This window comes from Sporosarcina gallistercoris, assembly GCF_050459885.1.
Lineage (GTDB): Bacteria > Bacillota > Bacilli > Bacillales_A > Planococcaceae > Sporosarcina > Sporosarcina gallistercoris_A.
Map to the genome: position 1 here is coordinate 115,343 of NZ_JBCMNO010000006.1, position 57,671 is coordinate 173,013.

Consider the following 57,671-nt stretch of genomic DNA (forward strand, 5'->3'; position numbering starts at 1 on the left):
TTTCAAAGGCAGGATCGCACCAGGCGGATATAACTTTGTAGACAAGTCCAGCAATGTCAATGACTCTCTCGGACACGGTACGAGTGTTTCAGGGATCATTGCTTCCGTCATGAATAACCAATACGGCATCGCGGGCATTAGCGGTCCTTATGATGTCTCGATTCTTCCGCTTAAAACGATTCGTGAAGATGGAACGGGAACCGTCTCTATGAACATACAGGCAATCGACTATGCAATCCAAAGGCATGTCGATGTCATTAATATAAGTCAAGGCGGCCAGACATCATCTGAAATTGAAAAAGATGCCATCCGCCGTGCAGCTGAAGCGGGAATCCTTATTGTAGCTTCTGCAGGGAATGATGCAGAAAAAGGGAATCCCACCATGTATCCAGCTGCGTACGATGAAGTGCTTTCGGTCGCTTCCATAAATGAATTGAGTCAGCACTCGTACTTTTCCACGTACAACGCAGGAGTGGATATAAGTGCTCCGGGAGAGAGAATAGCAACCAATCATCCAGGAGGAAGTGTGGTTTCCGCTTCAGGTACATCATTTTCAGCACCAATCGTTGCGGGGGCAGCAGCCATGGCTATCGCCAATATTCCCGAGTTAAGCCCTGCCCAACTCACCGGACTGTTAACCAGTACTTCGAAGGATTTGGGAGCTCCAGGGAAAGATCCTTACTACGGAGCAGGCATGCTGGACCTTGAAAGGTTGGCGACTGCAATCAGTATGAAAAACACGGAGAACCGGATCGTTCATCCTACCAAAATCGAGCTGGACCAAAGCATGCTCTCCTTGGCAGTGGGCAATCCTGCCACTCGTTCGATCGCTATACTTAAAGCAACCGTTCTTCCGGCGAACGCGACCAACAGGTTAGTCACTTGGATATCTTCTGATCCGGCTGTGGCTACAGTGGACCAAACAGGTGCTGTCAGTGCGCAGCGTGAAGGGAAGACAATCGTTACAGCAAAGACGGTGGATGGTGGGTTAACTGCTACAGCCACCATAACAGTTACAAAGATTCAACCGTTTACAGGCGATTTTCCCGATATGGCGATCGATGATGCCAAGATTTTTTCTGTGAAGTTCAATACTCCGCTTAAAACGGATAGGAATTATGGGGAAGATGTATTGGTTTCCCGGAACGCCGATGGCTCGGATGTCAGGAATGCTATAAGCGTTCAAGTGGACCCAAGTAACCCGTATATTCTCTATGTCGCGCCTGTTGGACGGAGGGAGAAAGGTTCTTCCTATCTCACCATCAAAAAAGGGTTACCTGTAAATTCAGGGAAAACGCTGATCCGGGACACCAAACTTAAGTTCATTGTCAATGAATGAATCGATATCGATGGGCAGGCCGTGTGATGTTTTCTCACACGGTTTTTTTGTACATGATTTTTGGCAGAAGGAAGAATTTGACGTAATGAAAGCGGGGAGTTTAAGAGGAGTGAATAGTGTAAGCACACACTATTATTCATTGAATAGTAAAAACGTCGGATGGAAAAACAAAAAATTCTTTATATCGTGAATTTGATGAGATCAAGGAAGTAAGCGGTTACAAAGAAAGTTAAAATGACAGAAAAGTCGAAAGTTGTCGAAAAGACTATTTACTTTTTAAAATATCGGTGATATATTGAATATCTCGCATGAGAGGTATCGCGAAATAGTAAATAATAACCTTAAAGGGGATGAGCCAAATGCTTTCAAATCCACTCATAGCAACCGTATTAGTATTTTCATTAATTGCACTGGGCGAATGGCTCTCCATCATTTCAAGAGCACGAATTCCCATGCTTCTGACAGCGATGGTCGGTTTTTTAGTCTTAACGTGGACTGGAATATTCCCTGAAAATGTTCTGGAACTCTCTCAATTTGCTGCACTAGGTGCTATTTTGATTGGCCCAGCAATTGTTCATATGGGCACAATGATTCCTTTCTCCCTCGTCAAAACACAATATAAAGCTGTCATCATAGCACTCGGCGGTGTAATTGTTTCCGGAATATTGATTTTGCTTATTGTGCCGCTCCTATTCGATTATCCGACAGCGGTTGCTGGAGTGGGGCCTGTCAGTGGCGGGATCATTGCACTTCTCGTAACATCGGAGAAATTGAAAGAGCTCGGCCTGACTTCGATCGTTATTATTCCAGCGCTTGTGGTTGCCTTTCAAGGAGTTGTAGGTATGCCTCTTGCTATGCACTTCATGAAGAAGTATGCAGGTGTCATCCAAGGGCAGATTGATGATGGGTCTTTTGCAGCCATGTCTGGTGAGACTGCAGAGCAAGAGGAGGCAGTACAGAAAAAGAAGAAAAACCCGTTGCGTACAAGTGCGGTGCTCAAACTATTCTTCGTTTTTGCAGGAGCAGCTATTGGAATAATGCTTGGTACTGTCACACCGATTCACTACACGTTATGGTGTTTGCTGATCGGAGTTCTCGGACTGAAAATCGGCTTGTTTGAGTCAAGTGAACTGGAACGCGCGAACTCATTTACTGTTACGATGATTGGAATTATCTTCGTAGTCATCGGGACAATGGCAGGCGTCACGCCAGGTCAGGTACTTGAAAACTTGCCTGCGATTATCGCGATACTAGGAATCGGAAGTATAGGGATTTCCATCGGTGGCTATATGACATCGAAACTCGTCAAGTGGCACCCTTACAAAGGGATGCCAGTTGCACTTACAGCATTGTTCGGTTTCCCTGGTGATTACATCCTTTGCGAAGAAGTGAGCCGGAGCTGTGCGAGAAACGAAAAAGAGGAGAAGCTCATTTTTAACGAATTGCTTGCGCCGATGATTATCGGAGGATTTACCACAGTGACGGTTGCGTCCGTCATCATTGCTGGAATATTGATCAAAACATTATAAAATGGAGGTTTTTTCATGACACAGACAATTATTAAAAATGGCCTGCTAATCGATGGAACGGGTGCTGAACCAACAGACGGACGAATTATCGTCGTATCCGGTAATCGGATTGACTATGTAGGGGATGAGGCTGGCTATACACCAACCGGCGATGAAAATTCAATCGATGCAAAAGGGGGCACAATCGTTCCGGGATTCATCGACACGCATGTACATATGATGATGGAGTACTCACCTGTCGCGGAGCGCCTCGCTACACCATTTTCCTTCATGTATTATCAAGCGGCAGAATACTTGAAAACAACGCTGCATGCAGGCGTCACTTCCGTCCGTGATGCACTCGGTACCGATCTTGGTGTAAAGAAAGCGGTGGAAGAAGGGCTGATTGCAGGGCCGCGGATGCAGTTGAGCATTAACGCATTGACGACAACAGGCGGTCATGGGGATGGGTATACGGTTTCAGGGAATACAGTGGACTTGCTCGCATCCGAATATCCGGGTATGCCGAATGGAATGTGTGATGGTGTCGAAGAAGTGCGAAAGAAAACGCGCGAAATGCTGCGTGCTGGTGCTGAAGTCATTAAAGTCCATGCAACGGGCGGCGTGTTGAGCGCAACAGATCATCCTGAATTCACCCAGTTTTCGTTGGAAGAACTGAAAGTCATCGTGGAAGAAGGGAAGTTCCGCAAAAACACACGCGTCATGGCTCATGCACAAGGTGCAGAAGGGATCAAGAACGCAGTCCGTGCAGGCATCCATTCAATCGAGCATGGGATTTTCATTGACGATGAAGCCATTGAACTGATGATCGAAAATGGGACGTATCTAGTTCCTACATTACTCGCTCCTGTTGCGGTGCTTGAAACGGCAGATGCAACCGGGATGCCAGCAAGCGCGGTTGAAAAGTCGAAAGAAGTGATCGATCACCACGTGGAGAGCTTCACGAAAGCCTACAAAGCCGGAGTGAAGATCGCGATGGGAACCGACGCGGGTGTCTTCAAACACGGTACGAATTTGCGCGAACTGGAACTGATGTGTAACGCAGGAATGACGCCCATGGATGCGATAGTAGCATCTACGAAAACTGCCGCTGAATGCCTCGGCTGGGAAGCGGACGTCGGCACGATTGAAGCTGGCAAGCTTGCAGATATTGTCATTGTAAAAGGTAATCCGCTAGAAGATATTAAGTCATTGGCGAATCATGATACGATTCAAGTTGTTATAAAAGACGGTAAGATAGAAAAAGATATTCGATAATCGAGTCTCCTCCATATGTATCCGTATGGAGGAGTTTTTTTTATCCAGTCCTGGTATGGACACTTAGTCCTAAATACCTTTATTCACTAAATTGTCTGTCGAGTATTGACGAATTGTAGATTACTATTTAGGATATAATCATTCTATAGAAAATATTCAATATATTAAGGGGAGAGGCAAGTGAGTTCGCAAGCATTCACAAAAGATTATTTAAAGCGTCACGCTGCTTATTTTGAGCAAGTGAGCGAATACATTTTCTATCATCCAGAAACCCGTTTTGAGGAATATGAATCTGCCAAGTATTTATCGGAACAATGTGAGAAACAGGGGTTTGAAGTGGAACGTGGTGTTGGAGGAATTGAAACCGCATTCACAGCGACTTTTGGCCAAGGGCATCCCGTTATCGGATTTCTGGGGGAATTCGATGCGCTGCCTGAGTTGAGTCAGGAACCGAACGCCATTGAAGAAAAACGTTGGGAGCGTCATATTGGCCACGGGTGCGGACATAATCTACTCGGGACGGGAGCATTTGCGGCCGCTTGTGCAGCGAAAGCGTATTTGGAAGAACACAAGCTGACGGGCACTGTGAAATTTTTTGGATGTCCCGGTGAGGAAGGAGGGTCAGGCAAGACGTTCATGGCCCGTGAAGGCGTTTTTGACGGAACGGATTTGGTGCTTACGTGGCATCCTTCACCGACAAACAGCATCATGAGCTTGAGCACTCTAGCAAATATTCAAGTGTTTTACAGATTCAAAGGCGTTCCTTCCCATGCTGCGAACTCACCGCATTTAGGCCGCAGTGCACTGGATGCATTGGAACTGATGAATACCGGTGTTCAATACTTGAGGGAGCATATGCCCGATCAGGCACGGATCCACTATGCGATCACGAATACAGGAGGCCATGCTCCAAACGTCGTTCAAGCGAATGCGGAAGTCCTTTACCTGATTCGCGATGTGGATACTGAGCGTGTGATGGATCTATTTGAGAGGGTCAATAAAGTGGCTGAAGGAGCTGCCCTCATGACAGAAACCACTGTAACTTACGAAGTGGATAAAGCGTGTTCGAATTATATTCCGAACAGGGCGCTTGAAAGGATCTTATATGAAAGCCTGCAAGAAATCGGAATCGAGCCGCCTACGGAGGAAGAGAAAGAATATGCACAAGGCATTTTTGAATCACTTTCAAAGGGTGAACAGAAAGATTACCTCGGCGTGATGAAAGGATTTGGCTATTCAGGAAATGGTTCTGAATTCAAAGGCAAATACGTTTCAGATTGCATTTCACCATACGAAATCCCGACCGAGATCTTGACAGCTTCCACAGACGTTTCAGATGTTAGCTGGATCTTGCCGACTGCCCAGTTGTCGACGTCAACGTCAGCACTTGGCACCCCGCTTCACACGTGGCAAATGACGAGCCAAGGGTTATCGACAAATGCACATAAAGGGATGTTGCGAGCTGGAGCATCCATGGCGCTCACAGCGCTGAAAATTTTCGAGAATACAGATTTACTTGCACCGATTCGAGACGAGTTTGTCGAGTTTGCCAAAGAGAATCCATACACATGTCCGATACCTGACGGCGTTCAGCCTTCACCACTCGGTAACTGAAAAGAATAGGGGGAAACAGAGTGGAGACAGCAAAGAAGGGGTTTTTAAACAAAGTATTGAACGGTATCGAACGATTTGGGAACCGTTTGCCGGATCCATTCATTCTGTTCGTAGGTATGGCTGTTGCAGTCATGATCGCATCTTTCATCTTCAGCCTGTTTAACGCACAGGTGAAGCATCCAGGGACTGGCGAGACATTGCCGATCAATAACTTATTGTCAGGCGAAGGGCTGCAATACATTCTGGAATCCATGATTACGAACTTTACAGGCTTTGCACCACTCGGTATCGTGCTGGCCATGATGCTTGGGATCGGGCTGACAGAAAAAGTCGGTCTGTTCGATTATGCGATCAAGAAATCGATCATGAAGTCGCCTCCTTGGCTGCTTACTTATGCAGTCGCTTTCGTAGGGATCATGGGGAACATTGCATCCGATGCTGCGATGCTGCTCGTTCCGCCGCTTGCGGCGATGATATTCTACAAGGTGGGCCGTCACCCGCTCGCTGGTCTTGCGGTTGGTTATGCTTCAGCTGGAGCGGGATTTACAGCGAACTTATTCATCGTAGGAACAGATGCATTGCTTGCTGGAATTTCAACGGAAGCTGCAAAGATTGTAGACGATTCGATTACCGTTTCCCCAGTTGATAACTGGTACTTCAATATTGTTTCTGTGTTCATGCTTACCCTTCTCGCAGGTTTCATCACGTCTAAATTCATTGAACCCCGTCTAGGGAAGTATAATGGGGATGCTGTTGAATTGGAAGTGGATGAAGAAGATCCGCGTTCAGGAAAAGCATTGCGTAACGCTATGATTGCAGGACTTCTATACATTGCGATCCTGCTAGTAGGAATCTTTTGGCCGAACAGCCCTCTCCGTGGAGAAGGGGGCACGATGATTCCATCGCCGTTCATCTCGGGGATAGTTCCCATCATTTTGTTCCTATTCCTAGTAGTAGGCATCACGTTCGGAATCACGGTAGGTAAGATTAAAAGCGGAAAAGATATCGCTGGATATATGGCGGAATCCATGAAAGACATGTCCGGCTATATCGTTCTCATCTTTGCGATTTCCCAGTTCATTGCGTACTTCAATTGGTCCAACATCGGTACTTGGATTGCAGTGAATGGTGCTGAATTCCTGGAATCTGTCAACTTCACAGGAATGGGTCTCATTATCGGATACATCATTTTTACGGCTCTCATGAACTTCCTGATTACATCCGGATCTGCAAAGTGGGCACTGGAAGCACCGATTTTTGTTCCGCTGTTCATGCAACTCGGATATCATCCAGCCTTTACACAAGTTGCATATCGTGTTGCCGATTCATCGACAAATATTGTGACACCGCTTTTGCCTTACATGGTTGTGGTGTTGACGTTCATGCAGAAATACGATAAAAAAGCCGGAATCGGAACGCTCATCTCACTCATGCTTCCGTTCTCCATCTGTTTCTTGGTTGCTTGGATTTTGCTCATTCTCTTATTCTTCTATGCAGGCATTCCATTCGGACCAGGAATTACACCATTTTTGAAATAACCGTTAGGGGGCAGCAAGATGGTTATCAACTTACATGAACAACTAACGCGTTGGCGACGCGATCTGCATCGTCATCCTGAGCAGGGATTCTTGGAAATGCGGACGGCTTCCATAGTCGCCGCTGAAGTGACGCGGCTCGGCTTTGACGTCAGACTTGGAAAAGACGTTATGGCAGAGGACGAACTATTAGGCAAACCATCGGACGAACAGACAGCAGCTCACGTACAGTGGGCTGCTGAAAATGGGGCGGTCGAAGAGTTCTTGCCTTACTTTGAAGAAGGTTTCACAGGGGTTGTCGCAGATTGGGATTCAGGACGGCCAGGACCAGTCACCGTGTTCCGTGTCGATATGGATGCATTGCCGATACTCGAATCACAAGAGGATGAACACGTCCCTGGCAAACTCGGCTTCCGATCCATTGCGGAAGGTTCCATGCATGCATGTGGACATGATGCACATACGGCGATAGGACTCGGACTTGCAACAATGGTAGCAGAAGATCCGGACGCATTGAACGGAACAATCCGTATCGTGTTCCAGCCAGCTGAAGAAGGTGCCCGGGGTGCGAAATCGATGACGGAAGCAGGTGTTGTGGATGACGCGGATTTCTTCATTGCCATCCATATCGGTACAGGCGTCCCGCATGGTGAGTTTGTTTCAGCAGCGAACGGCTTCATGGCCTCCACGAAGATGGACGTCACGTTCAAAGGCCGCGCTTCCCATGCAGGAGCCCAGCCGGAAGAAGGGAAAAATGCGCTACTCGCAGCCGCCAGCGCTACGTTGAATCTGCACGCGATTTCCCGCCACTCAGGCGGTGCGTCCCGTGTCAACGTCGGTCAGCTCCAAGGAGGCGGCGGGCGCAATGTCATTGCAGATACGGCGTCCATGAAATTGGAAACCCGCGGTGAAACTTCCGCTGTGAATGAGTACATCCGCAAGCAAGCGGAGAATGTACTGCACGGAGCAGCCGTCATGTATGATGTGGAGTGCTCGATCGATATTGTGGGTGAAGCCATCAGCTGCAAGTGCTCAGAAGGCCTTGCAGCAATGGTCGGAGCAGTTGCAAGTGAGACGATGGGGATAACGAAAGTCCACCATGCAGACAATGCATCTGCCGGTTCCGAGGACGCAACATACTTCATGGAACGCGTGAAAAACAATCACGGTCAAGCAACCTACTGCATATTCGGTACAGAGCTCGCAGCAGGCCATCATAACGAACGGTTTGACATTAAAGAAGAGACATTGCCAGTGGCGGTCGATGTGTTGTATCGGACCGTGCTCGCGTTGAATGGAAGAGAATAGAAGTGGAAAATCCCCGGTCGGACCGTTTATGAAAATGGTCCGACCGGGGATTTTTTGATGTGAAGAGGCGCAGCACCTCCCTCAATAAGTCCGTGAAGCGGGTGAATTGTGCCCCGTTATCGTGAAACTTTGCTAGGTGTCGGAGAAGTGAGAAGAGCTGATTGGTAAAAGGCACTCGGTGATCGAGAACTCTCATCAGGTGATGGACAAACGGCGGGACGTGTCGGTGAACGCAGAATGTGCTGGAGGTGAGTGAGTAGCCCATCTCTCAACAAGCGAAGCGCTACCAATTAGTCCTTTAACGGGGGGATTGTGTCCCGTTATCGAGAAACTTCGCTACGTGTCGGAGAAGTGAGAAGAACTGATTGGTAAAGGGCACTAGGTGAACGAAAACTCTCATCAGGTGATGGACAAGCGGTAGGATGTGTCGGTGAATGCAGAATGTGCTGGAGGCGAGTGACTAGCCCTACCTCAATAAGCGAAGCGCTACCAATTAGTCCTTTGACGGGGTGGAATTGTGTGCCGTTATCGAGAAACTTCGCTACGTGTCGGAGAAGTGAGAAGAGCTGATTGGTAAAGGGCATTTGGTGAACGAGAACTCTCATCAGGTGATGGACAAGCGGTAGGATGTGTCGGTGAACGCAGAATGTGCTGGAGGTGAGTGAATAGCCTATCCCTCAACAAGCGAAGCGCTACCAATTAGTCCTTTGACGGGGTGGAATTGTGTGCCGTTATTGAGAAACTTTGCTACGTGTCGGAGAAGTGATGCGTTGTGATCGGGAATTGCACTCAAGTGTAGGAGAAATCACCCGCGTTGACGGACAAAGACCTGACACTGTCGGACAACTTAAAAGCGGCCTTGCAACGCGATAGCCCGCCTATGAAATACTCACAAACGAATTTACAATCTAGCGTGGTGTAGCATTCTTCGAGTACACTGAAAATACACTTATAGAAACAATCTGTTCTGGAGGCGGGCAAATGGACTTTTGGCTGGAAGCGGAAATGATTATGAAGTTGAGTATTTCGGCGGTCTTGGGTTTGATAATCGGGTTGGAACGGGAACTGAAAAGTAAACCGCTCGGCCTGAAAACGAGCCTCGTCATCAGCATCGTCAGCTGTTTGTTGACGATCGTCTCGATTGAATCGGCGTACACCTTTCCCAATAGTGCAAGCGGAGTCAACATCCAGATGGATCCTCTCCGTTTAGCTGCACAAATTGTATCAGGCATCGGTTTCTTAGGTGCAGGCGTGATTTTACGACGTGGAAATGAGAGGATTTCAGGATTGACAACGGCTGCGATGATTTGGGGAGCGGCGGGAATCGGGATTGCAGTAGGTGCCGGTTTTTACACGGAAGCCATTTTCGGTGTCCTTCTACTGATACTGAGTGTGGAATTCATCCCTTTCATTGTTACTAAATATGGACCGAAACGACTGCGTTACCAAGAACTCACACTTCGGATCAAAGTCAACGAACAGTCGAGTATTGAAGCGGTGATGCTGGAATTGCAGCAGCAACGGTTTAAAATATTCCAATCACGTATTAAAGATCTTGACGAGAATGACATGCACTTGCTGGAAATAAAAGCTAGGGTGAATGTCAAACGAACACTTCCGGAAATCTATAATTTGATTAAAAAAATTGAATATGTGGATACAGTGGAAGTCATTAGCTAGCAAATGCAGGACTTTGCACAAGTTAACGCGTAGGATGAAGAGAGCTTCTATTATTCGGTCTAGAAAAAAGGAGACGATTTGCTCATGAAACCATTTTCGCACACGAATCGAACTCAGACTTTACAACGGCTTGCGAACTCCCGATATGATGTGATCGTTGTCGGAGGAGGGATTACAGGAAATGGAATTGCGTTGGATGCGGCATCACGTGGCATGAAAACACTTCTAATCGAAATGCAGGACTTTGCTGCTGGGACTTCAAGCCGTTCCACAAAACTGGTTCATGGCGGTCTTCGATACTTAAAACAACTGGAAGTGAAACTGGTTGCAGACGTTGGGAAAGAACGAGCGATTGTCTATGAAAATGCACCTCATGTGACGCACCCTGAATGGATGCTTCTGCCCTTTTACAAAAGCGGGACATTCGGCAAATTCTCCACCTCTTTTGGACTGAAAGTGTATGATTTCTTAGCAGGAGTCAAAAGAGCGGAACGTAGAAAAATGCTATCGAAAAAAGAAGTCCTCACGCACGAACCGCTTTTGAATGAGGAAGGGTTAATCGGCGGCGGAGAATATGTCGAGTACCGGACAGATGATGCCCGATTAACGATAGAGGTCGCCAAAAAAGCTCATGAACAAGGGGCAGACTTGATGAATTACACAAAAGTTACTGAATTTTCATATGACGCTCAAGGGCAAGTGAATGGCGTCCAGGTGAGAGATCAGCTCACGGGTGAATCGTATTATGCGCATGGCACGATTGTGGTGAATGCGGGTGGACCGTGGGTAGAGCAAGTGATGCACTTGGATGAACAAATGGAAGGCAAGAAATTGTTGTTGACGAAAGGTGTCCATTTGGTATTCGATCGCTCCGTCTTACCTCTTCATCAGCCGATTTACTTTGACGCGCCAGACGGAAGAATGATTTTTGCGATACCGCGCAACGGAAAAACGTATGTCGGCACGACAGACACCGTGTATGAAACGGATCTGGAAAACCCTGAATTGACTGATGAGGATAAGGATTACTTATTGCACGCGATCACAACAGTATTTCCGAATACGTCTGTCGGTATGAGTGATATTGAATCCACGTGGGCAGGGGTGCGTCCGCTCATTCAGGAAGAGGGGAAAGGGCCATCGGAAATTTCCCGCAAAGACGAAGTGTGGGAATCATCGACAGGCCTGTTAACCATTGCAGGCGGGAAGTTGACAGGATATCGGAAAATGGCTGAAGAGATTACCGATATTATCAGCACAAAGTTGAAAGTCCAAGGAGTTAACGCAGGGCCGTGCGTGACGAAAACGTTGCGATTGTCAGGCGGCGATTTCAATAAGTCCACAGACTACCGAGCCTATGTGGAAGATCGTGCGAAAGAACTGACAAAACTAGGTCTTACCTTCCAAGATGGACTCAATATCGCCTCAATGTATGGTACAAATACAAACCAAGTCGCTGAACTTGTAAGCCGAGTGAATCCCTACAGCTCCCTGCCACTTGCCATCCAACTCACTTTGCTTTACGCAATCGAGCATGAGATGGCATTGACGCCGGTCGATTACTTCATGCGCAGAACGGGCGCCATCTTCTTTGATATCCATTGGGTCGAGAAATGGAAAAAGGCTGTCGTGGAATATATGAAGGAAGTCCTGAATTGGTCGGATGAACAAACGAACCGATACAATGTCGAACTCGAAGCAAGACTAGCAGAAGCGAAGGGCTGAGTTTATTCGCTGATCAATTAGGGAAAAAATGGACAGCCATGAAGTAGAGGAGGATTAATCTATGAACACCTATGTAAAGGGAACTGCTAAAACACGCAACGACGCGATCCAAGCGATTGAAGCATCTCTGCAAGAAGCGAAATTCGGTGTGCTTTGGAACTTTGACTTGAGTGCGAAACTTGAGGAGAAAGGTGTTCAACCGCCCGCACCTTATACCATCCTTGAAGTGTGCAACCCATCCATCGCAGCCAACGTGTTGAAGGAAAACTTACTAGCAGGCGCCTTCTTGCCATGCAAGATTGTGGTATTTGAAGAAGAGGAGTCAGTTAAAATTGCCATGCCTTTGCCTTCGAAACTGATGGAAGGATTTGGCGACGAACGGATTCTCACCGCTGCCAAAGAAGTGGAACAGCAACTGATCGCGTGTATCGATCAAGCCGCTGAATAATGTTCGAAGCACCAGTAACGCCTCCAAAAATGGAGGCGTTTTTACTTTTCGGGTTTAGTGTATGGTTAGGGTCTCTAATGAAGACCGGGATTGGCTGACAATGGCTTAGAGTGGGGGGAGAAAATGCTCATAAACCTCGAGAACCGCTCATAAAATTGGGAAAGCGCTCATAAACTTCGAAACGCGCTCATAAACCTCAGGAACCGCTCATAAAATTGGGAAAGCGCTCATAAACTTCGGGAACCGCTCATAAAATTGGGAAAGCGCTCATAAACCTCGGGAACCGCTCATAAAATTGGGAAAGCGCTCATAAACTTCGGGAACCGCTCATAAAGTTGGGAAAGCGCTCATAAACCTCAGGAACCGCTCATAAAATTGGGAAAGCGCTCATAAACCTCGGGAACCACTCATAAAGTTGGGAAAGCGCTCATAAACCTCGGGACCCGCTCATAAAATTGGGAAAATGCTCATAAACCTCGAGACCCGCTCATAAAATTGGGAAAGCGCTCATAAACTTCGGGAACCGCTCATAAACCCCAGAAAACAGCTCACAAACCCCCTCCCCTTCATAGACGATATCCAATCACATAAAAATAATTTCATGTTCACAATGAGATGAAACATGTTCGTTGACAATCCAGAATATGCTGTGTAATATACGGTGTAGGGTATATATCCCGCATATATTTTTTAATCGAAATTATACCCCTTAGGGTAAAATTGGAGGATTATAATGAAAGAAATTACACCGCAAGAAGTCCAGCAGCTGCTAGCTGATAAACAACCGATCCATTTGATAGATGTGCGTGAAACCGATGAAGTTGAAAGTGGCAAGATTCCTGGAGTCACACACATTCCTCTAGGTCTGCTTGAATTCAAACTACAAGACTTGGATAAAGCAACACCTTACATTATGGTATGTCGCTCGGGTGGACGAAGCGGTCGTGCCGTACAACTTCTAGAAGATCACGGTTACCAAGCAACGAACATGGTAGGCGGAATGATGTCTTGGGATGGAGAAATCGAATAACGCCAGCTCGTGAATTAGCTGAAAATGGAGGCAGTAATGTGATGAAAACTGAACATATCCTCGATGCGAAAGGGCTAGCGTGCCCTATGCCAATCGTTCGTACTCGAAAAGCGATGAATGACTTAGCGGCAGGAGACGTCTTGGAAGTTTTGGCGACGGACAAAGGTTCCACAGCAGACATCAAAGCATGGGCTGCGAGCTCGGGACACGCTTACTTAGGGACCGAGACGGAAGAGGATGTCTTGCATCACTTCCTGAAAAAAGACGGCGCAACTGTTGAGGTGAAAGAAGAAATTCCTGTAATCGAACTTGAAGCGTTCGAGAAGAAGCTAGAACTGTCACACCCTTTGACACTTATCGATGTTCGCGAAGAAGACGAATATAACGAAGCGCATATACCAGGTGCACGACACATCCCACTCGACGAAATAGAAACTCGAATGGATGAACTGAACAAAGATGAAACGATATATCTCATCTGCCAGACGGGAAGACGAAGCGGAATCGCAGGAATCCAGTTAGCGGAAAACGGCTTCAAAGACGTATACAACGTAGTACCAGGTATGACTGAATGGAAAAAACAATCAGACAAAAGGGGATATTCATTATGACAACTCGTACAGCAATCATCGCAGCAAACGGCGGACTTTTCGACGCATACAAAGTATTCAACATCGCAACTGCAGCAGCGGCAAGTGAACACGAAGTAGCAGTATTCTTCACTTTCGAGGGATTGAACTTAATCCATAAGGAAGCTTCTCAACAACTTCCATTACCTGAAGGCAAAGAACACTTTGCAGAAGGCTTTAAAAATGCAAACGTACCCGCAATTCCTGAACTGATTGCCATGTCACAGGAACTCGGCGTGACATTCATCGCATGTCAAATGACGATGGACGTCATGGGATTGGAGAAAGAAGCGTTCGTTGACGGAATTGAAGTCGGCGGAGCTGTCACTTTCTTGGAATTCGCTAAACATGCAGACGTGTCTCTTACGTTTTAATTGCACCTATGAAAGAAATGGATTGAAAGGAGAATATACATGACAGTTCGTATTATGAAATCACAAGAAGTCGCGCGCTTCAGTATCGACAAGAAGCCGCTCTTCATCCTCGATGTGCGTAACGAAGACGCATTTGCAGATTGGAAAATTGAAGGGGAATCGATCGAGTACTTGAATATCCCCTACTTCGAATTGTTGGATGGAGTCGATGAAATCAAAGGGAAGTTACCAACAGACCGTGAGATTCTCGTCGTCTGTGCAAAGGAAGGTTCTTCACAAATGGTAGCGGAAATGCTCTCTGAAGAGGGAGTGGACGTTGCCTATCTTGAAGGCGGTATGAAGGCCTGGAGTGAATACTTGGAGCCTGTTAAAATTGCTGACTTGAAGCAGGGCGGCGAACTTTACCAATTTGTACGTCTAGGGAAAGGGTGTCTTTCTTACATGGTCATTGACCAAGGGAAAGCGGCAATCATCGATGCCACACGCATGACAGATATCTTCCTCGATTTCGCAAAGGAAAAAGGTGCAGTAATTGAGCACGTATTCGACACGCATTTACACGCAGACCACATTTCTGGCGGACGTGTCATTGCTGAAGCAACAGGAGCGAACTATTATTTGCCGAGCCAAGACGCAGAAGAAGTGGTATTTGACTTCAATGTGTTGTCAGATGGTCTTCAAGTAACTGTAGGGAAAACACCGATTCAAGCTGTCTTTTCACCAGGACACACTAGCGGATCGACCTCATTCGTCATCGACAATGCTTATTTGCTGACTGGCGATATTCTGTTCATCGATTCGATTGGACGTCCGGATCTGGCCGGTATGGCGGAAGATTGGGTAGGCGACCTGCGCACAACTCTTTACAATCGCTATGAGCAATTGTCTGACGCGCTTGTTGTTCTCCCTGCGCACTTCATGGAAATGACGGAAGTGAATGCAGACGGCAGCGTCGCTAAGCAACTAAGCACACTCTTTTCAGAGAACCACGGCTTGCAAGTTGAGGATGAAAACGAATTCCGTTCGCTCGTAACGGAAAACTTACCGCCCCAACCGAATGCCTATCAGGAAATCCGAAAAACCAATATGGGAGTACTCACTCCTGACGCAGATACACAAAGAGAGATGGAAATCGGTCCAAACCGATGTGCAGTACGCTAACTAATTAACTAGGAGGAATTACAAATGAAAGCAGATCACTTTTTGGATGCAACGGGCTTATCTTGTCCGATGCCAATTGTTAAAACTCGTAATGCCATGAAAGAAGTCAATTCAGGAGAAGTTCTGGAAGTCAAAACGACCGACAAAGGTGCGAAAGCAGATTTGACTGCTTGGACCAAGTCGGGTGGACACGAGTTGCTCGAACAACATGAAGACAACGACGTCTATACGTTCTTCATTAAAAAAGGATAAGGTTCAAAATAGAGGGAGGACATCAGTGTCTCCTTCTTTTTCTTGAAAGAAGGTTGGATCAATGAGTATCACTTTTATTCTCGTATTATTTCTAATCGGTGTGGTTGGATCGTTTTTGTCAGGAATGGCAGGGATCGGGGGAGCCATCGTTAAATATCCGATGCTTTTGTACATTCCCCCGTTATTCGGACTTACGGCATTGACTGCACACGAAGTGAGTGGCATCAGTGCGATTGAAATCTTTTTTGCAACGATAGCGGGAGTTTGGGCGTATCGGGGAACAGGCCTTCTGCACAAAACGCTCATCCTGTATATGGGTGGAGCGGTGCTGATCGGAAGTTTCATAGGGGGACTCGGTTCTAGCCTGTTAACTGAGCAAACGGTCAATTTGGTGTACGGCGTGCTTGCGATCGTAGCAGCGATATTGTTATTCATTCCACGTAAAAAGGTGGAAGAGCGTCCTGCGAGTGACGTGACGTTCAATAAGTGGCTAGCGGCTGCACTTGCTTTTGTCGTCGGTATAGCGTCAGGAGTTGTTGGAGCAGGAGGAGCATTTGTCCTCGTTCCGATCATGTTGACGGTGCTAGCGATTCCGACCCGAATGACGATCGCATCATCCCTTGCCATCACTTTCATTTCATCGATCGGTTCTGCAACGGGGAAGATCGCGACGGGGCAAGTATTATGGGGGCCAGCGATGGTGTTGATTGTCGCAGCACTCATTGCAGCACCACTTGGCGCGAAATTTGGTCAAAAAGTGAATCCCAACGTGTTGAAGTGGGCTCTAGCGGTACTGATTTTAGCGACCGCCATCAATATTTGGAGCGATTTGTTATAACACATTCAGCCGCCGGTGTATGATAGGATACGACTCTTATTGTTAATGAACCGGAGGGTATTATGACAAATCGCAACAAAGGGATTTTACTATTATTAGCGTCGGCACTCGGATTTTCACTCATGACCGCATTCGTGAAATTATCAGGGGATGTCCCGACGATGCAGAAAACCATTTTCCGAAATGGCGTCTCGATGATCATCGCATTTTTCTTTGTCCTTCATTTCAAAGAAAGAATGTTCGGCAAGCGTGAAAACCAACGCTTGCTTTTGTTACGGTCTGCTCTAGGTGCAATCGGCATCGTCCTGTTCTTCTATGCAATTGACCATCTCGTGCTGGCGGATGCGGATATGCTCAACAAAATGAGCCCGTTTTTCACGATTTTGTTTGCGGCGATCTTTCTGAAAGAACATGTAAAACCATTTCAGCTGTATAGTATTTTACTCGCGTTTCTTGGTACACTGTTCATCATCAAACCCTCGTTTTCGCTCGATGTGGTTCCCTATGCAGCGGGAATTTTATCGGCCGTATTCGCGGGTGGAGCGTACACCGTATTACGGGCGCTTGGCGGACGTGAGCAATATTACACCGTTGTATTTTACTTCTCGACATTCACGACCGTCGTGCTGTTGCCGTGGGTCCTCATCACCTATGAAGCAATGACGCTGAAGCAGACAGTGTACTTATTGGCTGCAGGAGTATTCGCTACTGTAGGCCAATTTGGGATTACGCTCGCGTACAATTACGCGCCAGCAAAAGAAATTTCGGTGTTCAACTATTTCACCGTGGTGTTTTCTGCAATTCTTGGCTTTGTGCTACTTGGCCAAATTCCGGATATCTATAGCTTCATTGGCTATATTATTATATTCGGCGCGTCATTTTACATGTTTTTACGTAACCGAGATGGGGAAGAAGTCCCTGCGGAATTGGCAAGGAAAAAGGAATAGTTTTATGAATAAAACCCTCTTGCTCACGGATTATCGTGAGCAAGAGGGTTTTTGCATTACTTGAAAAATTGAGATCCATCGGGACCGAATGTGTCTTCTAGCAGCTTCTGTTTGCGTGCTTGGATCTGTCGTGCAAGTTCGTCAGCCTGACGTTGCAATTCTGCAATCTCTTTCAGTTCTTTCTGCAATGCTTTTTTAGAAAGTAAGTCACCTTGGTCGAAGTAATCGATTTCCTGCTGAATCCGCGCGAGCGTCCGATGCCGCTTCATGGCTCCTGCAGCGCTCTTTGGCTGTTCTCGCAAGACATGTTCTTTTTGTGTTTGTAATGGTTCAATCGTTCCCATGTGGATCACTCCTCAAAAATTTGCCAAACAAAAAACTCTTCCCCCGAGCAGAGAAGAGTTGCTAAAGCGCAAATTCCCCTCATCGGCCAGGTTTAAAATACCTGTTGGCAGCAGCACCTTGCGTGGGCAGGTTGCTGAGACGTCATCGGGCCAAATCCCTCGGTCTCTCTGGATAAGAAAAGAGTCGTTCATTCAGTTAGGTACAGTCTAGCATATTTGTCGCGGACGGGCAATGTGACCCATGAATTTCGGTTATTGATCAGTGCGGGTAGGTTGTCCGACAGTTGCAGCAGATTGCCCGACACTTGGCACATTTTCTCCGACATGTGTGCCTGCTTCCCGATCACCCCGCCCGATTTCTCCGACACCTAACAAAGGTTCTCGATAATGGGACACAATTCACCTGCGGTAAGGGATTAATTGGTAGCGCTACGCTTGTTGAGGGACGGGCTACACCGCTAAGAGCACCACTTCCATGTTGTCCGACACCTAGCAAAGTTTCTCGATAACGGGACTCAATTCACCTGCATTAAGGGGTTAATTGGTAGCGCTACGCTTGTTGAGAGGTGGGCTACACCGCTAAGAGCACCACTTCCATGTTGTCCGACACTTAGCAAGATTTCCCCGACATCTAGCAAAGTTTCCTGATAACGGGACCCAATTCACCTGCATTAAGGGATTAATTGGTAGCGCTACGCTTGTTGAAGGAGGGCTACTCACTCGGCCCCGTCGGATTCTGCGTTCCCCGACACATCCCTTTGTTTGTCCATCACCTGATAAAAGTTCTCGATAACCGAGTGCCCTTTACCAATCAGCTCTTTTCATTTCTCAGACACATAGAGAAGTTTCTCGATAACGGGACTCAATTCACCTGAATTAAGGGATTAATTGGTAGCGCTACGCTTGTTGAGAGGTGGGCTACACCGCTAAGAGCACCACTTCCATGTTGCTCGACAGCTGTAATGGTTTGCCCGACACTTAGCTCTTATTCACCGCCACTCATGCCAACTTCTCAATCATGCAGTAAGATTTGTCCGACACCTAGCGAAGTTTCTCGATAACCGCACACAATTCAACTGCTTCAAGGGATTAATTGGTAGCGCTACGCTTGTTGAAGGAGGGCTACTCACTCGGCCCCAGCAGATTCCGCGTTCCCCGACACATCCCCTTGTTTGTCCATCACCTGATAAAAGTTCTCGATAACCGAGTGCCCTTTACCAATCAGCTCTTTTCATTTCTCAGACACCTAGCGAAGTTTCTCGATAACCGCACACAATTCACCTGCATTAAGGGGTTAATTGGTAGCGCTACGCTTGTTGAGGGACGGGCTGCTCCGCTGAAAGCAGCTCTCCCACGTTCTCCGACAGTTGTGGTGATTTGTCGGCCACCTAGTGCTACTTGTCGGACGCATATGCCGGTTTCTCAATTACACAGCAAGATTTCCCCTCCACTTAGCATAGTTTCTCGATAGCCGCACACAATTCACCGAATTTAAGGGACTAATTGGTGGCGCTTCGCTTGTCTAAATGAAAGCCCCATTGGAAGGGAGTTCTGCCTTTTCACCTGGGCTTTACGCCTTTAATTGGGAAGTGTCTAATTAATTGGTCCGAGGGCTTACTCTATATAAGGCGAAGAGGGAGTTAATAGTTCATTCACTTATTGTCTTCATACATAGAACTTGAAGTTTCCCAATCCTATCCAGTGGAACATAAGTACCAATTCCGAAAACTTAATTGACAACGATTATCATTATCAACTATACTTGATTTATTGAGAAAAGTTCTCAATTAAAAAGGAGGAAGACGAGTTGAAAAATTATATAGTTGCATTAGTTTTAAGTGTTTGTATGACATTACTTGCCGCATGTGGCGGTGCAGATAGTAATGGTGAAGGAGCTGTAAAAGAAGTGGTTGCTACTGAAACAGCAGGAACCGATTCTTCTCAGTCAGTGGATGTAAATGAGAATAAAGAGATTGAAATCACAGATGCAACTGGGCAGAAAATCATATTTGAAGAAGCGCCTGAATCGATTGCGACGCTCAGCAGCGGAGATCTGGACATGCTGCTTGCGCTCGATGCGAACGTGGTCGGCCGGCCTTCATCTCAAGGTGAAACGGCGGACGAGCTCAAAAACGTTCAAGAAATCGGTAATCCTCATCAGCCGAACTTTGAAAAGATATCAGAAGTCCATCCCGAGGTTCTGATTGCATCGCCAAGTTTCAAACAGTATGCAGCTAATCTCGAAGCTCAAGGGACGAAAGTCGTCTACACTCAAGCGAATTCTGTAGAAGATATTCTACAAACGATCGACATGTTTGGAACGATGTTAGGGAAATCCGAAGAAGCTCAAAAAGTGATTACTGGGCTGAATGAACAATTGGATGCACTCGCTGGGGCTGAAGGGGAAAGCGGCGTGAAGACGCTTCTTGTCTATGGTGCTCCCGGATCCTACTTAGTGGCGCTTCCGAATTCATTGTCCGGAGACTTGCTTGAACGCGCTGGCGGTGAAAACATCGCATCAGATTTTCCGCAAGAAGAAAAGTATCCGCAATACGCAAGTCTTAGTACGGAAAAGATTATTGAAAGGAATCCGGAAGCCGTCATGCTGATTACGCACGGAGATCCGGAAGCCGTGAAAAAAGCGTTCGAGGGAGAAATGGAAAAGAACCCGGCGTGGAAGAACTTGGACGCTGTGAAAAATGGGAAGGTGACCGTATTGCCCTCGCATTTGTTCGGTACGAACCCTGGAACGAAGGTAGCTGACGCACTTCAAGTGATGAATGACAGTTTGAAAGAAGCAAAATCGAAATGATTGCGGTCAATGAACAAGAAAAAGAAAGAGGGGTCAGGCATCCGCTGCAACAACGGCGGACCACGGTTCTGATAACTGTGGCTGTACTGCTTATTATCGGCGCAACTGCTAGTCTGATGATCGGTTCTGTTACATTTTCATTCACTGAAATCGTGAATGGATTATTCAGTTCAGCAGACACGCTCGAACGACGAATCATATGGGAGCTGAGACTTCCGCGGCTGCTGATCGGTCTGATCGTCGGAATGTGTTTAGCGACCTCAGGCGCCATTTTGCAAGGGATCATGAGGAATCCTCTTGCTGATCCGGGGATTATCGGCGTATCGTCCGGAGCAGGACTTGCGGCAACAGTCATCATGATTTTGTTCCCGGCGTACATTATGCTTCTGCCTGCAGCTGCATTCCTCGGTGCACTTGTCACCGCCCTTGTGATTTACGCCATGTCTTGGCGTGGCGGGACTTCCGCGGTGAGGATCATCCTTGTAGGAGTTGCAGTGAATGCTGTCATTGGCGCGTGTATGAGTGCCCTCATGCTTCTTTACAGTGATCGAGTGCAATCCGTTCTTCCTTGGCTGGCGGGTGGAATTGCTGGAGCGGGCTGGGTACAGTTCGGAACTATTATTTGGTATTCACTAGCGGCACTGGTCCTGGCAATTTTTGCGATACCACATATCCGGATTCTACGATTGGGGGATGAAGTCGCAAAACTGCTTGGACACAAAGTTGAGCGCAGCCGCTTTTATCTGATCGTAATGAGTACGCTGCTCGCGGGAATCGCGGTCAGTGTTTCGGGGCTAATCGGATTCGTAGGTCTCGTCGTCCCTCACATCATGCGTTCACTTGTGGGAGGGGATCATCGCTTTCTATTGCCCGCTTCCGCACTAGGCGGTGCATTGCTCGTGGTAGTTGCGGACACTGTTGCTCGAACGGTATTCAGTCCGATAGAATTGCCTGTCGGGATTTTACTATCCTTCCTAGGCGGCCCGTTCTTCTTGTATTTAATCCAGAAACGGAGGGATTCGTTTGCTGACAGCTAAGGAGTTGTCGTATCACCAATCGGAAACATTCAGCTTGAAAGAGATCGATCTGCACATTCCTGAAGGGGAGATTGTCAGTTTGATAGGGCCGAATGGTTCAGGAAAATCAACGTTCCTGCGAGTCATTTCGAGATTACTGTCACCTAACGAAGGCGAAGTCATTCTGGATGGACAGCGGATTGTGCAAATGGACACGAAAGATGTTGCGAAAACGCTGGCGATGTTGCCGCAAATGCAAGATCATCAGCTCGACTTAACAGTGGGAGAACTTGTGGAATTCGGCCGCCATCCCCATCGCAATCGTTCAGGGAGATTCTCACCGGAAGATCGGGAAGTGACGGAATGGGCTCTCGAAGTGACCCATATGGAACCGTTCCGCAACCGGATGTTGAACTCATTATCAGGAGGCGAACGGCAGCGCGCTTGGATTGCGATGGCGGTTGCACAGCGTCCGAAAGTGCTTTTACTGGATGAACCCACGACCTATTTGGACATCGCTCACCAGCTAGAAGTGATGGAGCTAGTGAAAGAACTGAACGCAACATTCGGGATGACTGTCGTCATGGTGCTGCATGATATCAATCAAGCGGCCCGATACAGTGATCGGCTCGTCGTCTTGAAAGACGGCTGTATCCGATTTGACGGCATACCGCAATGTGTCTTATGCAAAGATATGTTCCAATCGATTTTTGAAATTGATGCGGATATTTTCACGAAAAATGGAATGAGCTTTTTCACACCTACTAAATTGCAAAGGGATGAGGTCAATGCGACAAGAAGCTGAAAAGAAAGAGCAACTGAATCATGCGTTGGTAAGGGAGTTCATTATCGCGGCTCATGGGAATTTATCGGAAGTGAAGGCATTGCTTGCGGTGGAACCGGCACTCGTGCACAGTGTCATGAACTGGGGCGGAGATGACTGGGAAAGTGGCCTCGGTGCTGCCGCCCATACAGGGAATCGGGACATTGCCGAACTGTTGCTAGCAAATGATGCACGGATGGATATTTTTTCAGCGGCAATGCTGGGTGAATTGGAAGTCGTACGTAGTTTGATCGAACGATTTCCCCTGATGATCGATGCGAAAGGGGCACATGGAATTCCATTGCTCCGTCATGCAGAACGTGGTGGGGAAGCAGCACGGCCAGTTCTTGAGTATTTAGTGTCAAAAAGGGAGGCGCTTGTATGAGCCAGATGACGGCAGTGAACGTAATCCGTGTTGAAAAAGGAAGAGCACAGGAAGTGGCGGATCGCTTTGCCAAGCCGAAATCAGTTCACACGTTCCCTGGATTCCTCCGGATGGAAGTATGGATGAAAGAGAATCTCGAAGATCACGACGAGTTGCACATCTGTACAACGTGGGAACATGAAAAGTATTTTAAAGAATGGCTGAAAAGTCGTGAGAACGATAAATCGCATGGGGAATCCACTCAAAAGCAGGGAACAACAGGTGAATCTGAAGCGAACATGATTCTCGGCGCGGAGTTATCAACTTACGTAACACTTGTACAGCATTTACCCGCTCTGAATGTATGATAGTTGAACAGGGACGCTTCGCCTTCGGGTGAAGCGTTTTTTTTTAGTGGACCTAACGTGAGTTCTTCGACAGCTGTGCTGGTTTGTCGGACACCTAGCGCTTTTTCTCCGCCACTCATGCCAACTTTTCGATCACACAGCAAGATTTCCCCGACACCTAGCAAAGTTTCTCGATAACGGGACCCAATTCAACTGCTTTAAGGGATTAATTGGTAGCGCTACGCTTGTTGAGGGACGGGCTACTCCGCTGAAAGCACCATTTTCAAGTTGTCCGACAGCTGTAATGGTTTGTCGGACACCTAGCGCTTTTTCTCCGCCACTCATGCCAACTTTTCGATCACACAGCAAGATTTCCCCGACACCTAGTAAAGTTTCTCGATAACGGGACCCAATTCACCTGCGTTAAGGGATTAATTGGTAGCGCTACGCTTGTTGAGGGACGGGCTGCTCCGCTGAAAGCACCATTTTCAAGTTGTCCGACAGCTGTAATGGTTTGTCGGACACCAAGCGCTTTTTCTCCGCCACTCATGCCAACTTCTCGATGATGCAGCAAGATTTCCCCGACACCTAGCAAAGTTTCCCGATAACGGGACCCAATTCACCTGCGTTAAGGGATTAATTGGTAGCGCTACGCTTGTTGAGGGACGGGCTGCTCCGCTGAAAGCAGCTTTCCCATGTTCACCGACAGTTGTGATGATTTGTCGGACACCTAATGAAAGTTCTCGTTCACTTAGTGCCCTTTACCAATCAGTCCTTTTCATTTCCCCGACACCTAGCGAAGTTTCTCGATAACGGGACCCAATTCACCTGCTTCAAAGGATTAATTGGCATCACTGCGCTTGTTGAGGGAGGGCTACTCCGCTAAGAGCACCACTTCCAAGTTGTCCGACAGCTGTAATGGTTTGCCCGACACTTAGCAAGACTTCTCCGACACTCATGCAAACTTCTCGATCACGCAGCAAGCTTTCCCCGACACCTAACGAAGTTTCCCGTTAACCGGTAACAATTCAACAGCTGCAAGGGATGAATTGGCGACATTTCGCATATTCAAGAAAGAGCTATTCCCTCAATTGATGGAAGCCTCTGGACCCGGTTAGTCTACCAGACTAGAAATTTTCAAAAGTGAAATCTGTATCTCTACACTACGTATTCGCTATGATACAATATATTTATTCAGATATATTAGAATACTGAAAAGGGGAATTCTATGAAAATTTTCGACTTGCATTCTGACTTGTTTACTGACATCGCCTTTCGAAGAGCTCGCGGGGAAACGAATGTTTTTGACAGAATCCATTATCCGGCACTGAAAAAGGGGGGAGTGAGTTCAATCGTTTGCGTGTATTGGACAGAACCTATTTTTTCTGATAAACCGCTAGAACGTTTTCGTGAACTTATCATGCATGTTGAAACGGACCTACTGGAGTCGGAGCATGCAGTTGTTCAGCCCCTCAACGGGATTCATGGAGAATTAAATCCAGACGATAGAATAAGAATTTATCTAGGAATCGAGGGACTCTCCTTTTTAGATCAATGGTTGACGGAGTCGGAAAACGAAACGATCGATACCACTTTTGAATACATAGAAGAGAAAAATATTCAACACATCATCATGGTCTGGAACGAACAAAATGCTTTTGCGAGCGGGACGGGTGCATCCTCTGTCACAAGGAAAAGAGGTGTTACTGCACTTGGAAGAAGACTATTGACCAAGTCAGAGATGTCGGGTTTCATCATAGATGTGTCCCATCTGGACGAACCAAGTTTCTGGGATGTGATCCGCCATACGGACTCTCCGATAATTGCATCTCATAGTAACGCAAGAGCGGTATGCGATCATGAGAGAAATTTAACGGATGACCAAATCCGTATCATCGCTGAACGTAACGGGGTGATTGGATTGAATGCTTATGGGGAGTTTGTGGATGAACAGCATCCGAACGTTGATCGATTTATCGACCACATCGACCATATCGTATCTATTGCAGGAATCGATCATGTTGCGTTTGGATTCGACTTCCTTGATTATCTAAGTGACCATTCTCTAGGAGATGATCTGGATGTGTTAACGGAAGGGTTGGAAGATGTCACAAAAGTTCCTGCACTTCTTGAACAGATGAAACAGCGTGGATATTCCCAAAGTGGGATCGAGGCTATCAGTCACAAAAATGCGGAGCGGTTTATGACCCATTTAACAACAGAAAGAAGGCGTAATGGATGACGAATACATTAATCCAGCCAGACGACACTCTGACATTGTGGGGAATCATTGTCGTAGTGGCATCTGTCAGTATCTATTTAGAACAGCGTTTCAGCTGGGCTTCCAAGATTTCGGGGGCAATCATTGCATTGGTAGGCGCTATTTTTCTATCAAATACAGAGGTTATCCCGATAGAATCTCCCGTGTATGACGCAGTCTGGGGCGTCATTATTCCTCTTGCAATTCCGCTTTTACTATTTCACGTCAATATTAAGAAAATATGGACGGAGAGTGGCAAGCTGCTGGCGTTGTTCCTATTAAGTTCAATCGGAACAGTAGCGGGAACCATTATCAGCTTCTTTCTCTTGAAAGATCACATTCCTTACCTGGATAAAATCGGTGGAATGATCAGCGCATCCTACATCGGAGGCGGTGTCAACTTTGCAGCTATGGCAGGAAAGTTTGAAGCGCCTGGTGACCTCGTATCCGCAACAGTCGTTGCAGATAATCTGATGATGGCCGTGTACTTCGTCATCTTAATGCTGATCCCGACGATTGGATTCTTTAGGAAACGTTATGCTACCCCTCATATCGATCAGGTAGAAAATGGTGTATCCCAAGAAGATGGGAAAACGCTTGCAGAAAGTTTTTGGAAGAGAAAAGACATTTCGTTAAAAGATATTGCAATGGCGATCGGTACCGCTTTCCTTCTCGTCATTGTATCGTTCAAACTAGCGGACTTCATTGGCGGCCTGATTCCTTCGGGAGAGAACGTTTCAGGAATCATGAACTTGGCACATGCGATTTTTGGAGATAAATACCTTGTACTGACCACGGTTACGTTTACCGTATTAGCTATGTTTCCTACCTATTTTGAAAAGATCAATGGAAGCCAAGAGTTCGGGACATTTTTAATTTATTTATTCTTTGTGGTCATCGGGATACCGGCGTCGATTCCATTGATCGTGCAGAATGCACCACTACTCCTTGTTTTCGTATTCATCATCGTCATGGTCAATATGATAGTTTCGTTGGCTGCTGGAAAACTGCTGAATGCTAATTTAGAAGATACCCTTCTAGCAAGTAATGCCAACATTGGCGGGCCAACAACTGCCGCTGCCTTGGCGATTGCAAAAGGATGGAAGGATTTGATTGGCCCGATATTAGTGGTAGGAACACTTGGTTATATAATCGGGAATTACGTCGGTACCGTGCTTGGGCTTTGGTTTTCTTCGATGATGTGAGGTTGAATGAAAAATGGGATTCGGTAGGATAAAGTAACTGAAACTTTCCGCAACCCTTTTCGTAAAATAGGAAGTAGATACGATGCGAAAAGGAAGTGATGAACATGCGAAAGCTATCCCCTCATGTAGATACACACAAAACTAAGGGAGACCGGGTTTGTGATCTGATTGCTATCCTGATCTTTGTAGCGGTCATCATCTATACACTATTTCAATGGAATCAGTTGCCCGAGCAGGTCCCTATTCACTTTAACGGAGCGGGAGAGGTGGATAACTATGGATCGAAATGGTTTTTGTTTCTGTTGCCGATGATTAGTGCAGGATTGTTTGCATTACTTGAGTTTCTCGAGCGACATCCTGAAACACATAACTATCCAAAACACTTGAGTGAAACGAACGCACCAATGTTTTATCAATATAGCAGAAGACTGTTGAATCGTGTGAAAAACCTTTCACTCCTGTTAATGGTTTATATCCAGTGGGAAGTCGTTCGTGTGGCTCTTGGTTATTCGACTGAAATGAGCAATTTATTTTTCGGTGGGTTCCTGGCGTTGATGTTTGTCGTAATGTTTTTCGGGGTGTATCATATGAGGAAAATAAAGTGAAAAGAAGCATCTTCCAACCTAGCTGGTGGAAGATGCTTCTTTTATTGTTCGGACTTGAATTGAATAATTATCGATATAGAGTGGATAGACCCCGAATAACAAAGTGAGCGTCAATACGGGAGCAAAGATTTTGGTTCGAAGATGACATCAGCAAAAGCTAGGGCAATGACGTAGGTCACATATCCAATCGAGAACGGTTGTGTATTCGTCAAAACATTCCCTTGCAAACTAGCAATACCTTAACGCTCGCAAGCGATGCCGTCTTTGTCTCGATCCATTTTTGTATGAGCGTTATAAATTGCAGCGTTGACAGTAGGTGCATACTTCGTCTTTCCGCCAATGTTGCGTACTGTAGCGTTCTTTGCTACTCCACCTTTGTAAGTCTGATTCAGCATGGTACAGTTTTTGAATTTTGCGGGGGCAGCATCAGCAGGTTGTGCAGGGATTGTGGCGACGCCAAACGCTAATACAGTTGCGGTAAGAACAGCTCCAATTTTTTTCATCATGAACGCTCCAATCTGGGGATAGTATTTTAATACTAGTATACTAGGTTTCCAAATGAGTGGAAAGACATTTTTTTGAATAAGTTGATGAATTATGCATGGAACCCCACTAATTCTTCCATATTGCGGATTCTCCACGGGATTTGGCTGACTCATGATGCAATGTGAACGATTATACGTGTCAACTGGCTGAATCGATTATTGCATGGTGAATTCCCATCCCTCCACAAGTGGAGCACCACCCGATGAATCCCTTAAAGCCAGGGAATTGTGTCCCGGTATCGAGAAACTTCGCCAGGTGTCGGAGAAATGAGGAGAGCTGATTGGTAAAGGGCACTTGGTAAACGAGAACGCTCAATAGGAGATGGCCAAATGACAGGATATGTCGGGGAACGCGGAATAAGCTGGAGGTGAGGGAGTAGCCTTCCTTAAATAAGCGAAGCGCCCCCAATCAGTCCTTTAACGGGGTTGAATTGTGTCCCGTTATCGAGAAACTTCGCCAGGTGTCGGAGAAATGAGGAGAGCTGATTGGTAAAGGGCATTAGGTGAACGAGAACGCTCGTCAGGTGATGGCCAAATGACGGGCTGTGTCGGGGAACGCGGAATAAGCTGGAGGTGAGGGAGTAGCCTTCCTTCAATAAGCGAAGCGCCCCCGATCAGACCTTTGAAGGGGTTGAATTGTGTCCCGATATCGAGAAATTCCGCCAGGTGTCGGAGAAATGAGCCTATGCGATGGGGAAGTATCGTCCAGTGGCGAAGAACTCCCTTCACATGTCGGAGAAATCGTTCCAAGTGTCGGAGAACCACCATAAGTCGGGCAAATCTCAATAACTGTCGGAGAACGGGCGGATATGCTAGGGGCTAGTTGCTAGCAAAGTCACAAAAACGCAGTGTCTTGCAATTCTACATTGTCAAAAGACTCTTGTTTCAGTCATAATGGAAGGAATAGCTTAGGGGGAGATCAGAGTGTTAGGACAAATTAAGAATCAAATGAACCGGTTTTCAAAAACGGAGCTGAGGATTGCGGAGTATATCCTGAACCATGCAGAACTGATCCCAACGATGACTACAAAAGAGTTGGCTGCAAAGACGGACGTCAGTGAAGCGTCTGTTGTGCGATTCACCAAGTCAGTGGGAATTGGAAGTTTTAAAGCATTCAAGATTTTGTTGGCACAAGAGCTTGCGACAACGGAAGAATACATAACGGATTTTTCAATTACACAGAAAAAAGATTCTCCGTATGAGTTGTTTCAAAAAGTGGTTCATGTCAATCGTGGGGCGATCGAACTGTTACTGGCATCCATCGAAAAGAAAGAGCTCGAGAAGGCGGTCAAAGCGTTTCAAAATGCGCACCGGATATTATTTTATGGGGTAGGCGGATCGGCGATTGCGGCGATGGACGCTCAATTCAAGTTTGCCAAACTCGGGTACCAAGTGGAATATCATGCGGATTTCCATTACATGCTCTCCGTCATCCCTTTTTTAAGCGAAAATGATGTATTTGTTGCCATCAGTATGTCTGGTGAAACAAAGGATGTCGTCGAACTCGCAAGGTTTGCGAAAAAACAAGGGGCCACTCTGATTGGGATTACGAACTTGAACAAATCCCCTTTATCCAAAGAATCGGATATACAGCTGGCAACACCCAATGTAGAAAAGGATTTTCGGGTGGGAAGTATTACGTCCCGTATGACGCAGCTGACTGTGATCGACAGCTTGTACATCAGCTTAGTGAACCAAATGGGCGAGTCTATTATTGACCGGTATCAGAATGCCCGTGAACAGGCGGTGAAATTGAGAAGATAATGATTTTTGCATAAAATGAAATTACATTTCATATATTTCAATTAAACTATTGACTTGTAATTTCGTAAAAGCGTACAATAGAACCAATGAAACAGGTGGAAGGAGTGGGCGCATGCTTGAGAAATTGGGCACGGAACAACGCAATGCACAAACGATGTCCCTGGATACGATGAGTGTTGCAGACGTGCTGAGAGCAATGAATAAAGAGGATGGATCAGTAATAGAGGTGATTCACGAACAGTTGCCAACGATTGAAAAAACGGTGAATGCCGTAATCCATTCATTTCAAAAAGGGGGCAGACTGATATATGTAGGTGCCGGAACAAGCGGACGATTAGGGATTTTAGACGCAGTCGAATGTGTGCCGACGTTTGGAGTGTCACCAGATATGGTAGTCGGCTTAATAGCGGGAGGATTGAAAGCGTTCACAAAGGCTGTGGAAGGTGCTGAAGACAATCCAGAGCTTGGAGTCCAAGATCTTAAGGACATCCAGTTGAACGAAAACGATACGGTCATCGGGATTGCAGCAAGTGGCAGAACTCCTTACGTCATTGGAGCGCTGGACTATGCACGCAAAACCGCTGCTCATACAATCAGTATCAGTTGTAATGAAGGTGCTGAAATGAGCAGTCATGCTGACATAGCAATTGAACTTCCGACAGGTCCGGAAGTGTTGACCGGTTCCACGAGATTGAAAGCAGGAAGTGCGCAGAAAATGGTGCTGAATATGATTTCGACTGCTGCGATGATCGGTATCGGAAAAGCGTATGGAAACTTGATGATCGATGTGCAAGCGACGAACTTGAAACTCCAAGAGCGCTCGAAACGCATCATAATGGAAGCAACTGGGGTGGATTTACATACGGCAACGTCTTTCTATGAAGCTTCCGGGAAGCACGTGAAGACGGCGACTGTCATGATATTACTCGATTGTACGAAAGAACAGGCACAGGAAAGAATTGAAGCGACAGGCGGATTTGTTCGAAAAGCGATACAAAAAGCATAAGGTAGTGTGTTGGGCCATTCATGGATGAGAAGAGAAAGGGAGGGTTCAGGATGAGAAAAGAGCAGCAAATGGCAAATGGGATACTCGAGCATGTTGGCGGAAGAGACAACATCCGCAAGATCGCCCACTGTATGACACGCCTTCGTCTAACGCTGAAAGACGATAGTAAAGCGGATATTGCCGCTTTGAAAAAAGTGGAAGGTGTCATGGGAGTCGTAGTCGATGAAACCTTGCAAGTCGTTATCGGGCCAGGAACAGTAAATCGCGTAGCGGATGAAATGAGTCAGCTCACTGGGCTTGGAATCGGGGAAGAATCCGAACCGGAGTATGATAGCTTAACATTCGAAGAGCGGGCTGCAATTGACCGGGAGAGAAGGAAAGAGAAAAACCGTACACCGCTCAAGAGTTTCTTGAGACGAATCGGTAACATCTTCATCCCGCTGATTCCGGGACTTGTCGCATCCGGTATCATCAACGGAGCTGCAAACTTTGCGAAAAACGCAGGGGTCGATCCAACACAGACATGGATGCAGATTCTGCTGCTTCTCGGAACGAGTGTCTTCACGTACTTGGCAGTGATTGTCGGCTGGAACACAGCAAAAGAGTTCGGTGGCACGCCAGTACTTGGTGCAATCGCCGGAATGTTCTTATTCAATCCATTCCTTGCAGAGATTACGATTTATGGTGAACCTTTAGTTGTCGGCCGAGGTGGTTTATTCGGAGTTATTTTTGCTGCATTCCTCATGACGTTTGTCGAGAAGAATGTGCGTAAAGTAATGCCGGCAGCAATCGATATCATCGTGACGCCGCTGATTACAGTGCTGACTGTCGGCTTCTTCTCCCTCTATGCAATCGTACCGGTTGCGGGGCTGCTGGCAGACGGAATTACAAAGGGATTGACAGCTGTCCTTGACGTAGGTGGAGTTGTCGCAGGTGCTGTCCTTGCAGGATTCTTCCTCCCGCTCGTTATGGTAGGCTTGCATCATGGACTCACACCGATTCACTTGGAATTGATCAACACATACGGAAACACGGCATTGCTTACCATTCTCGCGATGGCGGGAGCTGGGCAAGTCGGTGCTGCAATGGCGATCTTCGTGAAAACGAAAAACCGTCGCCTCCGTAATATCATCAAAGGAGCATTACCGGTAGGCTTCCTTGGCATCGGTGAACCGTTATTATACGGGGTTACGTTGCCGCTAGGTCGTCCGTTCATCACCGCATGTATGGGTGCCTCGCTCGGTGGTGCATTCCAGGCAGTGATGCATACAGCAGCAACAGGTATCGGGGTTTCAGGGATTTCGTTAATTCCTCTAATCGATGATGGCAAGTACTTGTTCTACTTCCTTGGCTTGCTCATCGCCTATGGCGGCGGATTCCTATTCACGTACCTCTTCGGATTCAAAGAGGAAATGGCACGCGATATTTAACACATCCCAGCATTCATTCCCATTGTGTAAAATGGGGATGAATGCCTTACTTTTTTAATTGGGAAAAGGAGAGTGAACGGTATGATGGGCATGTCTGTCTATTTAGGAACGGTGAACTTTGAAGAGCATGAACAACGTATACGTGAAATGAATGCAGTTGGCTTTAAGTCCATTTTCACATCACTTCATATTCCGGAAAATGATGCCTCCGCGTACAAAGAGGAAGTACGACTGCTTGGGAAATTAGCGCAGGAGCTCAAGATGGAACTGATGATCGATGTAAGCCCCTCCGCATTGGATTCTCTTGGATTCACGCTGGAACAGGCGGAAGGCTTATTGGAATGGGGAATCAGCGGGTTGCGTCTGGACTATGGAATCTCACCGGAAGTCATTGCAAACTTGTCCCAAGTGATGCGTGTTGCATTGAACGCAAGTACAGTGACACACGAAGAACTGAGTGACATGAAAGCGGCAGGGCTAAGACTGGAAGCGACTGAAGCATGGCATAACTTTTATCCGCGGCCTGAAACGGCATTAGGACTGGAAGATTTCATCAAACGGAACCATTGGCTGCAAGACGAAGGCGTGCGTGTCATGGCATTTGCTCCAGGAGACGGACAGCTCCGAGGACCGCTGTTTGAAACGCTGCCGACGCTTGAAAAACACCGTCATGCATCCCCGCTGGCATCTTGTTTGGAACTGATCCGCGAAGGATATGTCGATAAAGTGCTTATTGGAGATCCAGGGTTGAGTGCCGAGAGCTTAAGTCAATTCGAAGCGTATCAGCATGGCAAAATCTTGCTCCGTGCCCATGCTGCAGAACAGGCGGATGAACAAGCGCTTGCAACAGCTGAAACACTGCATACGAACCGTCCCGACAGCGCACGCGACGTCATCCGTTCCAGCGGATCCCGGCCAGCGGCTATGGCATCTGGAAAAACCGTTCCTGCACAGTATTGCGCACCGCGGCCTGTTGGAACGATCACCATCGATAATGAGCGCTACCTGCGCTATCAAGGTGAGCTACAAGTGACGAAAGCCGATCTGGTGGCTGACGAGAGAGTGAACGTTTTGGGACAAGTCATCGGAGAAGACATAGCTTTACTGAACTATATCGGCGGCAATCAGCAATTTGAAATCGCATGGGTTTGAAAACACCTCCTCTGACAATTCGTCGAGGAGCTGTTTTTTGACGCAAAATCCTACAATCAGCCAATATTAATCCGATATGGTACTATTTTTCAATTCTATGAGTCTATGAACTCCGGACTATGTTACTATAATAGAAAAAGTGGTTTTAGTTTTTATTCCCACTGATGTCCAGTGTGATGACGGAGGAAATGCGAATGACTGATGAATTGTTGACTCCCATGAGAGAAAAGGCGTTGCAATTACGGGTGGAAGGTCGTTATAAAGAGTTAATCGAGCATTGTGATGTATTACTGGAAAAAGGGTTGAAACGGCAAGATCACAAAGCGGTGTTATGCGCACATATACATCATGCGGCTGCTTTTTATAGTATCGGTGCGATTGAAGAAGCGTTTTTAAGTGTCGATGCACATCTCCAATATTGTTCCCAATATGGGGATGAGAACGAACAACTGAATGGCATCAACATCCTCGTCATTTTGTATGATTACAATAAGGACTACACAAAAGCGAAGAGTGCGCTGATGCGTGGAATTGAATTGGGAACGCGTCTTAAGCGTTGGAACATGGTTAGTAATGCCTTCAGCAATTACAGCCACATTTGTGCGAGTGAAAAAGATTTTGAGGGTGCTCTTGAAGCCGGGCTGAGTGGACTTGCAATGGCTGAACGATATCATCCGGATAGGCCGATTCTCAGTTTCAGAGTGAAGTTGAACATCGCAAATGCATATGTTGGGCTTGGTGATACGGATCTCGCAGGACAAATGATTGAGCAAATGCTGGCGGATCCCCTCCTGGACACCCATAAGCGGGAGAAAACACACTGCTATGATTTGTATGGTCGCTATTTAGTGGAGACCAAAGAATATGCAAGTGCTATGAAAGCTTTTAATGTAGCAAAGAAGGAAGCATTGGACATAAACGACCTCCTGTTACTGAAGGAGATTCAAGAGAGGCGTTGTGACCTATGTGAAATTCTGGATGATCGGCAGCTAGGTTTTGTCGTGCAGCAGGAATATATTAAGTTGTTAAAAATACTTCAGCAGCAGGAGTTGGCGAAAACTGCTCTGAAACTGGAAATGAAACATAATGTGGCTGCGATTGAACGAAACGCAAAAACAGACTTTCTGACTCGATTCTTCAATCGCAGACATTTAGAAGAAACCGCTGCGAATTGGCTGGCAAAGGCAGCTCAAACAGGCAGCCCGATTTCCTGCATTGCACTCGATCTCGATAATTTCAAGTCGATCAACGATACGCATGGTCACTTGGCGGGCGATGAGGCATTAAGAGTAATCTGTACGATATGCCGAACTGTATTGTGGAAATCGGATTCAACGGAATTGTTAGCACGTTATGGAGGAGATGAGCTGGTCTTCCTCTTGAACGGCGCATCGCGGGCTGATGCAGCCGATCGAGTCCATCACCTGCTGGCCGAAATCCAGAAACAGGGGATTACCTACAATGAGGAACTCATACCCGTCACTGTGAGCGTTGGAATTGCAGACAATTCCAATGGGCTCTTCACACGGTTTTCAGAACTCTTCTATAGGGCGGATCAAGCGTTATATCAGTCAAAAGCGAATGGCAAAAACCAGCTAACTGTATATGAAAGTCCTGTATTGCAGTGAACTTGTAGGCGTGAGCATCTTCTGAAAAGGAGGTGCTTTTATTTTGGAATGAAAAAGGGGAATGGCTCCCGCATTCACCCCGAATCTGTTTATAGAAAAACGCCCCACCACTTGGGTGAAGCGTTCTCGATCATTGGTTTTCAAGCTCCATTTTCTTCAAATGGATTTTGGAAATCTTGCCTGCTGCCGTCATCGGGAACTGTTCGAGGAATTCGAGTTCCCGTACTTTGGAGTAATGGACGACCCGCTCATTCGTATACGACATCAGTTCTTCTACACTGAGTGTAGTGCCCGGTTTAACGATGACGAACGCTTTCGGGATCTCCCCGACCCCTTCCACAGGCTTCCCGATCACAATCGCATTTTGAACAGCAGGGTGGGACACGATCACTTCTTCAATACGGCTTGGATACACGTTATATCCATTGTATATCAGCATCTCTTTCTTCCGATCCACGATCGCAAGGTAGCCGTCCTCATCGATAATTCCGATATCTCCGGTGTGCAGCCAGCCGCCGCGCAATGTCGCTGCAGTTTCTTCAGGTTTATTGAAATATCCTTTCATCACTTGCGGGCCTTTAATACAGATTTCGCCGCTTTCGCCTGGAGGTAGAGGCTCTTCACTGATTCCATCAAGGGAAACGACTTTGATTTCTGTATTATACGTAGGCAATCCAACGGTTCCGATTTTGTGGACACCGCCCGAAATCATGACACTTCCAGCCACCGAGGCTGTGGCTTCGGTCAAGCCGTAACCTTCTCCGACACGTGCATTCGGGAACATGTCTTTCAGCAAGCTCATCCCTTTTTGAGAAAGCGGAGCAGCTCCAGAGCTGACATTGCGAATGGCGGAAAAGTCATATGAATCGATTCCTGGCAGATTTAACAGCACGTTCCACATGGCAGGGGCTCCATTAATGGATGAAACTTTGTATTTCTCCATGAGTTCCAAGAATTGAGTCGGCACAAAGCGATCAGGTAGTAGCGTCGTTACGCCTTGGGCCATCGGAGAAACGATCATTCCGATGCCGCCCGTAATGTGAAACAGAGGAGAAGGGCTTAACCGGACTTCTTCCCCAAGGGGGATCAAATACTTCTTCTTATATGCCTCTGGATCTTGTTCCGCTGCTACAAAACGAAGTGCGCCGTCTTCATCGACTACAGGCAATGCTCCAGCTGTCCACGCGGCAATTTGTGTGATATTGCTGACCAGATTTTCATGAGTGATCATGACACCTTTCGGGCTGCCGGTCGTACCGCCTGTATACGCGATGTGAACGAGATCTTGCTGAGGATCGATTCCAGGATCGAATTCTTCATCGGATGCAGCAGATTTCAATGCAGCAAAACTGTGCCAGCCTTCATATGAAGACACGTCTACTGGGTACTCGTTTGTGAAAATCTCGGATTCACCCGTCATAATGACGTGCTCGACACATGTGTCTGCGAGCACTTCCCGAATGGAACGTGCAACGGATTCATGGGTGACGACCACTTTCGTTTCAGAATCATTCAGCTGATAAGTCAGATCGCCTGCAGGCAAATAGGGATTCAGAGGTGAATAGGCAGCACCGGTTAAAATAATCCCGTAGTACGCCGCGACATATTGCGGACAGGTCGGCAGATGCGTGGAAACGGTCATTCCTCGCCCTACGCCAAGCGTGCGAAGGGCATTCGCAAACTTTTTTGCTTCTGTATAGATTTGGCTATACGTAATCCGCATGTCACGGTAGATGTATGCATCTTTGTCACCGTATTGTTTAACGCTTCCTTTTAAAATGGCGCCTGCCGTGACGTTCGGGATATCGAGTGTTTCTGGCAAATCTTGATCGTAATTCATCCGATTTGAAAGTTTAACGTTCATTTGACCACCGCTTTCTCAAGAATTGACTCAACTCATGGATTGTACGCCATCTACTAGTTCTCGACCGACTGCAAACTCACCGGTGGGTAGGGGTTACATCTCAATAACGCATGCTTTTTCACGTGAATAGTCTTCAATCGAGTCCGTTCCGAATCCACTGCTCTTTACTCCTCCGAACGGCAGGTCCACACCAACTCGTGCATACGTATTGACCCAAACGTTTCCAGCATCGAGTGCGGCTACCATCCGGTGTGCACGGCTCAAATCAGAAGTCCAAACACCCGCTGCGAGTCCGAATTCCGTATCGTTGGCCAACGCAATCGCTTCTTCTTCCGTATCGAACGGAATCATAACCGCCACAGGGCCAAAAATCTCTTCCTGACAAACTCTTAATGAATTGGTCTCGGACTTTAGCAAAGTAGGCTCGACCCAATACCCTTCCGCTAAGTCGCTGCGATCCGGGATGAGTTCAGTACCGCCTGAACGCCCGCCATATACGAGCTCAGCACCTTCATCCAATCCAAGCTGGATGTAAGACTGGATTTTCTCGAACTGTGATTTAGTTGCGATAGGCCCAGTTGTGGTAGTTGGCTCCAAGGTGGGGCCGAACTGTTTCAACTGAGGGTTTTGCAGGAATTGTTTAACTCCCTCGGATACCTCGTCAATAATCGAACGATGGACAAGAATGCGAGAACCTCCAACACATAGCTGACCAGAGTTCCCTGTGAAAATGCTGTAGGTACAGATGGCTTCAACCGCCTTTTCAATGTTGGCATCTGCAAACAGGACGTTTGCAGACTTCCCGCCGAGTTCGAAGATCAAAGGTTTTGGTTTCCCTGCCGTTGCTCTTGCGATGGAGCTGGCAGTACCGCCTGACCCAGTTAAACTCACTTTATCAACAGCAGGGTGACTGACAAGGGTATCGCCAATTTCAGAACCAGGTCCGCAAATGACGTTCAGAACACCTTCCGGGAAGACATCTTTCAGCAATTTACCTAAATGAAGGGAAGAGACTGCCGCCTGTTCAGAAGGTTTGATGACCACTGTATTTCCAGCAGCGAGTGCATAAGCTGCTTTGATTGCAAAAGTGAACAGGGGAGCATTCCAAGGCGTGATCCCGACAACAACACCATACGGTTCTCGCAATGTGTACCCAAGACTAGTGGGGCTCATCGGAACGGTCTGACCGCGATTCGCTTCTGCAGCTTTCCCGGCTGCATCCAGCCAAACTTGCTGGAGGACGGGAATCAGCCCATACGTCGTTTCCCGGATCACCCAGCCATTGTCTTGAGTTTCGAGTGCAGCAAGCTCGCCGCCATTCGATGCAATGACTTCTGCAGCGTCCCGTAAACAAGCCGCCCGCTCGCTGGCAGACAGCGCTTTCCAGGCAGGGAAGGCTTTCTGTGCGGCTTCGATTGCAGTGACTGCGTCTTCTTTAGAACTTTTCGGAACGCGTGCCCATGCTTTCCCAGTAGATGGATCGATACTGTCGGTAAGGCTGCCGCCCGTTGCTGCCCGCAGTTCTCCGCCAATCAAGTTCTGATACTCTTTCAAGTCTGTCGACACTGCCATAATCATTCTCCTCCTCGTTTTAGATGTTTTTTATTCTAATGAACATTAGTATTTCGGGTGGATCTGGAATCGTGTCAGTGTCTAGTGGGAACCGCTCGTAACTCCCGCGAACCCGCTCATAACGCGGGCGAACCCGCTCGTAACTCCCGCAAACCCGCTCATATCCCGCGCAAACCCGCTCATAACGCGGGCGAACCCGCTCGTATCCCGCGCAAACCCGCTCGTAACTCCCGCGAACCCGCTCATAACGCGGGTGAACCCGCTCGTAACGCGGGCGAACCCGCTCGTATCTCGCGCAAACCCGCTCGTAACGCAGGCGAACCCGCTCGTAACGCGGGCGAACCCGCTCATAACGCGGGCGAACCCGCTCATAACGCGGGCAAACCCGCTCGTAACTCCCGCGAACCCGCTCATAACGCGAGTCAACCCGCTCGTAACGCGGGCGAACCCGCTCGTAACGCGGGCAAACCCGCTCGTAACGCGGGCGAACCCGCTCATAACGCGGGCGAACCCGCTCATATCCCGCGCAAACCCGCTCATAACGCGGGTGAACCCGCTCGTAACTCCGCGAACCCGCTCATAACGCGGGCGAACCCGCTCGTAACTCCCGCGAACCCGCTCATAACGCGGGCGAACCCGCTCGTAACTCCGCGAACCCGCTCGTAACGCGGGCGAACCCGCTCATAACGCTCATAACGCGCGAACCCGCTCGTAACTCCCGCAAACCCGCTCATATCCCGCGCAAACCCGCTAGTAATCCACGCGAACCCACTCATAACACGAGCGAACCTGCCCGTAACCACAGCCAACCCGCGCATAACCCGCGCGCAACCGCCCATAACCCACACCCATCACACGATTCCTATCAATAAAAACTACATTCAATAATTTCAGGAAGCCGGAACAGCGTCACGCGTCGTCGCTGTTGAATGCCAGCCGAGAGACTGTGCAGTCGCTCTGCGAGAATCGCGCACAGAACCGAAATAGTTTTCATAATAACGGGCGCGCTTCAAATACAATTGGACATCCAGTTCCTCTGTGAAACCGATGCCACCATGAATTTGAATCGAATCTGCAGCCGCTTTGATAAACGCCTTGGAAATGAAAGACCGAGCGCTATGGGCAGCGGCTTCTTTATCCTCTGCATTATTTTCAACAGCCCACGCAGCATAGTAGGAGAGGGAACGGGCCGTCTCCAAATCGAGCTTCATATTCACGATCCCGTGCTTGATCGCTTGGAATCGTCCAATCGGCTGATTGAACTGAACCCGGATCTTCGCGTATTCCGCTGTCATTTTCACAAGCTCATCCATTCCGCCGACCATGCTGGAACAAAGTGCTGCATTGAAATGCAGTAACCCTTTTTTCAGCATGTCAGCAGCATGCCCCGGCTCGCCAAGTAACTCACCGGGCGCTCGATCCAATGTGAGTTCAGCGAGTTGCTGGGTTTCATCCATCACAGAAAGCACTCGTGATGACGCAACATCACTCGCTTTAACAAGGAATAACGATTTGCCTTCGGCAGTCTGTGCACTCGTGATGAACGTATCCGGTTCACCGATGACAGGGACAAGCGTTTTCGTGCCGGAAAGGGCATATCCACTTTCAGTTTTAGCTGCAACGCAACTGAAGGAATTCGGGAACAAACTGCCATCTTTCTCATACCAAGCGATGGAAATGCTGCTCTCACCGGCAGCGACTTTAGGCAGACGAGCTGCTTTTTGTGCAGTCGTTCCATACGCTTCAAGTAAAGGGACTGCGAGTGCAAGCGTCTCCAGCTGCAGTCCGGGCAACAACACCCGTCCGGTCTCCTCAAAAACTGGAACGAGATCAAGTGCTCCTAAGCCTAATCCATCCAACTCTTCGGGAACCGGGATAGCGGTCACACCCATTTCAGCAAGCCCGGCAGCGGCAGAAGTCACCACATCGGGTTTTCCGTTTATGACGGCACGGGCGGCTTCCGTTCGTTCGAGATCATTCATATATTTCCGGATGGCTGTGCGGAACAGCTCCTGTTCTTCACTTAATGCAAAATCCATACTGGTCACCTCACCTTTATCGTTATCGTCCTAAGTCTTTAGGAAGTCCGAGAATCCGTTCACCGATCGTATTGCGTTGAACTTCGCTCGTACCTCCGCCGATGGTTGCGCCGAATGAAGCCAGGTATTGGCCTTGCATCTCTGCGTCGAATAGCGAATCTTCATGAGTCAATACGCCGGAATGACCTTGAATGGTCATCGCGAAGTCGAAGAGTTCTTTCGTTAACTCACTGACTAGTAATTTATCTAACGAACTCTCCGGACCTGGACGACCGTTTTTCAATGTATGGGTAATATTCCGATAGTAATTCAGCTTGGCCCCATTAATGCGGGCATATAAATCAGCAAGTCCATCTTCCACGAATGGATCATCGATAAGAAGACAGCCGTTTACACGGACGGTTTTCGCCATGTCAATCACCAGGTCGAATTGCTGTTCGAGCGTAAAGACTTGTGCCGCTATGCCCGAACGTTCGTGGAGCATAAGAGCAATGAGGACAGCCCAGCCCTTTCCTTCTTCACCCACGATATCTTCGTCTGTCGCAATCGCATCAGTCAAATAGACTTCGTTGAATTCCTGATGTCCATCCATTTGAACGATCGGACGCGTTTCGACGCCTTCTTGGTCCATATCGAGAAGAAACACCGTAATGCCTTCGTGTTTCTTTTCAGACTGACTCGTTTTCGTGAGCAGGAAACACCGGTCTGCCAGATGCGCAAAACTGGTCCACACTTTTTGACCGTTGATGACCCATTTGCCATCTTTTTTGACAGCCGTTGTCTGGAGAGCAGTCAGATCGGAACCGGCCCCAGGTTCTGAGTACCCTTGACTCCACACTTGTTCGCCTGTCAGGATTTTCTCGATGAATTCCTCTTTTTGAGCATCGGTTCCCAGTTGCATAAGCGTCGGTGCGACCATGTGGATTCCGATGTAGTTCACGAGAGGAGGGGACTGGACGCGAACCATTTCTTGGTGATAAATGATTTCTTCCATAAGCGTCGCGTCACGCCCGCCATATTCTTTCGGCCAGGAAATCGCTGCCCATCCGCCTTCATATAAAGTCCGCTGCCAATCGCGGAGGAATTTTGAGTAGTGTTCATTATCTTCAGGAAGTTTGCGATCCCCTTGTAGCCAGCCCTTTGGCAAATTCACCTCAAGCCAACCCCGCAGTTCCCCGCGAAACTTCTCTTCCTTCTTCGTAAACGTAAAGTCCACAAAAGCACACCCTTTCTTAACTGAGATAACAAACGGTGTTGATTTACGCTGCAGACAGATGCTTTCCGCGGGCTCGATCTCAGCCTCCTCGTTCGCTTACGCTCCCTGCGGGGTCTTCAATCTTCGCTGATTCCGCCGGAGTCGCCGTCTTCCGCTCCAATCAACGGATTTTCTATAACAAGTAGGATATTTTATTAATGATAGAAGGGAATTCAAGCCCTTCTATCCCCGGGCTAACACCCACTGCGGCAACGCCCGGTCATCTGTAATATCCACCCACGTCATTTTCAGCGGCATCCCGATCTCCACATCTGCCGGGTCGCAATCCACGATATTCGCCATAATCTTCACGTCAGGCGCAACATCCAGTGCAGCCACTGTAATCACAGTCGGCAAGTCATACTGGAACCCCGGTAAAAATGGTCGGTACGACACGATGTATGAATACACCGTCGCCGTAATATCCGAACCGAGCAACTCCCACTCCGTCTCCGGATTTCCACAAGCCGGACATGCAGGACCCGGCGGGTGAATGAAAGTGCTGCACGCTGTACACTTTTGCAATTGAAGCTCATGTCGATCCGCGGCGTCCCAATACTCATGATTATCCCGGGTCTTCAATGGAATCGGCTTTTCATATGCAGTCTGTTTAGTCATCAAGACGCCTCCTTTAATTTCGTAAGATCATCGCACCTGCGATGTCAGGACCTGCCCAGCCGGTTGCAATGCCGAGCTCGCAATCCTTCACTTGGCGATGCGTCCCTTTATAGTCGTGACGCAGTTGACGAACGAGTTCCAATACGTTGTTCATGCCGTGAGTGTACCCTTCCGAAAGCATGCCACCCGCAGTATTGGAAGGAAGACTTCCTCCCATTTTCAAATTACCTGCCGCAACGAAATCGCCGACTTCACCGCGTTTAGCGAACCCGTATGATTCCAGCTGCCGAAGCACGACCCAGCTGAAACAGTCGTAAATCGATGCGACTTGAATATCTTCCGGTTTCACGCCGGCGGATTTATAGAGCTCCGCAGCCGCATGGTCCGCTGCAACTTCGTCGACCTGCGTCCAGTAATGAACATGTGAATGTGTTGTCCTAGGTGCCATCCCTGCGATGTAAACCGGTTTCGATTTACAGTTTTTCGCATTTGCAGCCGACGTCACGATGATTGCATTCGCTTCATCCAACTCTACGCAACAGTCATGGATATTGAAGGGCATACTGATGTCAGGCGTTGCAAGATACGTCTCCATATCGAGCGGTTTCCCATTCAGAAATGCATTCGGATTGCGCTGTGCATGTTCATAGAAACTGATGCAAACGTGACCAAGATGCTCTTTCGTGATGCCTGTTTCATGCATATGCCGGTTCGCGAACATCCCGAACCATTGGGTAGGAGAAGCAGAGCCGTATGGCATGATGAAACTTCCGCCTGGCAGCATCTCCTGGAGCATATTCGGATCATATCCGCGTCCGACTTTTTCACCGGAACTGCCATTCATCGAACGATAGATAAGCACGGTTTCGAGCATGCCTGCTTCAATTAAAGCAACCGCATCTGCAATGAGCAGTTCCGTACTGCTGCCACCGCCGCTTATGTCTTTTACATACTTCGGATGACATCCAAGGTACGTCCCGAGTTCGTGTGAAGGACAAGAATCACCGCCAGTCGAATAGTTCATGATTCCATCAAGGTCTTTCGCTTCTAATCCTGCATCTGCGAGCGCATTGCGAGCGGCAGTAAGTGCCATATGGAGGGGAGTGGTCCCCGATCTACGAGAGCGCTGGTTTTCGCCGACCCCGACGATTGCGCATTGGTTTGAATACGTTGACATGTATGCTGCCTCCTTAGTCAGTCGTTCTCGATGGTACAAGTAAGACTTGCAGAACCCGTTCCAACCCGTTCTCCAGGGGCTTTCTCTGCACTCAATTCAAGTTCTGCTACACGTTTGCCGTCGATTTCAGTGACACTCTTGACAATGCCGCTGCATGTGATCGAGTCGCCCGGCTTCGTCATCGCCCCGAAACGCATATTGAATTTGCTGACGACTGCTTCCGATCCAGCGAGTTCTTGCACATATTGGCCAAGGAATCCCATGATAAGCATTCCGTGGGCGATGACCCCATCCATGCCGATACTTTGTGCAAACGCATCATCGGTGTGAAGAGGATTCAAATCGCCTGAAGCTTGCGCATAGTGAACCAGCTGTTCGCGTGTTACAGCTGGTTTTACGAGTGTTGGAAGCTGCATTTCTGCATGCAGTTCAGAAAATGGAACATGTGTAATCGCTTTCATTTCAATTGGCCCCCTTATGTGCGGGTCTATAGATAATCGTGTTCCGCGATACTGCAGCGAGAACACCATCCTCCGTTTTCATTTCCGTATCGAGCACGAGAAACTGCATCGTCCCGCTTTTTCCGACGCGGTCATACACATCCGTTACAGCCATCGTGCATTCAAGACGATCTCCAACCCGGACCGGTTGATGGTAGATGAATTCCTGCTCACCGTGAAGCATCCTTTTAAAATCCAACTTCAATGGAAACTCTGCATTGCTGCCGAGTGCAACTAAAAAAGTGGGTGGAACTGTCACGCCTTCATAAGCGGTTCCAGCCGCATAGGTTTCATCAAAATAGAGAGGGTTCTCATCACCGATTGCTTGTGCGAATCGGGTGACGCGCTCTCGATCGATTTCTGCAAGGTAAGGTTTGCTGGCGATTCCGATCATGCTTTTATCCAAATCCATAAGGCACCTCCAAAAGCTTCAATGTAAAGATTCTACCTAATTAAAATAGTATGTTAATTTAGTTGACAGTACAATGTATGAATCTCTATAGTTAGCAGTAGATAATTGGAGATTGTTCCACAAGGAGGAGCGGGATATGACGTTACCAATCGAAATGCTGCTTACTCGAATCGGAATCACAGTGCCCTATTCGTTATGGATTGCAAAAGATGAGCTGCAGCAAGTCTATCCGCTCGTAAATAGGAATGGAATGGTACCTCCGAAAACGAAAAAGGTATTCGGAAAACCGATCCAAGTGATACAAGAAGAAGGGAGAAGTGTCATCCAATTCACGTATTCACAGGAATACCGAGTCATTTTATTACTAGAGGGTGCAGCGGTTTTGGAGGGACCCGAACTCGAACTGCTCTTTGACTTGTTGTACAAAGGGTATTCCGAATATGCCGATGAAACCGGACGCGCCAAACTAGCGCGCATAGTCGACAGTATTCACTACACGACGGCGTCACTCGACCTGGAAGACGTTTTTTCGAACATATTGACCCATACACTCGACGTCATTACGAATGCTGATTACGGAACACTTTGGTTGTTTGATGAAGCACGAGGGAAAATCATCTGCAAAGCATCGGAAGGCTATCGATTTGAAGAGATCCAGCAGATGGAGTTCGATTTAGGGGAAGGTCCGGTTGGACATGCATTCGCAGTCGGGGATCCTGTTTTGATAACAGATCCTAAAGACATCGAGCAGGATAAAGTCAAGAGGATTTCAGAAGAGAACAAACAGCGCTGGGGGAGACGGGTAGAAGATATTACGAATGTCCGGTCTGTTATCGCCTATCCGATCGGGGTGGATGGGCGGATTGAGTGTGTCATGTATTTAGGGCAGATGAATTCAGAACAAGTACTGACAGAACGGGATTTGTGGTTGTTGCAAATTTTCACGGCGCAGGTCGGGATTGCAATCCGCAATGCAAAACAGTTTACTTACATACGCGACTTGAACGATAAGTTAATGCAGCGGGATGCGATCCACGCAACACTGACAGAGTTGTCAGTCCGCAACATGGGAACGGAGAAAATGATTGAAGAACTGAGCCGGATGGCAGGACAGCCCCTGATGTTCGCGGATTTGTTAATGAATGAGATGATTCCTGCATCCGCAAGCTTGCCTTCGAGGGTGACATTCAACAATCTGCTTGAGAAGATTCAACTGGAAGGGCAGGCAAAATCGATGGAACTGAGTCCGGCAGATGACGTCATTTTGTACCCGATTCGTTCAGGATCTGTTGTACTCGGCTGCCTCATTGCGCATTCATCACAGAAATTGGAACGATTAAGTGAACTGGTGATTGAACAAGGAAGCGTGCTGCTTGCGCTGGAACGGGTGCAAAAACAGAATGTATTGGCGTTTTACTATAAAAACCAGCGGGAACTGTTTGAAGAACTGATCCATGCCAATGACCCTTCCATATTGCATGAAAAAGTGGAAGCGCTCGGCATTAGAAATGTGGGAGGATTTGCGGTTGCCATGCTGCAAGTGACCGGCTGCCCGGATCCCCAGGAATTAGAAGCACATATTTTCCGGGTCATTGCAGCATTGCGTTCATCTGCTGCCGGACTGATTCAAACTGTTTTCGGATGGCAAAACAAAGTGATCGTGGTAGCGGGAGTGAAAGGACCTTGGGAGTTAACGTTGTTTGAGAGGAAGTTGGAGGAGTTGCTCATCCACCGGTCCGATTTCAAAATGGCCTATAGGCTTCACGGCGGAATCGGCTCGCTCGTTCATGAGACGAGTCAAATCGAGCAGACATACCGAGAGGCGGAAATCGCGCTGACCAATCCGCTTGCTGGTCAGCGGAATCGCCCCCTCGTACGCTATACCGATATTGGCATCAGCCGATTATTCACAAGCCGGAATACGGAGGAAGTGGATAAGTTTCTGACGGATATCTTTGATCCGCTTCGAGAAGCGGACCGCTCGGATGGAACGTTGGAACAGACGCTGCTCGCTTACTTTGCAAGTAACCGGTCAACGGGGGAAGCTGCAAATAAGCTACACATCCATATTAATACGCTGTACCAGAGATTGAAGAAGATAGAAGAAACCCTTGGACTTTCGTTGAAAAATACAGATGATGCACTTCAGCTTCAGCTCGCTTGCTACTTGCGTCAACGCACATGATGTATAAAAAACACCGCCATGACACTCGGCGGTGTTTTCATTTAGAGCATCGTATCATCATCTGAACGACGTCGAGCCGCATCCCGCTGCTCGGTGAAATCGGGTTCATCTCCGAATTCGGTTCCATAATTCGGATTGGCGAAACGAGCGCGTTCCACTTCTTCATCCGTCGCATCGTGTGTTTCAAACAAAATTCCGAGGCTGACGATTCCACTGATCCCCACTAACGTATAAACGATTCTGGACAAAATAGAAGCTTGTCCGCCAAACAGGGTGGCAACTAAGTCAAATTGAAATAGTCCGATGAGACCCCAATTCAACGCCCCGATAATGACGAGAACGAGTGCAATCCGTGTCACGATTCGCATGTTTTCAACTCCTTTTCTAATTAGGATGTCATTTTCCAGTTGCAGAAAATCATCCAACCTTAGCTTTTGTCAAAAGTTGTTTTTCATACCTCCATAAAAATAAAAAAACGACCAAAAATATGGTCGCCGACATGTTGCGTACCGTTACCGATTCATCCGTTCACTATTGAATAGATATTGTTCAAAGTAAAGCTCCTTCTTTGTTTGCGCATAATGACTGAGTAACGTATGCAATCGACCACTTTGTTGAAGAATGATATGTAAAGAGGCTGGAACTGTAACTTTGATACCTGTTGGAAATGTAAGTTCGGTTTTCTTTTTACCAATTTCCCGAGTTGTAAAGAAATGATTGAAAATCCAACAGCACGTAGCGTGTTTGGAGGAGCTCGTCGGAAAGACACCGACACCATCAGAAAGAAGGAACGGCGGCTTATGTTTGAATTTCAGAATTTCACAAGCGGCTTGTTTTTGTATAAGCTTCGTTGTATGGCTCCTCACACAAGCTAAGTTGAGAAGTTCCACTGGTGATTTTTGTGAAGTGTAGGTTCCATGCAACGTTACGATTTTGGATCGATTTCCATCCTCATCTTGGTGAGCCATTAGTGCTAATGCTTGGCTATCAAGCAAATAACTTTCACAATGCATTCCATATCAGCTCCTATATCTGTTTAATAGTTCCATTATACGACATAATTAGTAGTTGGAATAGTGTGAAAATGCAACTAGTTGTCGACAAGATTCGACTTTTTAATGGGGCGTTGGATATAGCGACACTTAACAGACCGGTACCATATATTCCATTGACACCACTTAAGATGAATTCATTGAATGCTCCCGTTTTCTATGGAAATAACGAAAGTTAAAGGAATTGTTTATTAGATGACGCCTGTTTTGATAATGCTTCGAGGGGGAAAAGAGGACTAAAGGATGTGATTCTACTTGCCATTCGACTATGAACTCGACTACAAGAACCTCGATCTCCGCAAGTCTCCGGAACTTTATAAAGTAGGTAAAGGGGAACAGGGCGTATTGCTCGTTGAACCGTATAAAAGTGAGATTCTTCCACATTGGCGTTTCAAGACACCGGAAATTGCGCAAGAATCTGCGGATAAAATTTGTGAACTCTTTGAAGAGTACCGTAAGAATGATGACTTTGTTGGAATGGATATGGCACGTAAATTCATTCAGATGGGATACACGCGAGCACGCCGGTATACGAATTACAAAGGCGGACGCAAATACAATGAAGATGGTTCGATCAAAGACCGTCAAATCGATGAGGAGAAGGCGGAATCTGCTGCTGTTTTTAAAAAACGGTGGGATGAAATACGAAAGGACGAGGATTATTTGAAGCGCAAGAAAGCGCATCAGAAATCTTTCGGATAAGAAGGTACCTTCTCTCGACGGTACTGGATGCAATGGAGAAAATGAAGGAGGAATCCGGATGCGCACGTTTAACAAAGCCCTGCTCATCTACAACAAACTTGCTGGGGATGCAGACGTGGAAGCGAAACTTGCAGCGGTTGTACCGGTTTTAGGGAAAGCAGTAAAAGAGTTGACGATGATCAGTCCCGAAAGCACGGCGGAAATGCGCCAGATTTGTGAAAAAGCCGGTGAAATGGAACTTGTTGTGATCATGGGGGGAGACGGTACGGTTCATCAAGGCATAGATGTCATTTCTAAACTTGAGGAACGCCCATTGATCGCTATTTTACCTGGTGGGACATCGAATGATTTTACGAGGACTCTTGGAATACCTCAAAACTTAGGGGATGCGGTTGAAGCGCTATTAACTGGTGAAATCCAAGCGATCGATATCGGGAAAGAAGGAAATCGGCACTTCATAAACTTTTGGGGGATCGGTCTCGTCGCAGACACATCCGAAAATATTGACGAGGACCAAAAGAAAAGTTATGGTCCTCTCAGTTATATGGCAAGTACGGTGCGAACGATACGGGAAGCAGAAAGTTTTCCATTTCATATCGTTTCTGAAGGTGTCGACATCCATGGCGAAGCGATTGCGATTTTTGTGTTAAATGGAAAGTCGCTCGCCACGACACCAATACCGATTGCGGCAATCAGTCCTTCCGATGGCAAGCTGGATGTGCTCGTTGTGAAAAACTCCAATTTGGCCATGCTGCGCGAGTTGGTGTCCCTACGGAAGCCGGAAACGAATAATGAGCAGCTCAATCTGCTGGAGTATATTCAAGTGAGCGAGTTGCACATCGATGCACCGAGTCAGCAGAAAGTGGATATGGATGGGGAGCTATACGATGTGCAATCGGGAAAGATAGAAGTGCTGCCAGGTCACTTGAGGATGCTGGTTCCTATCCTAAAATAATTCTTTAAAACGCTCCGTCGAAGAGGCAGAGCGTTTTTATGTTGTCGAACACTCTTGTTGGGTTCTCCATCAATTGGAAATGTTTGTCCGCCACTCGCGCTGCTTTGTCGATCACCTAGACGCATTTGTCCGACACCTAGCGGAATTTCTCGATAACGGCACACAATTCAACGGCTTTAAGGGATTAATTGGTAGCGCTTCGCTTGTTGAGGGATGGCTAGTCCCCCAGCTCAAGCAACCTCTGCGTTCCCCAACACATCCCGCCGTTTCTCCATCAATTGGAGATGTTTGTTCGACACTCGCGCTGCTTTGTCAATCACCTAGATGCATTTGTCCGACACCTAGCGGAATTTCTCGATAACGGCACACAATTCAACAGCTTTAAGGGATTAATTGGTAGCTCTTCGCTTATTGAGGGATGGCTAGTCCCCCAGCTCAAGCATCCTCTGCGTTCCCCGACACATCCCGCCGTTTCTCCATCAATTGGAGATGTTTGTCCGCCACTCGCGCTGCTTTGTCGATCACCTAGATGCATTTGCCCGACACCTAGCGGAATTTCTCGATAACGGCACACAAATCAAGAGCTTTAAGGGATTAATTGGTAGCACTTCGCTTATTGGGGGATGGCTAGTCCCCCAGCTCAAGCATCCTCTGCGTTCCCCGACACATCCCGCCGTTTCTCCAACACCTGATGAAAGTTCTCGATCACCAAGTACCCTTTACCAATCAGCTCTTCGCATTTGTCCGCCACCTAGCGAAGTTTCTCAATCACGGCACACAATTCCAGCCCGTCAAAAGACTAATTGGTAGCGCTTCGCTTGTTGTGTGGGCTATTCCATTACATAATGGGTCCCCAAGGCATTCAGAAATATTTCTCGATCACACAGAAACTCTTTTCCGACACCACGCTAAGTTTCTCGATACCGGCACGCAATCCTACACCGTCAAAGCATTAACTAGTAGCGCTTCGCTTATCAAACAATACAAAAAAGCGCACCCAACTCACCGGGTACGCTTCCTTAACACATCACTTAAACATCTGTGCAGCCTTTACCGCCTTTTGCCAACCGCTATACAACGAATCGCGTTCTGCGGCGTCCATCTTCGGCTCAAACTCATGATCCAGCTGCCAGCGGTCTGCAATCTGCGAGCAATCTTTCCAGAATCCGACCGCGAGTCCGGCTAGGTATGCGGCACCGAGTGCTGTTGTTTCGTTAATAGTAGGACGTTCGACGGGAACGCCTAATAAGTCCGCTTGAAATTGCATCAAAAAGTTGTTTGCGACGGCTCCGCCATCCACTCTCAACGATTTCAACGAAATCCCGGAATCGGCTTCCATCGCGTCCAATACGTCTTTCGTCTGATAGGCGAGGGACTCAAGAGTCGCGCGGATGAAATGTTCTTTCGCTGTCCCTCGGGTCAGTCCGAACACAGCACCCCGGACGTCACTGTCCCAATGGGGTGTGCCGAGTCCCACAAATGCGGGGACTACGTACACACCGTCGGAAGAAGTGACGCGTTCTGCATAGGCTTCGCTTTGCTCGGAACTGCGCAACATCCGCAATCCGTCGCGCAGCCATTGAATTGCTGAACCTGCCACGAAAATACTGCCTTCCAGCGCATACTCGACTTTGCCGTCAAGCCCCCAAGCAATCGTCGTCAATAAACCATTATCGGATTGGACGGCTTCCTCCCCAGTATTCATCAACATGAAACAACCGGTGCCATACGTGCTCTTCACCATGCCTTTTTCAAAACATGCTTGCCCGAAGAGTGCAGCTTGCTGATCTCCAGCGATACCCGCAATTGGCACCGCGCGTCCGAAGAATTTGCTTGGTTCCGTATGAGCATACACTTCAGAAGAGGGACGGACTTCTGGAAGCATTGCAGCGGGAACGTCCAAAATGTCGAGCAACTCTTCATCCCACTGCAAATCGTGAATGTTGTACATCAGCGTACGGGAGGCGTTTGAGTAATCGGTAATATGGGCTTTGCCGCCTGATAATTTCCATACAAGCCACGTATCGATTGTGCCGAACAATAGATCTCCACGTTCTGCTTTTTCCCGAGCGCCTTCGACATGATCGAGAATCCATTTCACTTTCGTGCCAGAGAAGTAAGGGTCGATCAGGAGCCCCGTCTTCTTGCGGATCAAATCTGCGTAACCGGCTTCTTTCAACTCATCGCAAATACTGGAAGTTTGGCGGGACTGCCAGACAATTGCATGGTAAATCGGATTCCCCGTTTCTTTGTCCCAAACGACTGTCGTTTCGCGTTGGTTCGTAATGCCGATACCCGCAATTTGATCAGGGGACAGATTCTTCTCTGACAACACGCCGGCGATCACAGATAGAATCGAACTCCAAATTTCAGTGGCATTATGTTCGACCCATCCAGTTTGTGGAAAATACTGTTTGAATTCTTGTTGAGCGGTGAACACGGATTCTCCAAGTTCATTGAACAAGATAGCACGTGAACTGGTCGTTCCTTGGTCGAGTGCAAGCATGTACGTCTCTTTCATACAACTTCCTCCCAGCGTGAATGGCCTCCTACAAGGAAGCGTTTTCTTCAGTTTATCATAGTGAAGGCAGAACTTGGTTATCGAAGAGAACCAAATAACCCCCTTGCTTGAATTGCAAGCAAGGGGGGAGGGGGAGCATTAGAATTTGTCTGTGCGGCGGTTTCGATCCGTATCGGAAAGGTTGCCTTGTAACGTTACATCATTCGTTTCGCCGTCACGATTCACTTCAACTTCTTCACGTTTCACGGTTTCATCAACATGCTCGGTACCTGTCACCCTCTTTTTGTTGATGACAATTTCTTCAGTGACAACCGGTTTTTTCGTCACTTCCACTTTTTCTTCAGTGACAGGGACGCGAATTGTCTCGTCGCCGAACGCATCTGTCGTGCGGAAGTCCTCTTCGACTGTCTGGCCGAACTCCCCATTTACAGGACGGCGTTCGATTGTGATTTCTTCATGTTCAACAGGGATATCCACAGTTTTACGATCTTCCACTACATTTTTATCGACAGTGACTTCCCCTTTTTTGACTTGTTGTTTGTCCACACTGAGACGTTCTTCGTGAACTTTCATCGTTTCCGGTACTTCTTCGATGCTGCGGTTGAACTTACCTCCACTTCGGACGCTGTCAGTAGTCACCGTCTTTTGCTGCGCGTCTGCGGTATGGTCAAAGTTGCCATGCAGCGAACCAGACGTACGGTCGGCTTCTAATCCGCCAGTCGTCCCAAGAGGTTCCGTATAGGTATCTTTCTCGAGAGTTGCAGCGCTTGCTGTATCGGCTGAAGAATATCTTGCGCTATTATCGCGTCGATACGTATCCACTTCACCTTCATCCACGTAGAGCAAAATGGCACCGTTATTAATTTCTCTTGTATATCGTTCTTTTTCAGCTTCACTCAATCCTGTATCGCTCAATAGATTGTGAATATGGTCTTCTCCTGATAGGAAGTTCATGAACTTATCCATCCAAGAACCTTCAGTTGTTTTCACTTCAGCGTCTGTGCGGCTGCGAAGCATGTGGAGGTCTGAGTCATTCTTAGTGATTACATAAATATTATCATCTGAAACTCCAGTAGCTTTTAACTCCTGGACCTTTGCAATTACTTCTGTTTCTGTCTGGAATGTACCAACAAATCTTTTATCGTTATTCATAATCTAAGTTCCTCCTCGTTTTTTATGTGTAAATCGGATATGTTATGTTGCGGTGTTAGAGTTTAAATACCCGGGCATTGACGGGAGGAAACCTATTTAAGCTTTAAAACAATGAATGTCATCATCTTGTAATCTATTCGTCATACTAACTGGAGAATGTTACTTGGATAAGAGTTTTCCGTAATCTCCGTTATATAAAAACAAAACAACCTTCAAAAATATACAGACAGGAGGGATCTGTTTTGAGATGAAGGATTTGACGTAATTCAATGTTTACTCATGGTCTGGAGGGAAGAGTTGAAAACATCGACAATTGGTTCAAACGATGTCATAACAAAACACTACGATCTCCATTAGGAAAGGGAAGGGCGTGATCAGCTGCATATCATCCCAAAATGAATCAAACGAGAAAAGGTGTTGTACATGTCCTCATTTGTCCTGGAAAGCGAAAAGGAGCATTCCGCGTATAAGAATAGCGGCAGCTCCTTTTCACTTTAAACAATGTTTGCGACTTCTTGCGACTGGCTTTCCAACTCAGCAGCAGAGGAGGCAAGATGGAAAAACACATCCATCGCAACTTCCACTTCTTTTTTACATTCTTCGATATTGGCTTGTGCCCGCTCCGTGCCTGAAGCAATGAGGGAGACTTCTTTCGTGATCGCTTCGATTCCGTCACGCACTTCCACTATAGAAGCTTCTACATTGGAAGATAGTTTTCGGACTTCTTTAGCTACAACGTCGAATCCGCGCCCATGCTCACCCGCACGCGCCGCTTCAATGGCGGCGTTCAATGCAAGCAAATTCGTTTGTGAAGCAATCGCACGGATTGTTTTGACAATGCCTTGAATGTTTTCGGAATGCTTCTGGAGAGTTTCCAGGATATTAGTGTTATCGCTGGAGACTTCAGCTAATTCGCCGATCCGCTTCAGTAATTCTTCGTTACGATTTCTTCCTTCGTCTGCCTGTTCAGTGAGTGACTGCGCCATTCGGTTCAGGTCTGCAACGACCTTCAATGAAGTATCTTGCCGTTTCGTTACATCTGTTGCAACTTTCGTGATACCGAGAACAGTCCGCTTATCATCACTAAAGACAGGCATATATGTCGCTTCGAGCCAAACCGTCGATCCGTCTTTGGCTTTTCGCTTGATTTTTCCGGAAGAAGCGCGTCCTTTCTGCAAGTCTTTCCACATGATTCCGTAAGCGGAGCTGTTGACGAATTCCGGAAAACATAGTCTTTCATGAGACATACCAATCATTTCTTCGGGGCGGTATCCAACGGCGGATGCAAAGTTCCGGTTCACATAGGCAACACGTTTATCAAGACCGAAACGGATGATGGCAAGGTTTTCTTCTAAAGCGCTTACAACGAGCTGATCAGTTACAGATTGGGATGTTGATACGTTCAATACGTTTCCTCCTAGGACTTCTGTAGTTAATTTGTTTTCATTATACACGATGTGAATCATTTGTCCTAACTGAATGGATTATTCAACCAATACTATTTAAAATGATTGGTTGAACTGATTGGTTATAACTACGAATGAACAAAAATTACGTGGTGTGATTCTATTTAGGGACGACGAAAGCGATTTGGAGGAACTTTTGGCATGTCGTTAGCAGCGGTCCCAACTCTTCTAGTTACCTGAATTAAGATCCAGGTAAATAAAAAAACAGAGGCTAGTTTTGAGCCTCTGTTTACGCGGAATCGATAGAGTGGTTAAAAGCCCCGTTTGTCCAAAGGATCCTTAGGGAAACCATCGTGCACCGGTCTATTCTCTCGGTGTTCCTTACGGGTGGTAAGTGATTCTTTTTCAAGTTCTTCGCCGATTCTGGAACCTTCGTTTACCTCGTCTTGAAATACTTGCCGACGCTGTTCTTGTTCCGGATCCCTTCCAAGGTCACCGGCAAAGTCAGTCGTTTCCAACCCGTTCGTTATGGAATCGTCAGCTGCTGCACTGAATTCAGAGCGCTCAATGGGCCGCTCATTTACTGGAGTTACCTTGTCTTCTGTATAGCGTGGTATCGTATCGCCAAATGCCGGTTGTTCAGGCGTTCGCGTCACGCCGCCGCCCGGGGGTTCGACCCATGTATTAGCTCCGAGATTCGGATCCCCCACATTCTCTCCTATGCCGAAATGTGTACCGGCCTCTTGGTGCTGTCCGGGCATGTCGCTCGATTCATCCACGTACAGCAGCATACTGCCATTGTTGACATCTTGGTAAAACCCGGCTTTTTCATCTTCACTGAAACCGAGATTATCCATCATACTTCGGACACGGTCTTCTCCGGTCATGAAATCCATGAATTTGTCCAACCACGATTCGTGAGTCGTTTGAATTTCTGCCTCGGTACGGCTTTGGAGCATTTTTACATCATTTTCACTTTTAGCGATAACGAAAATCTGATGATCTACATATCCTTCCGCTTTCAACTCTACAACTTTAGCCAGCAGTTCCGGCTCCGTATGAAACATCCCGATGAATCGTTTGCCTTCTTCCATTGGTAACGCCTCCTGTTTGAGTGTTTGCTAGTATCCAATTGATTCGTTGTTAGTGTTTGAATACCCGGCCGACAACAGTGGAAAACCTATTCACTCTCCAAATAAGCAAACGTCATCCATTTGTAACGCATTCACTATGTCTACATCATGAACCAGATGAACGGGAGTAAATGAAGAAAAACAGACGCCGGAGGTTAAAAGCACCTCCGACATCTGTTCAGGGATTTAGTATGAACCCAATAATTTCTTTTCAAAGTCTTTCAACGAATGGTTCGGTGCGATCCCTTGGCGTTTTAGTTCGTACCGATTGTCACCGAGCTTGACATTTCCCGGATTCGTTGTGAATGCCATTCGAATACCCGCAGCTGAAATTGCTTTTTTGCTCGTCTCATTGAATTGACCGAACGGGTAAGCCAGGTATCGAATATTGGGATCTGCCATGTCAAAAGCTTTCGACACTTGGCGACGACCGAGATGGATATCGGCTGTGATTTCTTCAGCAGTTGAAGTCGTCAAGTAAGGTTCACGTGTAGCCGGTCTACGGAGATGCAGACCGTGCGTATGGTGTTGGAACGAAAAGACATCGACGGTTTCCCGGATCTCTTTCAGTCCTACGTATTGGAACGCTTGATCATCCCAAGGTTGAGCCTGTTGCTTAATGCGCGACGTAATGAGAAATGAAGTGGCGGTGAAGCCGTTTTCCGCTAACGCAGGATAGGCATACTTTTGCAGTGATAACAGACCATCGTCGAAAGTGATCAATACGGTTTTATCCGTCAGATTTTTCCGCAGTGCCAGCCAGTTATCCAAATCTTCCGGGGCAATCGTTTTCCAGCCATTCTTTTTTAAATAGGCCATTTGCTGTTTGAATGGAGCCAGGTCAATTACCATATTATTGTTAGCGAAAGGTGTATGTGCACGGTTCTCTACAATATGATGATACATGAGAACAGGGATACCAGGGTCCGCGGACACGAGCGTTTTAGGAACGAACCCCCTTACGCCGCCGAGGTTCACTTGGACATGGGTTTTTGTTTCTGCCAGTACAGGGAGACGTTGCCCCGGGTTGATGTACCCTACACGAAATCCTCCACGCAGTGCACTTGACACGGAAATACGACTTTGCGTTATGACGGTTTTGCGTCCCTTTGGCAAAGGATTTCCCTTCAATGGTGCTGCAGGCTGAACAAGTTGGATAGGCACTGCCAATTTGTCGTTCCCGAATGATAGATATCCATATTTTGCATCTTGCGCGACCATCTCGTAAGGTACGCCTTTCATGAAAGTGGCTGCGCCAACCAGCTGATTTCCTTCAAATACATATCCACCTGTAGCTTTAGTTAATGTGACGGTCGAACTTTGAGCAGCGGCCTGAGCGCCCGATTGGGACAGGATGACAAAGGAAACGGCTAACAGACCAATCCATAGAATAGACCAGCATCTTTTCTTGAACACAAGCAACATTCCTTTTCTATTGTAATGAAACAGTTCGAATTGCTAAGTCAATTATATCATATTGGATACATAAAATTGGATGGAATTAGAAAAAATATTAAAAAAACCAACCATTTGATGCACTTTCCTGAATTAGGAGTTGAATATAAAATCTGAACATTTATAATAGTTAAAACGAAAGAGATTTTTTAAGGGGGAATAGCAGTGCTGACGTTTATAACATCCATCGTTTTGTTATTTGCAGGATATTTCACGTATTCCAAAGTCGTGGAAAAAATATTTGTTGTGGATGATCATCGGAAAACTCCAGCTTATACAAAAACAGACGGCATGGATTATGTGCCTATGAGCTGGTGGAGAGGCTGGCTCATTCAACTTTTGAACATTGCAGGGCTTGGTCCGATTTTTGGTGCGATTGCGGGTGCTCTCTATGGCCCAGTAGCATTTATCTGGATCGTCTTAGGAAGTATATTTGCTGGGGGAGTGCACGATTATTTTTCGGGAATGCTATCTCTGAAACATGGAGGGGCGCAATTCCCTAAATTAGTCGGCGAATATTTGGGCAGTGCCATTAGGAAAGTGACAAGTGTCATGTCGATCATTTTGATGGTGCTAGTGGCAGCCGCATTTACAGCAGGACCCGCACAACTCATCGCTTCGATAACCCCAATCACGTTTACAATGGCACTCGTATTTGTATTCGGGTACTTCATATTGGCAGCGATTCTTCCTATCAACAAAATCA

The 57,671-nt window shown here is 47.3% G+C and carries 56 protein-coding genes and 1 riboswitch (2 of these 57 running past the window's edge); of the genes, 34 read left to right on the forward strand and 22 right to left on the reverse strand.

What is annotated here, in order from left to right:
• From ABE021_RS04485 to ABE021_RS04560, 16 genes are all read left to right on the forward strand, one after another.
• Positions 1-1,339: the 3' portion of a S8 family peptidase gene (locus ABE021_RS04485; protein WP_430287080.1), read on the forward strand. 488 nt of this gene lie to the left of the window's left edge; 1,339 of the gene's 1,827 nt are visible here — the last part of the coding sequence; its start codon lies beyond the left edge, outside the window; the stop codon is at positions 1,337-1,339.
• Between the two features lie 359 nt (positions 1,340-1,698).
• Complete coding sequence (locus ABE021_RS04490; RefSeq protein ID WP_430287081.1) at positions 1,699-2,868, forward strand: hypothetical protein; 1,170 nt, start codon at positions 1,699-1,701, stop codon at positions 2,866-2,868.
• 15 nt (positions 2,869-2,883) lie between these two features.
• Positions 2,884-4,125: an amidohydrolase family protein gene (locus ABE021_RS04495; protein WP_430287082.1), complete on the forward strand. Its 1,242-nt coding sequence runs from the start codon at positions 2,884-2,886 to the stop codon at positions 4,123-4,125.
• Between the two features lie 180 nt (positions 4,126-4,305).
• The gene (locus ABE021_RS04500) at positions 4,306-5,739 is read left to right on the forward strand and encodes a M20 family metallopeptidase (protein ID WP_430287084.1); all 1,434 of its coding nucleotides are present in this window, start codon (positions 4,306-4,308) and stop codon (positions 5,737-5,739) included.
• A 20-nt stretch (positions 5,740-5,759) separates the two neighbouring features.
• Positions 5,760-7,277, forward strand: a complete 1,518-nt coding sequence (locus ABE021_RS04505; RefSeq protein WP_430287085.1) for an AbgT family transporter — start codon at positions 5,760-5,762, stop codon at positions 7,275-7,277.
• Positions 7,278-7,295: 18 nt separating this feature from the next.
• Complete coding sequence (locus ABE021_RS04510) at positions 7,296-8,582, forward strand: amidohydrolase (RefSeq protein ID WP_430287086.1); 1,287 nt, start codon at positions 7,296-7,298, stop codon at positions 8,580-8,582.
• A gap of 981 nt (positions 8,583-9,563) precedes the next feature.
• Positions 9,564-10,262 carry an MgtC/SapB family protein gene (locus tag ABE021_RS04515; RefSeq protein ID WP_430287087.1) on the forward strand — a complete coding sequence of 233 codons (699 nt, stop codon included), beginning with the start codon at positions 9,564-9,566 and terminating at the stop codon, positions 10,260-10,262.
• An 84-nt stretch (positions 10,263-10,346) separates the two neighbouring features.
• Entirely contained in the window at positions 10,347-11,987 is a 1,641-nt protein-coding gene (locus ABE021_RS04520) for an FAD-dependent oxidoreductase (protein WP_430287088.1), read from the forward strand.
• A gap of 61 nt (positions 11,988-12,048) precedes the next feature.
• Complete coding sequence (locus ABE021_RS04525; protein ID WP_430287089.1) at positions 12,049-12,435, forward strand: DUF302 domain-containing protein; 387 nt, start codon at positions 12,049-12,051, stop codon at positions 12,433-12,435.
• A gap of 733 nt (positions 12,436-13,168) precedes the next feature.
• The gene (locus tag ABE021_RS04530; protein WP_430287090.1) at positions 13,169-13,465 is read left to right on the forward strand and encodes a rhodanese-like domain-containing protein; all 297 of its coding nucleotides are present in this window, start codon (positions 13,169-13,171) and stop codon (positions 13,463-13,465) included.
• A 38-nt stretch (positions 13,466-13,503) separates the two neighbouring features.
• Positions 13,504-14,076, forward strand: coding sequence for a sulfurtransferase TusA family protein (locus tag ABE021_RS04535; protein WP_430287092.1), 573 nt, complete (start codon positions 13,504-13,506; stop codon positions 14,074-14,076).
• Positions 14,073-14,468, forward strand: a complete 396-nt coding sequence (locus tag ABE021_RS04540; protein ID WP_430287093.1) for a DsrE/DsrF/DrsH-like family protein — start codon at positions 14,073-14,075, stop codon at positions 14,466-14,468. Before ABE021_RS04535 ends, ABE021_RS04540 begins: the two co-directional genes overlap by 4 nt.
• Before the next feature lie 39 nt (positions 14,469-14,507).
• Positions 14,508-15,629 (forward strand): MBL fold metallo-hydrolase, encoded by a 1,122-nt coding sequence (locus ABE021_RS04545; protein WP_430287094.1) that lies wholly within the window; start codon positions 14,508-14,510, stop codon positions 15,627-15,629.
• A gap of 24 nt (positions 15,630-15,653) precedes the next feature.
• Positions 15,654-15,881: a sulfurtransferase TusA family protein gene (locus ABE021_RS04550; RefSeq protein ID WP_430287095.1), complete on the forward strand. Its 228-nt coding sequence runs from the start codon at positions 15,654-15,656 to the stop codon at positions 15,879-15,881.
• 61 nt (positions 15,882-15,942) lie between these two features.
• Positions 15,943-16,719: a sulfite exporter TauE/SafE family protein gene (locus ABE021_RS04555; RefSeq protein ID WP_430287097.1), complete on the forward strand. Its 777-nt coding sequence runs from the start codon at positions 15,943-15,945 to the stop codon at positions 16,717-16,719.
• Between the two features lie 62 nt (positions 16,720-16,781).
• Positions 16,782-17,666, forward strand: coding sequence for a DMT family transporter (locus ABE021_RS04560; protein WP_430287098.1), 885 nt, complete (start codon positions 16,782-16,784; stop codon positions 17,664-17,666).
• Between the two features lie 56 nt (positions 17,667-17,722).
• Here ABE021_RS04560 and ABE021_RS04565 read toward each other — a convergent pair whose 3' ends face one another.
• Positions 17,723-18,010: a hypothetical protein gene (locus ABE021_RS04565; protein ID WP_430287099.1), complete on the reverse strand. Its 288-nt coding sequence runs from the start codon at positions 18,008-18,010 to the stop codon at positions 17,723-17,725.
• Between the two features lie 76 nt (positions 18,011-18,086).
• Positions 18,087-18,189, reverse strand: a riboswitch (SAM riboswitch).
• Positions 18,190-18,262: 73 nt separating this feature from the next.
• On the reverse strand, positions 18,263-18,406 hold the full coding sequence (locus ABE021_RS04570; RefSeq protein WP_430287101.1) for a hypothetical protein: 144 nt from the start codon (positions 18,404-18,406) through the stop codon (positions 18,263-18,265).
• A 1,411-nt stretch (positions 18,407-19,817) separates the two neighbouring features.
• Between ABE021_RS04570 and ABE021_RS04575 the strand changes: the two genes are divergently transcribed.
• The 5 genes from ABE021_RS04575 to ABE021_RS04595 are packed head-to-tail and all read left to right on the forward strand — an operon-like array spanning position 19,818 to position 23,393.
• Complete coding sequence (locus ABE021_RS04575) at positions 19,818-20,822, forward strand: ABC transporter substrate-binding protein (RefSeq protein ID WP_430287102.1); 1,005 nt, start codon at positions 19,818-19,820, stop codon at positions 20,820-20,822.
• Positions 20,819-21,859 (forward strand): FecCD family ABC transporter permease, encoded by a 1,041-nt coding sequence (locus tag ABE021_RS04580; RefSeq protein ID WP_430287104.1) that lies wholly within the window; start codon positions 20,819-20,821, stop codon positions 21,857-21,859. The genes ABE021_RS04575 and ABE021_RS04580 overlap by 4 nt, the downstream gene beginning before the upstream one ends.
• The gene (locus ABE021_RS04585; RefSeq protein WP_430287106.1) at positions 21,846-22,643 is read left to right on the forward strand and encodes an ABC transporter ATP-binding protein; all 798 of its coding nucleotides are present in this window, start codon (positions 21,846-21,848) and stop codon (positions 22,641-22,643) included. Before ABE021_RS04580 ends, ABE021_RS04585 begins: the two co-directional genes overlap by 14 nt.
• Positions 22,627-23,046 (forward strand): ankyrin repeat domain-containing protein, encoded by a 420-nt coding sequence (locus ABE021_RS04590; RefSeq protein ID WP_430287107.1) that lies wholly within the window; start codon positions 22,627-22,629, stop codon positions 23,044-23,046. Before ABE021_RS04585 ends, ABE021_RS04590 begins: the two co-directional genes overlap by 17 nt.
• Positions 23,043-23,393 carry an antibiotic biosynthesis monooxygenase gene (locus tag ABE021_RS04595; RefSeq protein WP_430287109.1) on the forward strand — a complete coding sequence of 117 codons (351 nt, stop codon included), beginning with the start codon at positions 23,043-23,045 and terminating at the stop codon, positions 23,391-23,393. The genes ABE021_RS04590 and ABE021_RS04595 overlap by 4 nt, the downstream gene beginning before the upstream one ends.
• Before the next feature lie 337 nt (positions 23,394-23,730).
• On the opposite strand, the gene ABE021_RS04600 is transcribed toward ABE021_RS04595, so the two are convergent.
• Both ABE021_RS04600 and ABE021_RS04605 read right to left on the reverse strand, forming a co-directional pair.
• Complete coding sequence (locus ABE021_RS04600; protein WP_430287110.1) at positions 23,731-23,946, reverse strand: hypothetical protein; 216 nt, start codon at positions 23,944-23,946, stop codon at positions 23,731-23,733.
• A gap of 277 nt (positions 23,947-24,223) precedes the next feature.
• Positions 24,224-24,355 carry a hypothetical protein gene (locus ABE021_RS04605; RefSeq protein WP_430287112.1) on the reverse strand — a complete coding sequence of 44 codons (132 nt, stop codon included), beginning with the start codon at positions 24,353-24,355 and terminating at the stop codon, positions 24,224-24,226.
• A 245-nt stretch (positions 24,356-24,600) separates the two neighbouring features.
• Between ABE021_RS04605 and ABE021_RS04610 the strand changes: the two genes are divergently transcribed.
• The 3 genes from ABE021_RS04610 (at position 24,601) to ABE021_RS04620 (ending at position 27,442) form a co-directional block, all read left to right on the forward strand.
• On the forward strand, positions 24,601-25,614 hold the full coding sequence (locus ABE021_RS04610; protein WP_430287113.1) for a dipeptidase: 1,014 nt from the start codon (positions 24,601-24,603) through the stop codon (positions 25,612-25,614).
• Complete coding sequence (locus ABE021_RS04615; protein ID WP_430287114.1) at positions 25,611-26,837, forward strand: DUF819 domain-containing protein; 1,227 nt, start codon at positions 25,611-25,613, stop codon at positions 26,835-26,837. Before ABE021_RS04610 ends, ABE021_RS04615 begins: the two co-directional genes overlap by 4 nt.
• Positions 26,838-26,941: 104 nt before the next feature.
• Complete coding sequence (locus ABE021_RS04620) at positions 26,942-27,442, forward strand: DUF1648 domain-containing protein (protein WP_430287116.1); 501 nt, start codon at positions 26,942-26,944, stop codon at positions 27,440-27,442.
• A gap of 239 nt (positions 27,443-27,681) precedes the next feature.
• On the opposite strand, the gene ABE021_RS04625 is transcribed toward ABE021_RS04620, so the two are convergent.
• Entirely contained in the window at positions 27,682-27,945 is a 264-nt protein-coding gene (locus ABE021_RS04625; RefSeq protein ID WP_430287118.1) for an excalibur calcium-binding domain-containing protein, read from the reverse strand.
• A gap of 680 nt (positions 27,946-28,625) precedes the next feature.
• Between ABE021_RS04625 and ABE021_RS04630 the strand changes: the two genes are divergently transcribed.
• The 6 genes from ABE021_RS04630 (at position 28,626) to ABE021_RS04655 (ending at position 34,967) form a co-directional block, all read left to right on the forward strand.
• A complete protein-coding gene (locus ABE021_RS04630) occupies positions 28,626-28,757 on the forward strand; it encodes a hypothetical protein (RefSeq protein WP_430287119.1) in 132 nt (43 codons plus the stop codon).
• 154 nt (positions 28,758-28,911) lie between these two features.
• Positions 28,912-29,751 (forward strand): MurR/RpiR family transcriptional regulator, encoded by an 840-nt coding sequence (locus ABE021_RS04635; protein ID WP_430287120.1) that lies wholly within the window; start codon positions 28,912-28,914, stop codon positions 29,749-29,751.
• 112 nt (positions 29,752-29,863) lie between these two features.
• Entirely contained in the window at positions 29,864-30,757 is an 894-nt protein-coding gene (gene murQ, locus ABE021_RS04640) for an N-acetylmuramic acid 6-phosphate etherase (RefSeq protein WP_430287121.1), read from the forward strand.
• A 50-nt stretch (positions 30,758-30,807) separates the two neighbouring features.
• Complete coding sequence (locus ABE021_RS04645; protein WP_430287122.1) at positions 30,808-32,187, forward strand: PTS transporter subunit EIIC; 1,380 nt, start codon at positions 30,808-30,810, stop codon at positions 32,185-32,187.
• Between the two features lie 81 nt (positions 32,188-32,268).
• Positions 32,269-33,339 (forward strand): DUF871 domain-containing protein, encoded by a 1,071-nt coding sequence (locus ABE021_RS04650; protein WP_430287165.1) that lies wholly within the window; start codon positions 32,269-32,271, stop codon positions 33,337-33,339.
• A gap of 194 nt (positions 33,340-33,533) precedes the next feature.
• Positions 33,534-34,967, forward strand: coding sequence for a GGDEF domain-containing protein (locus ABE021_RS04655; RefSeq protein WP_430287123.1), 1,434 nt, complete (start codon positions 33,534-33,536; stop codon positions 34,965-34,967).
• A 130-nt stretch (positions 34,968-35,097) separates the two neighbouring features.
• Here the strand turns inward: ABE021_RS04655 and ABE021_RS04660 are convergent, their stop codons facing one another.
• The 10 genes from ABE021_RS04660 to ABE021_RS04705 all read right to left on the reverse strand — a co-directional run bounded on the left by ABE021_RS04660 (position 35,098) and on the right by ABE021_RS04705 (position 44,404).
• Positions 35,098-36,831 carry an AMP-binding protein gene (locus tag ABE021_RS04660; RefSeq protein WP_430287125.1) on the reverse strand — a complete coding sequence of 578 codons (1,734 nt, stop codon included), beginning with the start codon at positions 36,829-36,831 and terminating at the stop codon, positions 35,098-35,100.
• Positions 36,832-36,924: 93 nt separating this feature from the next.
• Positions 36,925-38,403, reverse strand: coding sequence for an aldehyde dehydrogenase family protein (locus tag ABE021_RS04665; protein ID WP_430287126.1), 1,479 nt, complete (start codon positions 38,401-38,403; stop codon positions 36,925-36,927).
• An 81-nt stretch (positions 38,404-38,484) separates the two neighbouring features.
• Positions 38,485-38,943, reverse strand: a complete 459-nt coding sequence (locus ABE021_RS04670) for a hypothetical protein (protein ID WP_430287127.1) — start codon at positions 38,941-38,943, stop codon at positions 38,485-38,487.
• Positions 38,940-39,242, reverse strand: a complete 303-nt coding sequence (locus ABE021_RS04675) for a hypothetical protein (protein ID WP_430287129.1) — start codon at positions 39,240-39,242, stop codon at positions 38,940-38,942. Before ABE021_RS04675 ends, ABE021_RS04670 begins: the two co-directional genes overlap by 4 nt.
• A gap of 51 nt (positions 39,243-39,293) precedes the next feature.
• Positions 39,294-40,442: an acyl-CoA dehydrogenase family protein gene (locus ABE021_RS04680; RefSeq protein ID WP_430287130.1), complete on the reverse strand. Its 1,149-nt coding sequence runs from the start codon at positions 40,440-40,442 to the stop codon at positions 39,294-39,296.
• Between the two features lie 22 nt (positions 40,443-40,464).
• Positions 40,465-41,658: an acyl-CoA dehydrogenase family protein gene (locus ABE021_RS04685; RefSeq protein ID WP_430287132.1), complete on the reverse strand. Its 1,194-nt coding sequence runs from the start codon at positions 41,656-41,658 to the stop codon at positions 40,465-40,467.
• A 222-nt stretch (positions 41,659-41,880) separates the two neighbouring features.
• On the reverse strand, positions 41,881-42,315 hold the full coding sequence (locus tag ABE021_RS04690) for a Zn-ribbon domain-containing OB-fold protein (RefSeq protein ID WP_430287133.1): 435 nt from the start codon (positions 42,313-42,315) through the stop codon (positions 41,881-41,883).
• Between the two features lie 13 nt (positions 42,316-42,328).
• Positions 42,329-43,492 carry a thiolase C-terminal domain-containing protein gene (locus ABE021_RS04695; RefSeq protein WP_430287134.1) on the reverse strand — a complete coding sequence of 388 codons (1,164 nt, stop codon included), beginning with the start codon at positions 43,490-43,492 and terminating at the stop codon, positions 42,329-42,331.
• A 17-nt stretch (positions 43,493-43,509) separates the two neighbouring features.
• On the reverse strand, positions 43,510-43,953 hold the full coding sequence (locus ABE021_RS04700; RefSeq protein WP_430287135.1) for a MaoC/PaaZ C-terminal domain-containing protein: 444 nt from the start codon (positions 43,951-43,953) through the stop codon (positions 43,510-43,512).
• A gap of 1 nt (position 43,954) precedes the next feature.
• The gene (locus tag ABE021_RS04705; RefSeq protein ID WP_430287136.1) at positions 43,955-44,404 is read right to left on the reverse strand and encodes a MaoC family dehydratase N-terminal domain-containing protein; all 450 of its coding nucleotides are present in this window, start codon (positions 44,402-44,404) and stop codon (positions 43,955-43,957) included.
• Between the two features lie 136 nt (positions 44,405-44,540).
• Between ABE021_RS04705 and ABE021_RS04710 the strand changes: the two genes are divergently transcribed.
• On the forward strand, positions 44,541-46,589 hold the full coding sequence (locus tag ABE021_RS04710; protein WP_430287137.1) for a helix-turn-helix domain-containing protein: 2,049 nt from the start codon (positions 44,541-44,543) through the stop codon (positions 46,587-46,589).
• A gap of 41 nt (positions 46,590-46,630) precedes the next feature.
• Here the strand turns inward: ABE021_RS04710 and ABE021_RS04715 are convergent, their stop codons facing one another.
• Both ABE021_RS04715 and ABE021_RS04720 read right to left on the reverse strand, forming a co-directional pair.
• Positions 46,631-46,957, reverse strand: a complete 327-nt coding sequence (locus ABE021_RS04715; protein ID WP_430287138.1) for a DUF378 domain-containing protein — start codon at positions 46,955-46,957, stop codon at positions 46,631-46,633.
• A 144-nt stretch (positions 46,958-47,101) separates the two neighbouring features.
• Complete coding sequence (locus ABE021_RS04720) at positions 47,102-47,602, reverse strand: competence protein ComK (protein WP_430287139.1); 501 nt, start codon at positions 47,600-47,602, stop codon at positions 47,102-47,104.
• A 294-nt stretch (positions 47,603-47,896) separates the two neighbouring features.
• On the opposite strand from ABE021_RS04720, the gene ABE021_RS04725 reads away from it, so the two are divergent.
• The gene (locus ABE021_RS04725; protein WP_430287140.1) at positions 47,897-48,343 is read left to right on the forward strand and encodes a DUF4385 domain-containing protein; all 447 of its coding nucleotides are present in this window, start codon (positions 47,897-47,899) and stop codon (positions 48,341-48,343) included.
• A gap of 58 nt (positions 48,344-48,401) precedes the next feature.
• Complete coding sequence (locus tag ABE021_RS04730; protein WP_430287141.1) at positions 48,402-49,298, forward strand: diacylglycerol/lipid kinase family protein; 897 nt, start codon at positions 48,402-48,404, stop codon at positions 49,296-49,298.
• Positions 49,299-50,325: 1,027 nt separating this feature from the next.
• Here the strand turns inward: ABE021_RS04730 and glpK are convergent.
• From glpK to ABE021_RS04755, 5 genes are all read right to left on the reverse strand, one after another.
• Positions 50,326-51,819, reverse strand: a complete 1,494-nt coding sequence (gene glpK / locus ABE021_RS04735) for a glycerol kinase GlpK (protein ID WP_430287142.1) — start codon at positions 51,817-51,819, stop codon at positions 50,326-50,328.
• 138 nt (positions 51,820-51,957) lie between these two features.
• On the reverse strand, positions 51,958-52,971 hold the full coding sequence (locus ABE021_RS04740; RefSeq protein WP_430287143.1) for a YsnF/AvaK domain-containing protein: 1,014 nt from the start codon (positions 52,969-52,971) through the stop codon (positions 51,958-51,960).
• A 494-nt stretch (positions 52,972-53,465) separates the two neighbouring features.
• Entirely contained in the window at positions 53,466-54,377 is a 912-nt protein-coding gene (locus ABE021_RS04745; protein WP_430287144.1) for a methyl-accepting chemotaxis protein, read from the reverse strand.
• A 311-nt stretch (positions 54,378-54,688) separates the two neighbouring features.
• Complete coding sequence (locus ABE021_RS04750; protein ID WP_430287145.1) at positions 54,689-55,471, reverse strand: general stress protein; 783 nt, start codon at positions 55,469-55,471, stop codon at positions 54,689-54,691.
• A 225-nt stretch (positions 55,472-55,696) separates the two neighbouring features.
• Complete coding sequence (locus ABE021_RS04755) at positions 55,697-56,926, reverse strand: polysaccharide deacetylase family protein (protein WP_430287146.1); 1,230 nt, start codon at positions 56,924-56,926, stop codon at positions 55,697-55,699.
• Between the two features lie 204 nt (positions 56,927-57,130).
• On the opposite strand from ABE021_RS04755, the gene ABE021_RS04760 reads away from it, so the two are divergent.
• Positions 57,131-57,671: the start of a carbon starvation CstA family protein gene (locus tag ABE021_RS04760; RefSeq protein ID WP_430287147.1), read on the forward strand. It continues 899 nt past the right edge of the window; 541 of the gene's 1,440 nt are visible here — the first part of the coding sequence; it begins with the start codon at positions 57,131-57,133; the stop codon falls past the right edge of the window.

Excerpts from the sequence above, each read along its gene's own strand:
- ABE021_RS04650 (WP_430287165.1), top strand. The coding sequence starts at position 32,269 with ATGATGGGCATGTCTGTCTATTTAGGAACGGTGAACTTTGAAGAGCAT.
- ABE021_RS04700 (WP_430287135.1), bottom strand. The coding sequence starts at position 43,953 with ATGAAAGCGATTACACATGTTCCATTTTCTGAACTGCATGCAGAAATG.
- ABE021_RS04595 (WP_430287109.1), top strand. The coding sequence starts at position 23,043 with ATGAGCCAGATGACGGCAGTGAACGTAATCCGTGTTGAAAAAGGAAGA.
- ABE021_RS04520 (WP_430287088.1), top strand. The coding sequence starts at position 10,347 with ATGAAACCATTTTCGCACACGAATCGAACTCAGACTTTACAACGGCTT.
- ABE021_RS04610 (WP_430287113.1), top strand. The coding sequence starts at position 24,601 with ATGAAAATTTTCGACTTGCATTCTGACTTGTTTACTGACATCGCCTTT.
- ABE021_RS04530 (WP_430287090.1), top strand. The coding sequence starts at position 13,169 with ATGAAAGAAATTACACCGCAAGAAGTCCAGCAGCTGCTAGCTGATAAA.
- ABE021_RS04540 (WP_430287093.1), top strand. The coding sequence starts at position 14,073 with ATGACAACTCGTACAGCAATCATCGCAGCAAACGGCGGACTTTTCGAC.
- murQ (WP_430287121.1), top strand. The coding sequence starts at position 29,864 with ATGCTTGAGAAATTGGGCACGGAACAACGCAATGCACAAACGATGTCC.
- ABE021_RS04705 (WP_430287136.1), bottom strand. The coding sequence starts at position 44,404 with ATGGATTTGGATAAAAGCATGATCGGAATCGCCAGCAAACCTTACCTT.
- ABE021_RS04660 (WP_430287125.1), bottom strand. The coding sequence starts at position 36,831 with ATGAACGTTAAACTTTCAAATCGGATGAATTACGATCAAGATTTGCCA.
- ABE021_RS04490 (WP_430287081.1), top strand. The coding sequence starts at position 1,699 with ATGCTTTCAAATCCACTCATAGCAACCGTATTAGTATTTTCATTAATT.
- ABE021_RS04690 (WP_430287133.1), bottom strand. The coding sequence starts at position 42,315 with ATGACTAAACAGACTGCATATGAAAAGCCGATTCCATTGAAGACCCGG.
- ABE021_RS04615 (WP_430287114.1), top strand. The coding sequence starts at position 25,611 with ATGACGAATACATTAATCCAGCCAGACGACACTCTGACATTGTGGGGA.
- ABE021_RS04730 (WP_430287141.1), top strand. The coding sequence starts at position 48,402 with ATGCGCACGTTTAACAAAGCCCTGCTCATCTACAACAAACTTGCTGGG.
- ABE021_RS04565 (WP_430287099.1), bottom strand. The coding sequence starts at position 18,010 with ATGGGAACGATTGAACCATTACAAACACAAAAAGAACATGTCTTGCGA.
- ABE021_RS04680 (WP_430287130.1), bottom strand. The coding sequence starts at position 40,442 with ATGGATTTTGCATTAAGTGAAGAACAGGAGCTGTTCCGCACAGCCATC.
- ABE021_RS04695 (WP_430287134.1), bottom strand. The coding sequence starts at position 43,492 with ATGTCAACGTATTCAAACCAATGCGCAATCGTCGGGGTCGGCGAAAAC.
- ABE021_RS04655 (WP_430287123.1), top strand. The coding sequence starts at position 33,534 with ATGACTGATGAATTGTTGACTCCCATGAGAGAAAAGGCGTTGCAATTA.
- ABE021_RS04720 (WP_430287139.1), bottom strand. The coding sequence starts at position 47,602 with ATGCATTGTGAAAGTTATTTGCTTGATAGCCAAGCATTAGCACTAATG.
- ABE021_RS04625 (WP_430287118.1), bottom strand. The coding sequence starts at position 27,945 with ATGAAAAAAATTGGAGCTGTTCTTACCGCAACTGTATTAGCGTTTGGC.
- ABE021_RS04495 (WP_430287082.1), top strand. The coding sequence starts at position 2,884 with ATGACACAGACAATTATTAAAAATGGCCTGCTAATCGATGGAACGGGT.
- glpK (WP_430287142.1), bottom strand. The coding sequence starts at position 51,819 with ATGAAAGAGACGTACATGCTTGCACTCGACCAAGGAACGACCAGTTCA.
- ABE021_RS04550 (WP_430287095.1), top strand. The coding sequence starts at position 15,654 with ATGAAAGCAGATCACTTTTTGGATGCAACGGGCTTATCTTGTCCGATG.
- ABE021_RS04710 (WP_430287137.1), top strand. The coding sequence starts at position 44,541 with ATGACGTTACCAATCGAAATGCTGCTTACTCGAATCGGAATCACAGTG.
- ABE021_RS04590 (WP_430287107.1), top strand. The coding sequence starts at position 22,627 with ATGCGACAAGAAGCTGAAAAGAAAGAGCAACTGAATCATGCGTTGGTA.
- ABE021_RS04620 (WP_430287116.1), top strand. The coding sequence starts at position 26,942 with ATGCGAAAGCTATCCCCTCATGTAGATACACACAAAACTAAGGGAGAC.
- ABE021_RS04555 (WP_430287097.1), top strand. The coding sequence starts at position 15,943 with ATGAGTATCACTTTTATTCTCGTATTATTTCTAATCGGTGTGGTTGGA.
- ABE021_RS04665 (WP_430287126.1), bottom strand. The coding sequence starts at position 38,403 with ATGGCAGTGTCGACAGACTTGAAAGAGTATCAGAACTTGATTGGCGGA.
- ABE021_RS04740 (WP_430287143.1), bottom strand. The coding sequence starts at position 52,971 with ATGAATAACGATAAAAGATTTGTTGGTACATTCCAGACAGAAACAGAA.
- ABE021_RS04525 (WP_430287089.1), top strand. The coding sequence starts at position 12,049 with ATGAACACCTATGTAAAGGGAACTGCTAAAACACGCAACGACGCGATC.
- ABE021_RS04715 (WP_430287138.1), bottom strand. The coding sequence starts at position 46,957 with ATGCGAATCGTGACACGGATTGCACTCGTTCTCGTCATTATCGGGGCG.
- ABE021_RS04560 (WP_430287098.1), top strand. The coding sequence starts at position 16,782 with ATGACAAATCGCAACAAAGGGATTTTACTATTATTAGCGTCGGCACTC.
- ABE021_RS04645 (WP_430287122.1), top strand. The coding sequence starts at position 30,808 with ATGAGAAAAGAGCAGCAAATGGCAAATGGGATACTCGAGCATGTTGGC.
- ABE021_RS04750 (WP_430287145.1), bottom strand. The coding sequence starts at position 55,471 with ATGGAAGAAGGCAAACGATTCATCGGGATGTTTCATACGGAGCCGGAA.
- ABE021_RS04515 (WP_430287087.1), top strand. The coding sequence starts at position 9,564 with ATGGACTTTTGGCTGGAAGCGGAAATGATTATGAAGTTGAGTATTTCG.
- ABE021_RS04510 (WP_430287086.1), top strand. The coding sequence starts at position 7,296 with ATGGTTATCAACTTACATGAACAACTAACGCGTTGGCGACGCGATCTG.
- ABE021_RS04580 (WP_430287104.1), top strand. The coding sequence starts at position 20,819 with ATGATTGCGGTCAATGAACAAGAAAAAGAAAGAGGGGTCAGGCATCCG.
- ABE021_RS04670 (WP_430287127.1), bottom strand. The coding sequence starts at position 38,943 with ATGAGCGGGTTTGCGCGGGATATGAGCGGGTTCGCCCGCGTTATGAGC.
- ABE021_RS04675 (WP_430287129.1), bottom strand. The coding sequence starts at position 39,242 with ATGGGCGGTTGCGCGCGGGTTATGCGCGGGTTGGCTGTGGTTACGGGC.
- ABE021_RS04545 (WP_430287094.1), top strand. The coding sequence starts at position 14,508 with ATGACAGTTCGTATTATGAAATCACAAGAAGTCGCGCGCTTCAGTATC.